Raw genomic sequence first — 57671 nt, 5'->3', positions numbered from 1 at the left:
GTTTACTCTTTTTGCTGGTTACATCAAGCTAAAATAACACTTTTAAGGTGCATTTAGCCCGATTTGACGACCTTTCGCTATAAAAAATCAAATGCCCCCCTGGCATGTAGCCAGGGGTGGCGTAAAGGTGGGCTGGGAGACGCGAGCTTTCGCACCGCCTGTAACACCACGAAATGGGTCTGGCAGTACTCAATTCGCTCCCTTCAACACGCTGTTGACGCGGTGTTGTTGGGTGTTTCAATCAAATGGGAATTTCTTCTTCTTTGCTTCTACGGGGTGCTACGACCCGCGCTCCTTAGCTACAAACACTATAGCTCTCGGCCGCCCGCAGATGTCAAATATTTAGCGTCCCTTAATCAAGTCGGGCGTCAAGTTAAACCCCTACCCTGCTTCAGGCACTGAACTTCTGGCGAGTCGGACAGACTTCCTGTAAAACTTCCTGGACAGTTGTCAGCAAGCTGCCCAGTCCCACTCGCTTAGTGGCTGAAACGATTACAGGGTTGGGCACCTGACCAATCAGGTACTTCAAATCTTCCTTGCGCACGATGTCAGCTTTGTTCAGCACAGTAATCAATGGTTTGTCGACTGCACCAAGTTCACTCAGAACATCGTAAACACTGGCTATATGCTCCGATACGTTGGGATGGCTGGCATCGACCACGTGCACCAGAACATCGGCCACTGCCACCTCCTCGAGTGTTGCCCGAAAAGCAGCAACCAGGGAAGTAGGCAGTTTTTTGATAAATCCTACGGTGTCGGTAAGCAAGACGGGGCTATGGTCAGGCAAGGTCGTGCGCCTTGTGGTCGGGTCCAAGGTGGCAAACAGTTTGTCTTCCACATTCACATTCGACTTCGTCATAGCATTGAGCAAAGTCGATTTGCCCGAGTTCGTATAGCCTGTAAGAGATACAACCGGCAGATTATCGTCGTTGCGGCGGCGCCTCTGGGTATCGCGATGAGAGCGAATGCGTTCGGTTTCTTTCTCTAATGAATTGATGCGTTCACGAATGCGGCGGCGATCGATTTCAAGTTTCGTTTCACCCGGACCTCTTGTGGCAATACCGCCTCCCAATCGGCTCAGAGTCAACCCCTTTCCGATCAGCCTGGGCAATAGATACTTGAGTTGCGCCAGTTCGACCTGCAATTTACCTTCTCTAGTCTGAGCGCGCTGCGCAAATATATCCAGGATAAGCTCGGTGCGGTCGATGACTTTCACACCTACAACTTCTTCCAGAGTGCGCTGTTGATTAGGCGTGAGCTCCTGATCGACGATGACGAGATTTGCTCCCATCTCCTGCACCATTAGAGCCAGTTCTTGAACCTTGCCCGAGCCAAGGAAATAACGAGGATCAGGTTGCGGACGAGTCTGAGTCAGACGCTCGCAAACGGTAGCACCGGCGGTGCGCGCCAGTTGTGCCAGCTCATCTAAGTCGTCTTCAACCTGCCACGAATTTTCTCCGTCGGTAACGAGCCCGACGAGAACTGCACGCTCTTCGCCCTCCGCCACAGGCAAGCCTGGAGCGACTTTACGGAACTCATCTTCAAGAGCACCGATCAGAGCTTCGAAACTTTCTTCCTGCGCTCTTCTTGCAGTTTCAGGTTCGAGAAGCTTCCAAATTTTTCCTTCACTGTCTCGTCCCGGCATCAGATGAGCAATATGAATGACATCAGCCATCTTGGCGTGTTCGCCACGAGAGCGGCTGAACGTGCCTTGCGGGTTGACCTCGATTTGAGCTAACAGATCGAGGCGATTTCTAGCCAGACATTGCAGACTTTCTTTGTTCGGACCGACGCCATTCTTCTCATCACCGGCACTGACTTTGGCAAGATGAGTGTGAATGATGCGATGCCCGCAGAGCCTTCCTGGTCCGACCCGCACCCCTCTCAGCTCAGGCATGTTCACATCTGACGGCTGACCGACAGTAACATTTACGACCTGCCCTCTGCGGTTGACCACTAGAGAAACAGGTTGTCCGATTGAATTTGAAAGTTCAGCGACCGAGTCGGCCAATTCGATAGTGAGAATCTTATCCGCAGGAATACGCTGCGTCAGCAGACGATTAAGTTGCCTAATTTCCGATTTTTTCAGTCCTTTAGATTTGGCGAGATCAACTTTGCCGTGCAATCAATATCCTCCAGAAGGGGCCAGACTGAGTTTTGAAGTAAAAACGGTACACACGCCTGCAATAAGTCTCACATTCGGGATCATACCCCTAAAGACCGATAATTTCACCGATAATTAATCTCGGAAACGTCGAAATAGACTCAATTTTCGCCGTTATCGCCGCGCCTGATTGCAATCCAGTCTGAGCGCCAAAGCACATCTCATCGATATCTACCAACAGGCAAATTAGCAGCCCGAAGTGAGCAGTTTGTGGCGAAGCAAAGGTCGACCGCCAGATTCTCCACAGCTCTTTGGCGTGGGAATAACTTTGCCCGGATTGCATATATTTTCAGGGTCAAATGACTGCTTCACCCAGCGCATCGATTCAAGACTCTCTTCGCTAAATACGGTGGGCATCTCTAGAATCTTTTCGATACCGATACCATGCTCACCGGAAAGCGTTCCGCCCAGCCTGACGCTCAGCTCGAGTATGTCACGCCCTGCCTGAACGACACGTTTGACTTCATCGGCGTTATCTTTGTGATAGAGAATGCACGGATGTAGATTACCGTCACCAGCATGATAAACATTAGCTATCGTCAAATTATACTGCGCGGCGATCTTGGCTATTTCACTGATGGTAAGCGCCAATTTAGAACGAGGTATAACCCCGTCGAGCACATATCCATGAGGAGCTATTCGTCCCAGTGCACCGAAGGCGCTTTTCCTTGCCTTCCATATTTTGGCTCGTTCATAGGCATCGTTAGCCCATTGAACAGATGTAGCATTGTTTGTGCCGATACACGACTCAACTTTCTTGCGCTGTATCGTAATGCCGGTGCGTGGACCGTCCAACTCGATAATCAGCAATGCACCGGCGCTTCGATCTAGCCCCATGTGCCACGAATCTTCTACCGCGTTAAGCGTCAACTGATCCACGAGTTCCATAGCCGCAGGCACCACACCTGATGCAATCACATCAGAAACAGCTTGTCCAGCCGCTTCCACAGTATTGAAATAAGCCAGCATCGTTTCAACTGCTTGCGCCCTGGGAATCAATTTCAAGATCGCTTCTGTGGCGATGCCGATTGTACCTTCCGATCCGATGAAGACTCCAAGCAAATCCAGTCCTTCCTTAGTTCGGCTTCTGCCGCCCAGTGTAATCACCTCTCCATTGGACAGAACTACTTTCAAACCCATGACGTGATTGGTCGTCATTCCATATTTCAGCGTATGAGGTCCGCCGGAATTTTCTGCTATGTTGCCACCAATAGTGGAGGCAGCTTGACTGGAGGGATCTGGTGCGAAGTAGAGAGAGTGTCTCTGAGCCGCTTCCGAAACAGAAACATTGGTGGCGCCCACTTGCACAACTGCGACTCGATCGACTGCATCGATGCTCAAAATTTTGTTCATGCGCGACAGCACCAGACTGATACCACCCATAACAGTGGTGGCACCACCTGATAAACCCGTTCCAGCACCACGTGCCGAGACTGGAATTCTGTGCTCGTAGGCCAGTGCCATGACAGCCGCCACCTCATCAGTGGATTTCGGCAACACAACAAGGTCAGGTGTGGCAATATCAAGGGTTTCAGCATCGCATTCGTAAACAGCCAGGTCTACAGCAGACGACAAGACATATTTGTCGCCGACAATCGACCGCAGCCGAGTTTCAATAGATGCATCAATTGGCATGCCAATGATTCTAGCAAGCCAAGCCGGATGATTGAGCGACCTGATGATTTAACAAGCCAATTTAGCCGATTCAGCAATCAAAGACGACTGCCGGCAAAGGTCTGGGCGAAACAAGCAACTCACTTGCGCCTGATCGTTTCCTGGTCACCCATCTGATATTTGAAACCTTGTTGAGGTCCATAGTTCTGGGCGAAAGTGGCTGACTTATCGACTGTCATTCGACGTGAGCCGGGAGGAAAGGCCAGAATAGCCATGTTGCCGTTCAACGAATTAATGGCTGTAAGAACGATAGCGTTAAAAATTGGATTACCGTTCTTCTGAGTCAGATGCGAGTTGACGATGTGTCCATCACGAGTGACCACATACGCCGCCGCTGCCACCATGGGCGGGCTGCGATAGAATGCAGCGTTAGCCATAGTCGAGTATCGCTCATAAACGGCTGCTGCGACGCGCCTGTGCCATTCATTCCAGGCAATTTGCAGCTCAGGTGAACTGTCCGGGTCGTTTGGGTTGAACTGCTGGGGCGGTGGCCCGCCAGATTGAGCGTTGAGGTTGTGCATCTGCTGGGGAGCTTGTTGCTGCGCCGGCATCGCCTGCCCATACTGCCCCTGGAAATCTTGTTGACCCTGTCCCTGCGCATTGCCCTGCAAGGCAGGAGGAGGCGCCTGGGGCGGTGCCATGGTCGAGACCTGGAAGTTGCCAGGGTCGAAAGCCTGGTCGGCTGGTCCTGGCTGAGAAGGTCCTCCGCCTCCGCCAAATGGGTCGCCCATCTTCTGTATGTCGTTGCGGTTGAGGGTTGTACCGCTGCCGCCGACACTGTCTTGCTTGTTGACAGTTCCCTTTAGAAGCTCGGCATTGGCGGGCAAGACAATAGTTGCGCTTAGAAGCGCCGCGAATGCAAAGCGGATTGTCTTGCGGCAGTTGAAATCGAACATCGGCGTTACACTAATTTGACTGTTAGTAATTGATGTCATGAGCCTACTTTATACTCTACTCCAAAAGGCTAAAAAGTAAATTCGAAATTACCGCAAATGCGGTCCGGCGGCGATTAACTCAGTAAAAAGAGCAGGTTACTGAAAGGGAAGACAATGGCTGAACCCACACTACCATCAAGTGGCTCAATTATAGATAGCCACGCGCACGTCGTAAAAGAATATTTTGAAAGCGATCAAGAGGAAGTAATTCAGAGAGCCTTCGCCTCAGGCATAGTGCAGATGGTAAACCCGGGTGTGGTGTTGCACTCGATACCGGAATTGCTCGATCTGGCAGATCGATACGATGAAATTTATACGGCTGTAGGACTGCACCCTCATGATGCTAAGGACTGGAATGATGATAGCTTCGATATCATCTACAAGGCCTGCCGTCATCCAAAAGTGGTGGCAATCGGTGAATGCGGGCTTGATTTCTACTACAACAACAGCGACCACGATTCACAGGTGCGAGCCCTGAAAGCGCAAATTCAAATCGCGCTGGAAACCGACAAACCAATCATCATTCATTGCAGAGATGCCTGGGACGAAACAATGACACTTCTGGAAGAAGAAGGTAAAGGAGAAATTCGCGGCGTCTTCCATTGCTTCACGGGCGGACCGGAGCTGCTTCCGCGCATCGAAAAGCTCGATTTCTATGTGTCCTTTTCCGGCATCGTCACGTTTCCCAAATCTAAACCAATTCAAGAAGCGGCCACGTTAGTGAAGGACGACCGCATTCTCGTAGAAACAGATTGTCCTTTTCTGGCACCACAGAAGGTGCGCGGAAAGAAGAACGAGCCTGCCTATGTCTGGTACACAGCAGAAAAGCTGGCAGAGCTCAGAAACACTACGCTGGCAGCGATTGCCGCCAAATGTCGCGACAACGCCCGCGCTTTATTTTCACTGCCGGTTGTTTGATCAGTGTCTCTTGAATTTCTTGAGCAGATCAGAGGCTTCCGAGCGATATTTCGATTGGGGCTGAACTTTCTGCAAAAGCTCGATTGCTTGCGAGTATTGGTGCTTGTTTCCAAATTTCATGGCGGCTTGGACATAAGCTGAATTGAGGGATTCTGAATTATCCGTGGCCAGATCACCTTGCTGCTTGAGACGCTCTAGAATGCGCACAGCATCTTCGGGTCGCCCCTGGTTGCTCAGGACCTGCGCAACAGCGACTGCGTCTTTGTAGCGACTCACCTTCATATAAACCAGACTGGCGACTAGAACAGCAGCCAGAGCCACAACTTTTATCCACAATTTGCCTTTGGAAAGATCGCGCAGCTTCTTTCGCCGCTGTGACTTGATTTCACGATCTCCCATTTCATTTTCAAATTCATGGCTGAAATCAACAGGTTCCGTGTCCTCAAGCCCCGGCAGCTTCAAGTAAGCAGGTTCATTCCAGGAAGAAAATGGAATCCAGTCAGCAGTCTGCTGGCGCTTCTGGGGTCGCTGTCCCTGACAGGCGGCATTGAATTCTTCCCACAACTCCTCTGCGCTCTGCTGGCGATCCTTAGGCTCCTTAGCGAGGGCCTTGCGGATCACCGCCTCAAGCTCGGGGGTGAACGCAGGGTCGACTCGAACCGATGAAAGTTTAGGAGCAGGCTCGTTGACGTGTAAAAACATGAGCGCCATCAAGTCATCTGCTACAAAGGGACGCTTGCCGGTCAGCATCTCGAAAATAACAATGCCCAGTGAGTATATATCGCAGCGATAGTCGATTTCCGCGCCCCGACAGCCTTCAGGGCTCATGTAAGCGGGGCTGCCGCAGACTTTACCTTCCAGAGTCAGGTCTGCTGAGGTGGCACCAGTATCGCCGAGCATTTTAGCGATACCGAAATCGACCACCTTAACAAAGCGTCCCCCCTGGTCTTTTCCCTGTAAAACAATATTTTCCGGTTTCAAGTCACGATGAACGATCTGGTGGCGATGAGCTTCTCCAACCGCATCGCAGACTTGTTTGATTACGGCTCTGGCTTTAAGAGGTGCCATGTGACCGTGCTCACGAAGAAACTGAGCAAGCGTGAGACCTTTCAAAAATTCGGTAATGATATATGGCTGACCATCTTCCATGAAGCCGAAGTCGAACAGGGTGACGATGTTTGGATGCTTGAGACTGCTTGCAGTTTTAGCTTCGCGGCGAAATCGCTTGACTGAATCCTCCGAGGTCTGATGAAGATTTCGCAACACCTTGAGGGCCATTTCACGACCGGAATTTTCCTGCACAGCCTTGTAGACGATACCCATCGAACCGCTGCCGACAGCACAAATGACTTTGTAGCGGCCACCAACTATCGTACCGATGAGCGGATCGTCTCCGGTCGGTATGAGTTTCGCACCATCTTCAGGACAGGCCATCAGCTTGTCGAGATAGTGGGAATTACATCGCAGGCAGACTTTCATTCAGACTCAGGTTAACCTTGCTAGTTCGTCATCGCAGTTGGCTTGCAAAAAAGAACGAAAGACGAAGTTTACACTCTCTTGTTGACCAGCTTACCACCACTGGGGCATAGGCTTAAGGGCCTAGGGCGTAGAAGGGCCAGGAATAGGCGTAAGCAGGAGTGTAGTGACAAGTATTATCAGCAGCACAAAAACAAGCAAGCCCAGGATGACCTTACGCCCGACGGGGCTCCACCACATCGACAGAACAAACGATGCAAGGCGCAGATGCACTGGTGCAGTTGTGAGATCAAAGCCGGGCTCATGTTCAGCCGGTACGCTGTTCAACCCGTTGACAGCCCTGTCAAGTCTGTTCTCAGCTCTGTTCTCAGCCTTGCCCTCAACTCTGTTCTCAGCCCTGTTCTTGTCCCTGTTGTCCATCTCATTAACGGCAGTGACTCGTTGCGACTCAAGCTCCGCAGTCGTCATGCGAATTGTTTCGGACTCACTCTCGTCGGCACGAATCTTTTCAGCGCGTAATTCAGTAAGCTTGCGAGCGCTTGACTCGTCAGCAAGAATCTTGTCAAGCTCTTTGCGGCGTTCATCAGCTTCTCGGAATGCCTCCAGGGGCGTGAGCTTGTCCAACGTTTTAACCCGAGGTCGTTCAGCATAACCAGAGCTAATCTCGAGTTCAGCAATCCTTTTTTGTGCTTCGCAGGCTTGTTCGAACTTCTGCCGGAACTCTTCTACTGACGCGGGTCGCCCTTCCGGTTTCTTAGAAAGACATTGCGCGATCAAAACTTCCAGCTCTTCACAAAATTGCAGGTCAGAACGAACTGCCATCAAAGTCGGTGGCATGTCGTTCATCTGCTGATGCATGGTGATAACGGAATTTTTATTGGAGAACGGACGCAGACCTGTCAAACTCTCAAACAAGACAACAGCAAGAGAGTAGATATCGCTGCGGTTATCAACCTCCATTGATTGGCACTGCTCGGGGCTCATGTAAGCAGGAGTGCCTCTCAACATACCGTCCTCGGTGACACGATCTTCCACCGCCAGCGGTGGCAGCTTAGCAAGACTGAAATCAAGAATTTTTACCAGTGGCTGATCTTGATTTTCAACAAGAATGATATTAGTCGGCTTAATATCACGATGAATGAAACCATGGCTGTGAGCCTCTGCCAGAGCGCTAAAAACCTGAGAAAAAATGGGATGAGCCTCAGACACAGTCAAGCATCTTCGCTCTGCGATTATAGTCGCTAACGTCTTTCCATCGAGATATTCAGCCGCAAAAAATGGCTCGCCGCCTGCTGTCTGTCCGAAATCATAGAGTTCGACGATGTTGGGGTGCTCAATAATGCTCAGCATCTGCGCTTCGCGCTTGAAACGAGCCAGCGCTTCTTTGTCATTACTCAGATTTTCACGCAAAACTTTTACAGCCACGAAGGAATTGTCTGCCACCCGGTGTGCTTTATAAACACGGCCAACAGAACCTTTGCCTATTAATTCGTCGATATGATACTTTTCGCCTACAACTGTACCGATCAAATTGTCACTGCCGGCGATTACGAGCTTGGCGCCATCTCGCTCACAGACAGAGACAGTATCATCATACTTACTGCTACAGAGCAAACACAGTTTCATTGAAAGCACTGCATCGCGAAACTATAGATCGCTCATTTTCTTTTTGAATTCACGAATTTTGGCGGCTGCTGAAGGATAAAGGTCAGATTTGCGAGAAACCATCTTCAGGTCTTTGACAGCATCTTGATAGTTCTCTTCCTTGCCTTCTTTCAAACCGAGCTGATAATAGACGGTATTCATCTTCTCTGTTTCGGCAGCTGAGAGATTACCGGCTTTCTTTTTAGCTTCCAAAAGCTCACGAGCCTTCTCATATTTACCTTGCTTGATATAAGCATCAAGACTGAGAGGCGCTGAAGACTTCGGTGGACCGAAGAAGGGCAGGAAGCCGCCATACCAGAGAGCGAATCCGCCCACCAGACAAGCCAGAATTAGTGCCACCCATAGTGGTGGCTTCGGCGGACCCTGAAAATTCCTTCTTACACGAGCGCGGCTCTTCTTCAGGGTCTCAGCACGTTCAGCCTGTATCTGCTTGGGATCATTCTTAAACCCGGAGTAATAGTCTTGAGCGACTTCAGGTGTTTTGCTTGATTTGATCGCGTTATTGATCAACTCGGCAGCTCTGGTCATGCGATCTGTCGGAGCGCTGACATAATTTTGGAAAGCACTGCCTTCGGGCGGTTTCTTGTTCGGATCGGGCGCGGCTGGTCCGGGGACATTGGCAGACGGCATGAAGCTGCCACTTGTTCTCGGGTCGGGTGATGCGACCTGAGCAAATGGATTGACCATCGAAGTGCTGGCAGCGGCGTCAAACGGATTGGAAGCAGGCACGTTCGTAAGTGAGCTGCTGCTGGCAGTGCTGGGGCTGGTGCCGCCGTACACGGCCGGTGCCGGTGGTGGCGTTGGTGGTGCGGGGCTGGAGTATGCATCAGCGAACGGGTTCACCATTTGCGGTGGCAAAGCCGGAGCATTAGTAGTTGTCTCCTGACGCTGAGCGGCTTCCAGCAGCCTGTTAACAGCATCTGAAAGTGAATTGGAATCGGTTGGTCCCGGAACGAAAGGCGCAGGCGTTGGTGTCGGCGCTGGCGCTGAGGGCACCGGTGCTGGTGGCACTGCTTCCGGTGGCAGCCCTGTTGAAATCGGCTTTGCTACATCTGCAGCTTTCAAAGCTTCGATCTTTTTCTTGACCGCCTCTATCTTTTTGTTCAGAACCTCGGGCTTCTGCGTCGGTTCAGGCGAGCGCTTGGCGGCTTCGATCAAACGGCTGACGGCATCATGTACCCGATCTTCCTCTGCCGTGCTATCAAGAGCTTCGATAGCCGCTGCATCGGGTGGCTTACCAACAGCAGCCGCTGTTTGACCGAGGTCAGAAGGCGTGGCTGTAACAGGTTTGGGCTCAGGCTTTATTCTTGCCGAATCAAGCAATCCATCGACTGCCTGCGCAAAAGGATTGAGCGACTCTTCCGCTCGGTTGATTGGATGCTCAAAACGATTAACGTCGAGAGAAGTGCTGGCGGCAGGCTCAATCGTCTTCTTCTCGGACTCACTTGCACCAAGCATTTTACTGCCGGCGGCACTACCCGATATAAAACCTTTATTGACGGGCTGGTCGAACCGCGAATTATCAGCAGCGGCGGCATCGGCCAGTGCTTCTCTATTGATCGGATTTTCGAACCGCGATGGATCAAATGATGCTCTACTGTTTATAGGCAACTCGAATCGACTCGGATCGAGTGGATCGGGAGCATTTCCGGGTGGTGCCTCCATCTGCTTTAGTTTGTTGGCAGACCGACGCACATCTTCCTGTGTCTTGGGCATGATGGCGGCATCAAGCAGTCCGTCGATTGCTTGTGCAAACGGATTGAGCGACTCTGCAGGCCTGTTGACGGGCTGCTCGAATCGGCTCGGGTCAAAAGCTGGTCGCTCGGAACTTACCGTTTCGCTGTTGCCTGCAGGCTGTACTGGTGTCGGCGCTATCGGCGTCGCAGCTGATGTTTGAGCGGGCAAATTGGGAAGTGACGTGCTCGGTCTCGATTGCGGTGCATTCGGCAAAGACGTGCTCGGCTTGGCTTGCGGTGCGTTCGGCAAAGATGTGCTCGGTTTCGCTTGCGGTACGTTCGGCAAAGATGTGCTCGGTTTCGCTTGCGGTGCGTTCGGCAAAGATGTGCTCGGTTTCGCTTGCGGTGCGTTGGGCAAAGACGTGTTCGGTTTCGCTTGCGGCGCGTTGGGCAAAGACGTGCTTGGTTTCGCTTGCGGCGCGTTGGGCAAAGACATGTTCGGTTTCGCTTGCGGTGCGTTCGGCAAGGACGCAGCCGGTTTTGCCTGCGCCGGTGCGCCTGGCTGACCAGGTAGTCTCTGAGCGCTTGCGGTAGGTGGCTGACCAGGTCTTGCCGTGTTCGCTCCCGGCACTCCAGGTCGAGCCGGTGACGTGGCCGCACCGCCTGGTTTCAGACCGGCAGCAGTAGGCGAAGCTGGTGCTGCGCCGGCAGGAGCACCTGGTCTCGCCTGCGCTCCAGCCGCTTGTGGAGGTGCGTTCGATTTTGGTGCAGCGCCGCTACCTGGTGTTACAGGCGGTGCAGGACGGCTGGCATCAGCCCTGGCACCCGGGGCAGATGAACTGGTTGAAACAGGTTTAGCAGCTCCCGGCTTAACTCCGTCAAGCCGGCTGTCGAGATCTGACTCAAGACTACCGGCTTGTTTTGCCAGCGGTCTCGCCACCGAATCTGATGGCATGCCGGAGCCGGCGGAATTGCTCTGAAATTGCTCTGCGGCTTTAAGTGACAGGGGAATAGCGGCACCGGACTCCTCGGCGACTTCTTTGGGAAGTTCACCGGATCCACGTCTTGCTGCTTCAGCAGCCGATTTTGCTTTCAGGAGTTCAATTGGCTTGGCGATTTTGTTGCCCTGCTTAGTCTGCATTGACTGCGCTTCCGCAGAGGTGGAGGAGCCCAGACCAGGACGAGGAGCAGCGGACCCCGGACCAGTCGGCACCCTGGCAGCAGGATTGTTGGGCTGACCTGGTTGCGGAGCTTTGGCCGCAGGTGGAGTAGAAGCAGCCGAGAGAGCAGGTTTTGAAGCCGCACCCGGTTGAGGCGAAGAATTCGCCGGCAATGCATTTGGTGAAGCCTGAGCAGGAGCTTTTGCAGCACCGCCTGCCTGATTGTTGCCCGGCACATTCATCTCACCGGTGTTTTGACGACTCAACACCTTATGGGCCCAGTTGGAGACTTCAGGACCACTGTTTTCAGGCGGGCTTTGACCACCTGAAGCTTTTAGAGGCTGAGGGGAATCTTTCTTTGCTCCACCTTGCTCTTCATGACGAGTGAGAACATCTCTTGCCCAGGTGCCTACATCTTCTTGCTTCACAGCTTCAGAAGCGCGCTTGGCGGACTTTAAGAGGCGATTTACTGCGGCCGAGACATCGGATGAATCCGATTTTGCTGCTGGTGCAGCGGCTGGAGTGGAAGGCATTACTGCCTCTTCGGATGGCTCTTCCCAATCTTCAGGTCCGGGCAAGAAATTATGAGAACCTGTGCTGGTCGAGCCACCGCCGCCATCCATCAAACGGTCTACGACGGGCACCGAGAACAAGTCGACTGTTACGCTTTCTCTCTTGCCTGACCCCATGTCAGAGCTGGCAAATGCGTCTTCCAACTCTTTCTGGAATTCTTTAATACTCTGCTGTCTGTTATCGGGATTTTTTGCCAGGGCTTTGGCGATAGCGAGTTCTACCTGCATGGGGAAGCGCAGGTCTGATCTCATGCTGCTGAGAGTCGGCGGCGGCTGGCTGACGTGCATGTAGAACAACTTCATGACGTCGTCGGCCGCAAATGGTCGCATGCCGGTCAACATTTCAAAGATAACGATAGCGAGCGAGTATATGTCGCTGCGCTGATCGAGTTCGAATCCCTGGCACTGTTCAGGGCTCATATAGGCTGGGCTGCCGGCGGCTGTCTTCTGCTTGGGCACTCCGGACGTGCCTGATGGTGCGTCGGCGATACCGAAGTCGAGCACTTTCACATAGTCATCAAAATTGTTATCGCCCTCGTTCGTCTCTAGCACGATGTTCTCGGGCTTGATGTCACGATGAATGATGTTCTGGCGATGCGCTTCGCTCAGGGCCTCGCAAATCTGGGTAATGATTGGCATGGCGCGTGCGGCATGCAGATAGCCTTTTTGCCTGACCAGGTCCGCAAGCGTCATGCCTTCCAGATAGTCCATAACGAAATACGGCTGGGCGTCATCGGTTACTCCAGACTCCCAGATATTGATGATATGCGGATGACGAAGCCGGCTGGCAGCTCTGGCTTCTCTTAAAAACCGGTCCAGAGCTCCTGCTTCGGCGCCCAGGTAACTGTGCAACACTTTTACAGCCACCTCGCGCCCCATCAGGAGCCGGGTGGCTTTATAGACGATTCCGCTCGAACCTTTTCCTATGACCGAATCAACCACGTATCGATCGTTGATCAGGGCCCCAATCAATGGATGTTCTCCTACCGCTTCCAAAGTAGAAGTGTCCATCGGACAAAGCTCGATGCCATCCTCAAAATATTGGTTGCATCGCAGACAGAGCTTCATATCAGTTGAATTCCGATAACCTCACTGAAAAATATTGACGCTCGCCCACGCTGCATCGACAAATGCGAAGAGCTCCCCAACAATTAAGATACCCTGGAATCACGCGCCTACACGTCGCCGTGCAAAATATGCACTTAAATTCGACAGGATTAAGTAGATGAAATAGCCAAGCCGCCAAGCTTTAAGCAATAAAACACCTGCAATTACAATACCTCTTTCTAAGCCTCTTGTGCCACTCTTAGGGCCGCTTGACTGACACAAATTGGCTCAAATTTTCCACATTGTCAAAAGACTCATCGACGAAACCGAGCCAACAGCATTATCCGACACTCGCGCAAGACGGTCGTCAGGTGCTCAAAACGGTCTGCAGTGTTTCACTTGCTCATAAAACTGGTGGTCTGACGAGAGTACCAATCACCAGGCAACCTCTCGACTACTCCGGCCAGCTCGAGCATCGTCAAGGTGGCCGAAAGCTCGCCTGAGTGCAGCCCCGATCGCTCGATTAAATGGTCAAAGTGAACCGGTTCGGCGCTAATCAGCTCGAAAACCTCTTTTTCTTTACCAAAAAGCTCAACCACAACCGGTATCGGCCCGTTCGATGGTGCACTGGTCCAACTCAACTCGTTCAAAATGTCTTCGTGGCTGGTCAGAACATGAGCCGTCTGCGCGCTAATCAACTTGTTTGTGCCTCTGGACATCGGGTTATCGACGCGCCCAGGCAGAGCAAAAACTTCACGATTTTGCTCAAAAGCAATTTTGGCGGTGATCAAAGAGCCGGAAGTCTCACCCGCCTCAATTACAGCCAGCCCCTTTGACAAGCCGCTGATAATGCGATTTCTAGCCGGAAATCGCCATGGTTCAGGTCTTGTACCGGGGAAGAACTCGGACACAACAGCCCCGTGTTCGCCGCTTACGAGCGACTTGAAGAGAGGACGGTTGCCCGAAGGATAGCAAACATCGGGTCCGCAGCCCAGAACAGCCACTGTTCTGCCACCACCTTCAATGGCACCCCAGTGCGCCAGAGAGTCGACGCCAACTGCCATGCCGCTTACAATCGTGGCACCAGCGCGAGCTAGATTTCGTGAAATTTCTTTGGCATACTTAGTGCCATAGCTGGTCGGTCGCCGCGTTCCGACGACTCCTACGGCATAAATCATGTCGTCAGGAGTGAGCCGCCCATTAACGTACAAAACTACGGGCGGATCGTGAATCTCTCGCAACCGCATCGGATAGACCGGGTGATAGAGAGGATATACCTGAATATTTTCCTTGCGCACTTTCTCTAGAAGTGCCGACGGATCTATGGATTTGCGCTTTTCTATAAAGGCATCGATGACATCCAACTTGAGTATATCCAGCGATCGCAACTGATCGCGGCTGGCAGTCCAGGCCTCGGCCAGCGAATGCAACTCCTGAAACAAACGCTTGATACGGGTAACGCCAAGACCCGGCCCAGAAAGCTGGTCAAACGCCAACCAGTGTGCTTGCTCATTGTCGGTCCACAAATCGTCATCCACGTTCATCGGGCCAGAACTCATTGGCAAACCTCGGGTAACCTACTTTCATTAAGACTGTAAATATGGAAAAAAAGTTCAGCCGTTTTGAAAGTATACGGTAGCAAGTTAATTAGAGCAGGCAGAGTCGGCTTCTACTTAGCGACCCGTAGCCAGAGAGAGGGTGAGACTGTTCTAAGCGCACTGGCTACGTAGTTTCACCAGTTACAGACCCGGCAGCGATTCATATAGTGATGCTATATGAGTCGGGGAATAGCCCGGACCAACTTCCACCGGGGTTTGTCATGAATTCAGGACGCCAATTTATTTACCTGTCACTTGCTTCCGGGTTCGCCTGTCTTTTAGCAACTGCAGGACAGGCTCAGGATTCAAATCAGCTTTACAAGCTCAAGGCAATGACAACAAGCCAGTCACGACTGAGCCGCAGTGAGGTGGACACGAGTAATCTGGGAGCACTGGCGCCCAAACAGGCACCACCGCAGATGGCCTTTGCCGGTTCGGCCGAAACATCTGTGCCGGCGATGGCAATTCAACCGGAAAAATCCGAACCTGATAAAAGTTATCTGCAGGAATATGCAGTCGACTGGTCAGGCTGGATCGCTAAGCTGGCGGACCGATGGTACTACGTCTTGCGAATGAACGAAGAAGTAGTCGGCAACGAATTCGTTACAGCCCGCCCGGCTTTGATCCAATTTACCTGTTACAACAACGGTCAAATCGGCAATATGTTTTTGAAGCAAAGTTCGGGCAATCCGGCATACGATCGGCTGCAGATGATAGCATTAATGCAGGCAGCCCCCCTTCATGCGTTCCCGCAGGGCACACAGCGAACTTCAATTACTCTCGTGCAAGGCTGGGAATCGCATATAAAGCAAGCCGGCGAGCAAGATTTCGTTCCTGGCAGCTTTGGTAAAGGCTTTCCGATGGAGAAAGTCAAACAATGGATCAAGGAAAAGTAAAAGCTCTCCTTCTCAGCGTCGCCATCATATGCAGTGCCCCCCTGGTCAGCCTGGCCAAGGGTGCTGAAACCGGCGATAAAGCCACGCTTGGGGCTATGGAGCAAAAGCTTTTTTTCAAGACATACAGTGACGACGACAACGAAGCACGGCTGGCAAGAATTGAGAAACGCATTTTCGGCGACGCCGTGCCTGGTGATTTTGCTCAGAGACTGGAACGAGTTAAGACTGCAGTAGGTCCACAAGTAAACCCTGATGGCACCGTTACTGGTGCACCGGCTGAGCCCGTGGCCGCCGCGCCGCCACCACAACCGGTGCAAAAGGCAGACCCGCAGGCGGAGATGGAAAGAGCCCGCATCGCTGTCATGGCTGCACGTGAAGAAGAAGTAGCCAAACTGCTTGCCGAGGGCGTAGAGCTGTGGCGTCAGAAAAGAGGACCGCAGGCCATTGAACGCTTTGAACAAGTGCTGCGACTCGATCAACACAACTCGGAAGCGCACTTCAACCTCGGTGTCGTTTACGAATCTGCCAACAATTTAGTGGAAGCTTCCGCCTGCTACCACAAAGCAGCAGAGGAAAATCCAAACAATCGCGACTATCAGGAAGCAATCACCGCCGTAGAAAAAAAATTGACGGCACGAAAAAAGAATGACGACAAAGCCGGTGAATTGCGCGTATTAGCAGAAGATGCGGCCGCCGCTTACAAACGTCAGGAATATTTTTCGGCACTCGATCTGTACAAACAATTAGATGCCAAAGCACCGAATAAGGCACTGGTAAAGTACAACATCGGCACCCTCTATTTCGTCACTAAAAACTACACTGACGCGCTTGTCTACTACAAACAAGCTCTCAAACTCGAACCCAAAGAGCCTCGCTACCAGCAGGCAGTACAACAGCTTTCAGCCAATCTAAAAGCAGGGGAAGAGGCGCAGAAGCAGAACGATCAACAGTGGCAGCAGTACCAGCAAGCGACCGGCGGAGTGGGCATGGATGGCAAACCGACCAAGCCTGCGAAGAAAGACAAAAAGGCGCTAGCGCAACAACAACCGCAGCAAATGCCGCCTCAACAAAACTATGTTGCTCCGGCTGTTCAACCTGCTCAAAATATAGACTTCATGGCCGGTATCGGTATCATTGCCAAGCCTGCACATGACGGTCTGCAGATAGTCCAGATCGGTATTGCCTCACGGGCTGCCCACGTGGGACTGCAACAGGGAGACCTGATCAAAGCCGTAGACGGTAATGTCGTGAAGAGTATGGCTGATGCCAATCAGATACTCTCAAGAAAACAGCAGGGCGCACCGGTGCAGCTCATGATCCAGAGAGCAAACCAGATGGGTCAGTTCAGTTTATAAAGCTTTGAATGAGAAAGTTTTTTGACGCTACTCGTCGGCTAGACTGCCGCCGAAAGAAAAGTTGTCGTTCAACCACATTGCTAATGCTGCAGACAAAACCACAATGGTCAGGCCGCTCACGATCGTCATAAAAACTCCTACGCCGGGGATGACATTGGATATCGTTTGATATCGGTCTCGATTGAGACATATATCAATTGTCGTGCTTTTTCGGTTAAGGTCAGGTTAAGAGACTAGATTTATTTAGAATGCGCTAATGCCGCAACACGCTCGGATATTGGGGTAACCGATTGAGGCTGCAAATCGGCAACCCGCCTGATGTTATAGATAGTGTCACGTTCAACAGGTATGTAACCGGCACCGGATATCAAGTGCTCCATTTTATCTTTCGCAAGTTGCAAAGGTGTTTTCGCACCAGCAGCATGAGTGATTTTCTCTTCCACAATCGTGCCGTCTAAATCATCTGCACCAAAAGAGAGAGCAAGCTGTGCAAGTTCAACGCCCAGCTGAATCCAGTACGCTTTAATGTGGTCGAAATTATCGAGAAGCAAACGAGAAATGGCGATGTCTCGCAATAATTCCTCATCACTCGGTTCAACAACCTCGTCTGCGATAGTAGTGCCGTCGTAATAACATTTGAGCGGAATGAAACACTGAAAGCCGCCGGTCAAATCTTGCTGGTTGCGCAACAAAAGAATATGGTCGATTTTGTTCTCACGACTCTCGCCGATACCAGTCAGCATGGTTGCGTTTGTCTTTAATCCCAACTGATGAGCAATGCCGTGAATCTCCAACCAGACGTCTGCTGGTGTTTTCTTGACGTGCATGGCCCGACGAACTTCTTCATCAAAAATCTCAGCGCCGCCGCCCGGCATGGAGCCGAGCCCAGCTGCGATTAACCGCTTGAGCGTGTCTTCATAAGAAATGTGTTCGAGGTTGGCCAGATACTCAATTTCGACAGCCGTCATGGCTTTCATATGGATGTGCGGGAACTCGGCCTTAATAGCCTTCAACACTTCCTCGTAATATTCGAGATCGCAGGCGGGGTTAAGCCCACCGACCATATGGATTTCATTAATTCCCAGGTCGGAACCCTTTTTCGCTTCTGCCAGTACCTGATCTACAGTCCAGGTGTAGGCTTTTCCCTTGCCTTCGGGATTGGCGTAAGAGCAAAAACGGCAAGTCTCGATGCAAAAATTGGTGGGATTGAGATGCATGTTGTGAATGTAATACACATACTTCTCACGACCTGGTCCGGCTTTGCGCCTGCGAGCAAACTCACCGAGCGCACCTACTGCCAACAAATCATCTGACTCGTAAAGACGGATCGCGTCTTCTCTGCTTAACCGCTGACCAGCCTGGACTTTCAGCCCGATGTCTGCCAGTGGATGGGATGACGGTAGAACTTGTTCGAGAACTGCTGACACGTTGGAACTCCTTTGCTGAGGTGGTCCTATCCTCAGGGCAGATCCTAACATGTCAAGACAGCTTGTTTTAAATCTGTGACTTTCATTTGCGCTGTTTTTCTCCACTTGTTACAGCTCGACAACTAAAATTGGCGATGCCGTATTACTTGCGATTGACACCGGATATAGTGTCGCAGCGCCATGGAACGAACATATGAAATTACAAACGCCCGATGACAGCAGTCCAAAATAAGCGTCAGAGCGGCCAATTCTGACGGAACGTGGGTGAAGCGATTATCAGACCTGTTAGGGCTACGGACAATACGGGCAGATAGCTGGGGACAGCTCAGTTACGATACACGGTGCAACCGGGGGCGCGGCGAACTAGCAGTCATGTAACAGGCCAGGATGTATGTCGAACGGACCATACGATTACGAAGACGAAGAGCACGAGATGACCGGCTCAGGTCAGCCTGGTCAATCGCCGCAGTTTGGAACCGGATCAAATCAGAAACTGTCGCCCAACAGCATGCCGATGCCGCGCAAGGCGATTCCCCGAAAACAACCCGCGCAGTCGTACCGGAATGAGCCAGAGCCTGACCTGAATTATGGAGTACATAACGAGCCTGAAGATGGCTCCGGCTATGCGTCTTACGCTGCTCCACCCTCAAAAACTGCCCTGCGCAAGAAAGCAGCAGCGAAAAAAGAAAAGCTCGATTCCGGCGGTTCGGCTGAAAATCCTTTGATGACGGCACTGTTTCAAATCGCCAGTATGATGCCCGGTCTGAGGTTGGAAGACCGCAATGTCAAACCACCGGGACGAGATCGCGACCAGGAAAGAGATAGTGGATTTCGAGCCCCACCTGACATCCGCACAGGCGGCGGGCCTCGCCCGACGCAATCTGGCGAAGGGGCTCGGTCAGGCGGCACAGTAAACCGCAAGAGTGCTCTCGACGAACTGGCACAAAAGCCTGAATACAGCGGAGGTGGAGGCGGCAGCCGACGCGAAATAGGCAGCCTCGAGCAATCTGCCTTCGAAAAATTTATCGAGAAAGTATTTGGGTCCACAAACGACATGGCACCGGTTCAGGAAGTAGAAGCTCCTGAAGTGAAGCAAAAAAAGATGTTCATACGCTTCGGAGTCATGGCCGTTATCGCCATTGTCGTTGCGGTCGGCTACAACATCGTGCCGCGACAAAATCAACTTTTCGATACATTTCCCCGCGACTTCTGGTCAGCAGAGCACGAGAAGGGTTTCAAGCTACTCGACGCATCTACGGCACAGTTTCAGATCGGCGGCGACAATGTCAAAACTCCGGTACGTTTCTTCTTCAGCGATCCACGTGACTTCGTCGACGTGATCGCACTCAGCCCATTTCAAAAACAGATATTCCTGGCAAAAACAGAGCACGGCGTTAAGGACGTCGAATCAAACATCGAACTGTTCGAGGCACGCGCACCAGAAAATGTACTGACCGGTGAAGCGCAGAAGATTTCGGAACGAGTTCAGGCATATTTCGACAAGAATCACAGTTATCCAACCACGGCTGAAGCGGTCGGGAAATACTTCAATCCATACGATGAAAAGGAACACCTGGTTGTCTTTAAACAAGTCACCGACGGTAATACCAAGTCGGGAGAGGACATTGAGCAAAAGAAACTTGACCTGTATAAAGAATTAGTGTTCTCAAAAGCGAAGATGGAGCCTGAGAAACCTGAGCCAGGCACTATAAGCTGCTTCAATGTAAAATTCGTTGCCGCACACCAAACGATCAACGTTTTCATCATCAAACCATTTGAGCAAGATGGAAAGCCGGTCATTGGGGCGCATACAGATGCTCAGTTTTTCATCTCACTCGAAGACGGCAGACCAAAGGAGTTGCTGGCAGTCAAACCTCTATTCGAATGGATCGGGAAAAGCGGTATCAGACCTTTGACCACTATCGTATTTGCGAACCAGCCTAATGCAATCTGGCTTATGGTATTGAGGCATAGCGCCAAACTGATCTTCACACTCATGGCGTTCGGTTCCTTGGGCTTTTTACTGAGCCTGAAAAAGGGAGATTCTCCGATTTTCTGGATTGTCATGCTCGTACTCACCTCTATACCGGCGCTCCTGGCTGACCTCGCCAATTTCATTCCATAAACTCACCTGGGCTCCCAAGACTCAGGGGTGTAGCCCAGTTCCAGGAACTTCTGTCGTTCGAGGTCGAATGACTGTCCAGCTCTCCTTTTCGCAATCATAAGATGATAGTAGAATGCGCCGTCGTTCTGTTTGAGCTTGATTGCTTGCGCGAGATCGACTTTAGCTCGCTCAAAATCGTTGAGCAAAATATGCGCCACGCCTCTAGTATCATAAGTGGTGGCACTATCACTCTTCAACCGGAGCGAGTTATCACAGTCGCGCACCGCTGCATCTAACTGTCCAAGCGCTTCCTCGCTCCAGGCACGGTTATTGTATGCCATCGAGTCTTTAGCATCCAGGTCGATCAGACTGGTGAGGTCTTTGACAGACGCAGCGTAATTTCCAATCTTTTGATATATCGCCGCACGAATCGCATATGCGCTGCTCTCAACATTTTTATCACGTAGGGCACTGGTGCAATCAGCAATAGCCCGGTCGAAGTGCTTCAGCTCGAGATTGGCTCTGGCTCGGTCGCAATATGCGTTGGCATTATCTGGAGCCTTTGCAATGGTCATATCAAGCAAAGGCAGAGCGGCTGCGTAATTCTTTTCTTTGAGCATCTGCACCGCCTTGCGATAGTAAGTTTCGGCAAGAACATCGGGACGATTGGAAAGTTGGCGATACGCAAAAAAAGTGACGGCAAACAGCGCCAAAATCAAAAGAGCCGCGCCTGTCTTTTTCAAACTCTCCGGCTGATTCCGCTGCACTGGCAGAAAGCACAGCCCGGCAAGGAATCCAACCAAACAGCCGCCGAAGTGCGCAGCGTTATCAGTGTTCTTATCGATAAAGCTGAAAACTATGCTGTACAAAATTAAGAAACCAACGATTTTTCCATGGAGGAGCAAATAACCTCTGGGAAAATTTTCAGGTCGACGCCAGACCACAGCTAGCATTGCACCAAAGCTTCCAAAAATAGCTCCGGATGCCCCGGCACTGATCAAGAGCGGGTTGACAAAGATACTGGTGAGCGCTCCACCGCACGCGGAAAGCAAGTAGATGAGAGAAAAGGAAAGATGTCCATATGCTTTTTCTACTTCCCGCCCGATATCTCGCAGCACGAACAAGTTGATGCCCAGGTGCAGAATACCTGCGTGAACAAACGAGCAAGTAAACAGTCGCCAGAACTGATGTGCAGCGATAGTTTCAGATGCTGAACTGGCCCCCCAGTTCAATAATGTCATTGAAGATGGAATTAAAAGCGATTGAACAGACGAGCTGCATACCATCGCGATAAAACAGGCGACGTTCAATGCAATGATTATTCTGACTGCTGACACCATCTTTACCGCAGAATCGGATATGACACGATTCTGCGACTAAAACATACTAGCCGCAATTGTGGAATTCCCCATGCAGTCGAGGTCCTGCAGGCAATTTGCAAGATTGCAGCCGCAGACTATTACTCTTTTGAAAAGAGTTCGACCGAGGGAAGTTGATCCAGCCCCCATAAGTCATCAATTGCGCCAATTATATCTTTGGCACTTATACACCGTTCAGGGTAAGCAGTGGCGCGAGCAATCGGTGGCGCAGATGCTACTTTTGCTTCCTGCACCGGCATTGGTGCCATCTGACTCTCCGGAGCCGTCTCCACAACAGGTGAATTCATGCCACTTGCCACAGCAGTTGTCGCAGTAGTTGTCGCAGTAGTTGCCGCAGCAGTTGCCGCAGCATTGGTCGCTAGATTGAATGCGCGTTCGCTGTGGTTGCGAAGCGGCCGGGTGTCCGTCTGACAGGATGGGGGCAAGAGGCTCTCACTTGGAGCCATAGCAATCAAAGAAGTATACGACCGCCTGACGCTTGCTCTTCTGTGCGAAAGCGGCGGCGGTGAAGCGAATGTCTGCACCATGGCTGGAGCATCGTGTTCGAGAGAATGAGGCGACTGAGCCCGCGCGGACTGAATAGCCTCGTGCGTTGTCGCAGGTGCAGCAGGATCTTTGCCTGCAGGCTTTTGACCTGAGGCAGGATGAACTTGCTGCAGGTTTAAACCTGTAGTGTTCATGTCGATAGGCCCACGAAGAGATGGGGTGAGTGGACGCCTTATTTAGTTCGGTAGTAAACCCAAGCGCCTTAAATCATCCTAATATTATCTGCTCTTGTCAAGTTAAAATAGTCAAGACGCTGACAGGCTCAGCGCCTGTAAGCAGGTATTGAAGCCATATACCGGATTAATTAGCACGGTCTCCATTATTAAGTCGATTGAACATTCAGTTGTTGAGAAGTTAGGATTGCTCTCATGATAGGCGCAAGCACCGGCATACTATTTCTCGACTATTTCGTCCGACCTTTCTTCAAGTTCGGCATGAAGTTTCCCATTGTCGGCATGTTGATTCTGCTCATTTGGTACGGAATCGTTGCTTACTTCGTTATTAAAAGCGGCTTCTTCAGCGACAGCGGCGACCAGAGAAGTTACTGAATCACTTCGGTAACATAATCACTTCCGCAGTTACCGGATTTACAGCAGTTACAGCTTCCGTTCGAAACTGAATAGACTGCCGAACATACATCGCTAAGTAGTCGGCGTTGTCTCGTTAGTACCACCAGGGAATGAATCTTCGACGACAACTGTCTGCTTGTTGGACATGACACCGAATATGGTGTAGCCAACGGCAGCAAGAAATCCCACAATGGGCCACAAGGGCATCTGCGGCAAAGGCAAAAGTTTCAGCACGGTGTCAAGCAATACAGCCGGAGTGAAAGCAACACAGGCGATGCGCAGACACTCCCCGTAGGTGAGTTTGACATTCATTCCGTTAGCCGATGCCATGCCGATAGCTGCAAGTATCAAGCTGAGAATGGCGCAGCAGATAAAACTAATCGGACCAGCCACGAGAAACACTACGATTGGAACCCACAGCTTGATGGTCTCAGCGAGCTCGATGTAGGACTCGCGAGTGTAGTTCACATCGCCGAAAGTCTTGAGCTCAAACTCCTGAGCCTTTGGATCCTTTCCATTTTGAATGTAGAGAAAGTGCTTTGTAACAACAAATGGAATGGTCTCATCGCCTTTAACATCATCTGTGGTGGCATCGAAAACCGCTATCGGCACCTCCCGATTTGTTTGCCGTACGGCAGGATCCATAGAATCGGTCGAATTCAAATTGAGCCGATAAGGTGATGGTTTGTCCATCTTGAATTCGCCGTCTTTAATCTCAACAACCGGCAGTCGTTCAATGAGCTTTTTCACAGGTCCATTCATGACTTCGCTCATTACGAAATAGACCTTGACTGATATCAGTAACCAGGACGTCATGATCAAAAGAAATAAATAGAGAAACGCGATGCCTTTCCAAGTTCGCACGACACTGCGGTACAGGTCCTTGGAGAAAAAACACATGTATAGAGCGTGCAAACCAGAATATGAATTCATAACATTGCCTGTTCTTTCGATGGAGAGACGATACGCACTTCCATCCTACCCGTTTTAACCATCATTTGGGCGATTGAACTTCGTATAAAGCATATTACGATGCACAAATTACCGGTTCACAAGGTATCGCGCCACTTGTCATTGGTCAAAGAGGTCAAGACATGATCCTCCCACCTGCCGTTGATGAACAAATAATCGCGTGCAAAACCCTCGGCGACAAAACCGAGTTTCTTGAGAACCCGTCCGCTTCTGACGTTGTGCGGCATGTAGTTAGCCATCACGCGATGCAAATTCAAGACTTCAAATGAATACTTTATGGAATGCCGCAGTGCCTCATCCATAAAGCCCTGTCCCTGCTTAGCTTGCGCCAGTCCATAGCCAAGATTGCAGTACTGAGCCACACGTCTGACGATGTTGTTGAAATTTACAAAGCCAATCACCGAGCCAGTCGCCTTCTCGAACATAAACAGCTTGAACGATTCGTCAGCAAAATATTCGTCTCTGTTGACTTTAAGCTGCAATCTCCAGCGATCCAGTTCAAAAAAGTCTGCGGTCCAGCGCGGCCCTGTCTTCACCAGATGCTCCTGGTTGTCTAAATAGAAGGAAAGAGCCAGTTCTGCTTCATACGGCTCGAGAAGGCGCAAAATGAGCCGCGGTGTCTCGATTACGGGAGGAACAGCATTTGAATCGATCAAGCGTTAAGACCTCTCAGCAGCTCAAATCAGAGTTCGCAATGATAACACCCGGTGCTGCCCGATACACGGGATTCAATGTTCTTGAACGCAGTCCGCGCTAGAATCAGCAGCGGCAATTTGAGGACAAATCATGAGTAAACGGGCAGTTATTTTCGTCGACATCCAGAACGACTATTTCCCAGGCGGCAAGTGGACATTGCACGGCATCGAAGCAGCGGCTGACAACGCAGCCAGGTTGCTCGAATCGGCACGCCAAAAGGGCGACCTGGTTGTTCATATCCGCCACGAATTTCCAACAGCCGAAGCTCCATTTTTCGCCCCCGGCAGTGAAGGAGCCAAAATCAATAACAGAGTGAGAAATCTGGAAAACGAAGCAGTTGTATTGAAACACCATATAAACTCATATCGAGAAACGGATTTGAAAGAAATTCTCGACAAGAACGGCATCGACGAAGTGGTTATTTGCGGTGCAATGAGTCATATGTGCATCGATGCTGTTACGCGTGCGTCAAATGACTTCGGCTACAAAGTCAATGTCGTTCACGATGCCTGTGCTTCAAAAGATCTGGAATTGAATGGACAGATAATTCCTGCCCAACAAGTACATGCGGCATTCATGTCGGCGCTTGGATTTGGCTATGCGAAGTTGCTCTCAACGGAAGACTACGTAAAAGAGCCAGTACAAGCCGGGTCTGCTAAGTAACGACGTTAAACAAAACCCCATCGCTTTTTCGATTGCTTTGGGCTGGTCTTGATTTGACTTACTCCCAGAGTAAGCAGATGCCTCGTGATCAGTTCAAAAAATTGATCGCGGTCCGTTCCCTTGATGACGGCCAGGTGATGCGACTCAGCCAGAGAAATTGGATACCCCATTCCTTTCTGGCACTGAGACAAAATCATGCTCATCGCCGCATGCATCTGCTCATCCTGACCGATGAGCCAGCGCGGAAACTCAAGACGCGCGATTTCCTCACCGACGTTCAAATAGCTGAAACAGATCCTGTGTTCGCGAGGCAGCAGTTTTGAAACGCTGGCGCCAGACAAGAAAACAGCGCTGCGCTCATTCAAATTCAAATGCGGTTTGAAAAGTACACGGTCAGATAGAGGCCAGACTTTCGAGCAGGGAAAATCTTCTTCGTTTAAGTCACCACAATGTTCTCGACATTGACTGGTCTCATAGGGACAGATCAAAACGCGTAAGCAGTTGACAATATCCGCACCACGGCTGTGGCTTAGATAACCAATTATTGGGATTCGATTGTGTTCGAGAGTGGAGAGAGCCTCCGACATTCTTCGAATATAAGTATGCTGATATCCATCCGGTAATTTCTCCACACTCCAGGGCAGCAACGAACCATCGTAGAGAGCCAGCACGGGCAATCCTCTTTCCTTTGCTTCCAGGCAAGCTGTGGTCAAAATCTCGAGTTCCATGATTGTGCGCTCGAGCGAAACGTACAACTCATCGATGTGCAAGCGCCGTCTATCGACAAGAGGATAGAGATCCTCCGGACGGGAGTAGAGCTTTGGCACAGTCTCCAGGCGTGGTGGCAGTTTGGCACCATAACTTATCAAAGCCATGCCAACATTTAGCAAATAGCAGGAATGAACTTCATGATGACTGGGCATTATCTGAGACCCATCCACAGCGACCACCGTATAGGCATCGTCTGCGACAGGGAGACTATGTTTGACTCCAATATCCTCAAGAGGGGTCGCAACAGGCCACAGCACCCAACCGGCGTTTTCATCAAGTCGAGTCGTGAATTCAGCAGGTGAACGAATCGCCCGATCGAGAGCGGCAAGAGCGTTATCGATCGTTTCTTGCACCGCATCAGTATCGATAAAACTATCACGGCTAATCGAGTCGATTTGCTGAACGACTTTTGTGAAATCGAGCATCAGGCTGTCGCACCAGCAGAAATCTTATCGATAGCCTTCTTCAATTCGGCACGAATTTTGAAGAGACTGTTCAATTTCTCACTCAGACGATCAGAATCTTTAACGTCGAATAAATCACTGAGATCACGGTGGTGCTCAGACTTGGCAATCATGTCATACAAAAACATGAGCAAATTCTCCAAGCCAAAACGATTGTAGGGAGCGCTCAGGGGAGAAGCATTTGTTTCAGAGCTGCTATCGTGTTGCACCATCAACGGGCTGAGTAGATAGGGCAATTCATAATCAAGCAAAACAATTTGATTCTCTGCGGAAACGACAAAATTCTCAATCTTAAGTGGCGGTGGAATCAAAGGCGGCATCAGACCTTGCAAATAAATCAAGGTGTTGCACAACTGCACGCCCCAGGCCAAAACAGTTTCCAGATTAGCGCGTATGCTACCGAGAGGTTTTCCGATAACTTGATTTTCAATCAAGTACAAACAACGATCTTCGTATGTATGGAAATCAACCAGACGGGAAACACCTGGGTGGTCAATCTGCTGCAACACTCTGGCACGCCGCGCCACCAGAGCCAGTGCATCAGGATCAAACTTAGCGGCTCGATCAGCCAGCTCGAACATCTTCAAATTGACGGTTCGATTGGCTTGCCACATATCTTCTGCTGTAGCACGTATGAAAATAACTCCTTGCGGCAATGGACTGTTATCAACGGACTTCTCTAATTTAGTGGTGATGATATTTACATACCGATCAGACCATACAGAAAAACTTCCAGAAAACGGCCGTTGCTTTTTGGTAAAAAGACGCATCGATGAAAGCTGCGTATTGTAGAGATGATCTTGCGCATCGAATTTGTAACCGATAGATTCCATCAAAGCTTCCGTATCTGGTGCCAAAATTTCGGCGCCATCCTCAGCGATATCACTGGCGGCAACCTGGAAGGCGCCGCTGGCACGCAGGGGTTTGTTCTTATGCTGCAGCTTCGCAGATGCGATTGATTGCGTAATGCGTTCCATGACAATATTGGCCGCTTCTTCCGTAGTATCAGGCAAAATTATCAAGATATGCCCCGGCTCAAAAAAACAAAGACGATCGCTGCCACGCAGTGAGTTCGTGCAGACAACCTTACCAAGCCTATCCAGCTGTTCGGCAGCAACGGCACCAAGAACATTACTGACCTGTTCATATTCGAGAATGTCGAGAGAAGCAATTGCAAATGGCCTGCCATCCTTGCAATAACGCTGCGAAAGCTTAGTGATCAAACTCTTTACACCATCGGGTGCAATCAGGCTCGGCTCATTGGTCGTATTTGAGCTTCTCCGCGTCCCGCTGCGACCGCCGGCGCGACGTTCAAGCGCTTGACTTTCCTGTGGGCGCTCCATCTGCTTTTCGGCGGTCTCGACTGGCTCTTCCATGTCATCCATTTTCGCACATTGCTACATCTTGATTGAATCTACCCTGGCCGGGTCAGAATTCAACTAAAATTGGTTAGTCGCAATCAATTCAAGTCACAAACAAAAAAAGAATGAAACAATTTAAGCCTCTGCCAACTAACCTGAAATTAGCCCCGACGCTGGCACGAAGACTCGTGCAAGTTCGCGAGATTCGCAACATGACTGTGTTGGATGTGGCCGAACTGGCGAATTTCCCCATCAAAAGAGTAGAGGATCTCGAAGCTGGTCTCGAAACATGGTTGAGTTCCACAGACAGACAGAGATTATCGAAAGCCCTGAGCATTGAACCGGCGTTACTTAAGGAAGTGGAGCAACGTCACAGTGCGGTCGCTCCACTGCCGGTGTCACATATGCTGGATGCCGAAACGGCAGAGAACTTAGCGCGCGATATTCTGGACGGCGTCGAGAATCTGAAATGCCCTGACTGTGGTTCGCCCCTGCGTACCAATGTCATCGATGGTTTCGACATGGACGGACATCCGACTCAATTCGCCAAAGCATTCTGTACGAAATGTCCGTACGTTCTGCGCATCTAGATTCAGGACAGGATTCGGCCGCGCTCTATGCAATGTGAATGCACATGACCACTCTCACGTGCGTTCAGCTTTGTTTTGTGTGCGTCAGCGCAATGCTGTCAAGCCGAGATTGGATGCTTCAAGAAGCATTGCTTGATGGTGTCATTCAATCGCGTTGTTAACTTGTTAAGACGCGAGGAAATTTCGATTCTGCGCTGCTGCAAATTGAGAAGATGCTTGCGACGATGATCGTCCAGAGCTTCTGCGAATGACTCATGTAAGGCGATTTCTTCGCTCTGAGCCCACCAGAGGTCTTCGATTACACTGCCGATCAGATCATGCTCCGCTTCATCAAGCATCGTGGAGAGAATGCGATATTCGTTGCACCACATATGCTCGATCGTGCTGCGCACTTCAGCGCGCAGATTCTGCGCAGCGCTCGTGACGATGGTGGCGGTTGTCTCCTGGTCAAGGCTGCCGACACGCTGTGACAAATTGCGAATGCTCTCTTCGAGCAAATATCGCTGGAAGCACACTTGCGTAGAGAGAAACTCGCTCAGATACGTTATTACCACCATGTGCACAATTTCACTGCGTGATGGCAAGTGCAGCCGTGTGTGCCCACTTCGCTGGGCTAAATTGTTCAAACTGTTGACTGAACGATAATGTCTTTCGACAAACTCGGCTAACCCTTGAATGAGCGAACTGCGCAGCCCGCCGATGTTGCCTCTGAGAAATGATTCTTCAGCGATCAGTTGAATGATCTGCTTTCTCAAGAATTCGAGATTAACGCTCAGCTCTTCAAAGACGGTGATGGCACCGGCTTCCTTGAGATCTAGAATTCCGAGAAGAAAATGTTCTGGTTCAATTTCCTCTGAGCCATAGAAGACCGAATATTCTTCAGCGCGCTTCATCGCCTCAACAATTGCTTGACTGAATGCAGGTTGCTCGAGTGCAGCGTGGCGGCCGGTCAATTTAGCCACTGCATCGACGCTCTGAGGTCTGTCATTGAAGACTGGCTCAGAATCGGGATTTAGCCGGAGATGATTCTCAATTTCTTGAAACGCATTTTTCGAGTCAACGCTCATCGAAGCAAGTGCACGCCCGGCCAAATTGTCGTCTTCGGTATTTTGCGAATTGATCAAACCGAGCAAAACGTGCTCCGATCCGACCCATTTATTGTTGAGCCTCAAACACTCATCCAGAGACAGATAGATGACTCCCAGGAGGGACTCGCTTGCACGCTCAAATACAAAGTCAAACATCAGGCACTCCAATTAAAAATTGCTCACCGTGAGGCATCACGCAGCAACGAGACAATATAAATCGAATACTACTTCTTTGCTTTTAGGATAGCAAGATAAAAGCCTATACAATGCTCGAAAGAAGCAAATCGGAGCGGCAACCTTGAAAATTCTGATATCAAATGACGACGGCATAAACGCGAAGGGCATTCAGGTATTGGCTCAACGCCTTGCCGAAGAACCGGAACATCAGGTCTATGTAGTCGCTCCAGATCGCGAAAGAAGCGCCACCGGTCACTCTTTGACTCTGCACAAACCACTGCGTACCGAGGAAGTGCAGTTGCCGGGCAAGGTCAAACATGCCTGGTCGACAAGTGGCACGCCAAGTGATTGTGTGAAGCTCGCCGTAACACAATTGGTTGGCAGCCCAATACCTGACATCGTCATTTCAGGCATAAACAGCGGTCCGAACCTTGGCAGCGAAGTCCTTTACTCAGGAACTGTTGCCGCCGCAATGGAAGGGGCGTTCATGGACATTCCAAGTATTGCTGTCAGCCTGATGTACGCTGAAACGAGGCACTACGAAACGGCCGCCGAATTCATCGCCAAGCTCGTGAAAGTCTTTCCCAAAGCGCATTTGGCGCAGCGCAGTCTGCTCAATGTGAACGTTCCCTGCGTACCGTTCGACCAGGTGAAAGGAGTTCGCATAACTGAGTTGGGCGTGCGACTGTACGACGATTACTTCGAAAAACGCTCAGACCCGCGCGGTCGCGTCTACTACTGGTTAGCAGGAGAAGCAATCGAAGTAGATGAGAAGGAAAACTCAGACGTGTGGGCTGTAGCAAACGGCTATGTCTCTATCACGCCCATCTCATTCAACATGACGGATCACACGGCGATGCGCAAACTAGAAGCAGTTGATGACTTGAAGAACTTCTTCCATCCAGCTGAAGGCAACGGCAGTAAACAAACCAGGAAATCAGAAAACGAAAAGGCCAGGGAGCACAAATAGTCTTGTCCACACAACAAACCGGTCTCGACCCAAACGCTGCTTTTCGTCAATTCTTCGCAGATCCTGACTGGAGAGCGAAAGCAGGCATCGGCGGCATTTTCAGCGGCGGCGTACTTTTGCTGTTTTTCCTCGGACCTTTGTTTTATCCTCTTGCACTCTGCCTCTGCGGCTTGCTGACAGGATATTACTTGCGTGTGGTGAGAGCGAAAATTGCCGACATGCAAGCGCCTCTTCCAAAGTGGAACGACTGGCTTGACCTGTTGATCTCAGGCATAGCCTGGATCGCTGTCACATTTGGTCAGAGCTTGATTCCAATATCAATTGCGACCATTTCGATGTTGTACGCCATCATAGGCGGTCAAAAATTCATCACTGGAAATATGTACACGTTCTGGGCTGCGACATCTATTGCTCTCGTTACGTTTTCAGCAATTACAATCTCTGTGGTCAACACAATCATCATGGCCAACTTCGCCAAACGAGAGCATATGGCAGCGGCTTTCGACGTGATCACAGTAGTAAAAAAGTTGGCATCATCAGCTCACATCTTCCTACAAGCGTGGCTTCTTATCGTGGGAATCCAATGGCTTGGAATCGTCGTGCCGGCCGTCAGTGTAATAGGAATCGCGCTTATACCTATCTGCGGCTTCATAGCAAGCTGCGTAGGCGCCATCTTGGTCGCTCAAGCGTGGCGATCTGCTGAACCATCGGGAGTAAGCAGCTAGTTGGTCAGCGCTTAACGACAGTCTTCAAACGCCCTTCACTGGTGTAGTAGAGCTTTGTTTCCGCGTATGTAGGGGTAGGGTACGGTCCCCCCAGCGGCGTCATGACAGGAGTTTGAGTCATTTGTTTGTGGAAGGCCAGCGCCCACTGGCAGAGCTCTTTAGCCTTCTGCTGCCCAACTGTACTGAAGCGCTTCAAACCAACCCGGCAGACATCGGCAGTCTCATCAACAGACGCCGGCACGGTAATTTTGAGCACCTGTCCTTTTTTTGGAGCAGGTTTAACGAGCCTACCAGCTGAACCCGGCACCTTGACATTCATTGACGGCGCGACCGGAATAGCCACAGCAAGCTGCCGTCCAGAATTATCAGAAACTGAATGATTAATAGTATCGCCTGACCAGGTCGAAGAAACGCCCAAAGGCACAGCGGTAGCACCATTGGGACCGGTCGCAACTGCTGGGAGTGCAGCCAACACCAGGAATACTGCCGAGATTGATGTCAGATTCAGCGAAAAAAGTCGCATACTCAAGAACCCAAGCGCGAGACGGGCAAATTATCGCATGCCACGCACCCAGCACTACTTGGCAATCTCATAATTTCTTGGTAAGCAAACCTAAAAGCCTCAGCTGGTGGCAGTTCCAGGCGCTGCGAGGCAGGTATTCGTAAACTTAAACTGATATCGCCTTAAAATCATTTTGGACCCCCTTCGTCTGCTCAAGAAGCGCACTACTACTACGTTGACGCCTCTCTGCTTGATTATGCGGGGCTAACGTTATGGTAGGATCAGTCTTAATCCGTGTTTCTGGCTGCCGTAGCCAGCGTTTTATTTGTATGGACGATCCTCAAAGTAGCAGCACCACCTCAAATCCCGAAGAACCTCCCCAGGGGCGTCTTTTGGTTTTGGAATCACGTCTTCATACGTCTGCAAGCAAACCGACCGGTAACACGCTGCGTCGGTTCTTTTGTTTCTACTGTGATTAGTGAAAGGAGCTAGCCATCGCAACAGTGCGATGCAGATTTTGCCATTTTAGAATTTAGCCTCATCGTCATACTTATAGCGATAAATGCATTTTTCGTAGCCGCGGAAATGGGATTGGCTCGTGTTCGCCGTACTCGCATCGACCAGCTTGTCGACGAAGGCAACAAAGCAGCAAAACTCGTCCAGGTCCACTTAGAAGACCCCGATCGCTTTATCTCGGCTTGCCAGCTCGGCATCACATTAGCGACTCTGGCTTTGGGTGCTGCGGGCGAAGCCAGTTTCGCCGACAAACTTGCGGATATGTTCGAGCACTGGGGCGCGCTTGCCGCCTGGTCGCCGGAAATTCTGCACTTTGCCAGACTGTTCTGCTTCGGCTTCTCGTTTGTAATCACAGCATTTTGCCAAACCGTTTTTGGTGAGTTGATACCGAAGACATGGACATTCCAGCGCGCTGAGTCTGTACTGTTCCTGATCATCTACCCGATGGAATGGTGGTGCTGGATAGCTTCTCCTTTCATTATCGTTTTGAACGGAACAACCGAATTCATATTGCGCCGCATGAACGTTGTCGAACCTCCTCGTCGTCACTTCGTTCACTCTGAAGAAGAGTTGAAGATGCTCGTTTCGGCAAGTCACGAAGAAGGCGTCCTCGAGCCGGAAGAAGAGGAAATGTTGCACAGTGTTTTTGATTTCTCCGACACGGTTGCAAGCGAAATCATGACACCCAGAACCGACATGACTTGTGTCTCTGCAAATGCAACGGTGCGTGAATTCGTCGATCTCGCACTAGAGAAAGGACACTCGAGAATTCCTGTCTACGAAACAGATCTGGACAGCATCTTTGGAGCCGTTCATATCCGCGACGGCTTGCGCGCCATGGTCGAGAAGAAAGATTCCGCTCAAGTAAGAGAGCTGGTGCGAAAGGTTTTGATTGTTCCAGAAAACAAAAATTTGGGTGACTTGCTGACTGAATTCAAGAAAACCAAAACACACATGGCCATCGTTATCGATGAATATGGTGGCACCCGCGGTATGGCCACGTTTGAAGACCTGCTGGAAGAGCTTGTAGGCGATATCGCCGACGAGCACGAAGTGGTAGAGGAATTCATCATAGAAGAACCAGACGGATCGGCCTTGTTGGATGCAAAACTGACACTATACGAAGCCAACGACAAGCTCGACCTCGGAATCGATGATGAGGTATTCAATACATTGGGAGGACACGTTTTTGGTGCTCTCGGTCATGAGCCATCGATTGGAGACGAAGTGAAAACGGAGAACTACACCCTGCGTGTAGAAGAGTCTGACCGCCACCGCATCATCAAGTTACGATTGATTCGTCACCCGGTCCAGGAAGATGGCGCTCCTGAAAATAACGGCAACAAGATAGACTTGCCTCCTTCAAAGCCGAACGCTGCGAAGTCGCTGGAGGCCAGCTAACTGAGTACGTCATCGGCAGCACTTCCTACTCGCATCGACCTGATGAGGTTGGCGTCGAAGTTCCACACGAAGAAACGTCTGGGACAGAATTTCCTCATCGACCCCGAGGCGCTGCAGAACATCACAGATGCTCTTGATATTGCATCTGGTGACAACGTCTTAGAAATTGGACCCGGCATTGGATTTTTAACTCGATTCCTATCGACTAAGGGCGCCAACTTACATGTAGTGGAACTGGACTGGGAGTGCTGTATCAATCTAAAAGATCTTGCGCTGCCGAATGTCACAGTGCATCAGCAAGACTTTCTGCAGTTTGATCTAGCCAGCCAACCAGCTCACTTGAAGATTGCAGGAAACGTCCCCTATCAAATAACAACGCCCATCCTCTGTTACATCTTCGGAGAAATAGGCGCACCATCGCCATGGTTTCATAACGTGGACAAGGTTGTTCTGACCGTCCAAAAGGAAGTGGCAGAGCGTTTTGTTGCAAAACCAGGCACGAGCGAATACAGCAAGATTACATTGCTGACCAAATACTTCTCAGATGCTGAGATCCTATATGTACTGCCGCCGGACAGCTTCTATCCTGCACCCAAAGTAACTTCTGCGGTTGTTGCCTTCACGCCGCTCAAGGAACCACCTATTGAATGCAACAACCATAAGTTGTTGCGTCAGGTGATCAAGGCCGGCTTCGGACAAAAACGGAAAATGCTGCGCAACAATCTATCTTTCTTGAAGCAACCGCTGGCTGAACTCGACAAAGTGTTCCAGGAGATGAATCTGGACCCACAAACACGTGCGGAACGGCTATCGCTGCAGCAGTTCGCCAGACTGACAGATTTGCTCGATGCTCTAGTCAAAGCAAACTAAAACTCACTGAAGCCAGAACGGAAAGAATCAGAGCGATGACGCAACCAGATGCACTGAGTATCAAGACGCTGAAAGTGCGTTCTCCGGGCAAATTGAATCTCACCTTCGATATCCTTGGAGATTTGCCGGGCGGATACCACGAGGTCGAAACGCTCATGCAAACAGTGAGCATCTATGACGAAATGACCTTTACTTTCAAGCCCGCAGAACACTTCTCACTAACTATTGACGCGATTGAATTCGCAGAGAATAAATCGGATGTTCCGGTAGACCAGAACAACTTGATCATCAAAGCAGCAAAACTTTTCTATGAGCGTGTTTCACAAAAGACTCCTGCTCTCGAAAAGAATTACCATGGTCAAGTAAAACTAATCAAATCGATTCCTGTAGCTGGTGGTATGGGCGGTGGCAGCGGTAATGCCGCAGCAACACTAGTCGTTCTAAACGAATGCTTCGGCAAGATTTTTTCAGCCTACGAGCTAGGGACTATGGCAGCAAAACTGGGCGCCGATGTCCCATTTTTCATCGATGGTGGAACTCAGATAGGAAGCCAGCGGGGAGACGTTTTAAGAAAAATCGATAGCGCCGCGCAGCTGTCATTTTTGATCGTAGGGCCGAAGCTTTTCGGCATGAGCACACCAGAAGTCTACCGCGCCTATGACGAAGACAAAGCCAGTAATCACACTCGAATATCCGCCCAGGACTGCGCAGCAGCCATGGCAACCGGCAATCAAAAATCAATCGCACAAACATTTGGAAATGCTTTTGAAACCAGCGTCTTTGCGCGGAAACCAGAGCTAAAATTCATAGCCTCCAGACTCAGCCAGCTGGGGGGCTATTGCACAAGACTGACAGGAAGCGGTCCGACGCTCTATGTTCTAACAGAGAATGATCAACAATCCAGGCTCATTCAAAGCAAACTAACGGAAGAACAAAGTAGCGGTATCAACGGTTGGAGTGACTGGCCGGAACTGAAGGTGAGCACCTGGTCAGCAGCCACGACCAACTCAGGCGTGGAGCTGCTTTCCATAAGCTAGGAGACTGCTAGTCTTCGCCTTCCTCGATACGATGCAGCGTTGAGTATTCTTCGTGTTTTCCAAACGAATTCGTTATTGTAATTGTGATCATGTCTTCGCCGACATAAGCTTCCAATTCATTGGTGCGATCGAGATTGGCGCCAATACCATCGACAAAATCTTCGTCAAAGCTGATGCACTTGATGTTCTGAATATGCTTGACCTTATCTTTTATCTGTTTATAGAACTCTTCCATTTCGCGCAAAGTTTTTCTGAACACATAGTAATCGATTCGGTCGCGCACCTTGGTGGCAATAGCATCAGCCTTTTTTGCTGATACAGTGCCGCAATCAACAACAACACAAATCTCTCCATCCCGATCTCTTGCCACCAGATCCGGAATGAAACTCCAACTTATATCTTCATCAAGCTGAGGACTTCTGTGAATAAACATGAGATACGCCAACAGCTTGAGAGCTATGGTGTCGCCGCTCTCATTGCTGAAAGCTCCAATCACAAGCTTGCCCGAGTAATCACGTTTGCCGTTGTTTGCTTGAATATTGAATGAATATTTCATGAGTTGAGGAGGTTCTCGTCGGGTATCTGGATAGTCTGATGCTCGGTAGCTCACTAATGTTCGGAACTTACTAATGCTCGGTAACTTACTAATGTTCGGAACTTACTAATGCTCGGTAACTTACTAATGCTCGGTAACTTACTAATGCTCGGTAACTTACTAGTGCTCGTAACTTACTAATGCGTAGCAACTAACTAACTAATGAACAAGAATAGCACCATAATGCCCGGGTACTGTTATCGATATGTTCCCAGAATGCACTTGGTATATAGTGCCATTCAGTACGTCCTTCACTACGGCACCATCAGGTATGTCGAGCCTGTTCAATGGCACTGCTACAGATTTATCACTGCTTGAATTGTTCAGTACGACCGCGATTCGATTCTGTTTATCAAACCGCCCGAACACGAAAACGCTTTTGTCATCATCAACTTTCAGAGTTATAAACGAACCTGTCCGCAAAGCCGGATATCTGTTTCGAATTGAAATCAATTTATGCGTCAACGCCACAGTGCTGTTGTCAGGCGCAACCTTAGACCAATCGAACGTGCGCCGACAATCGGGATCTCCACCGCCCATCATGCCGTACTCATCACCATAATAAATTGTCGGCGTGCCAACGTAAGTCATTTGGAATATTAATGCCAGAGACGTTTTTCCGATATCACCACCAGCCCGCTGAGCAAATCGACTGATGTCGTGGTTCGACAAATGGTTACTCAATACCTGCTGCACATTCGATGGATACTCAGCTCTGGTCAAACGCAGCATTTTTTCGAACTCAGACGTTGAAAGAGCCCCAGGACTGTCATCAATCTTCTTGCCAGTGATCCACTGGGAGACTGGAGCGGTAAACGCGTTGAAGTTCGTGACTGAATCCCACTGATCGCCACCAACAATCCACGACCTGGCATTTTCCCAATTCTCGCCCAGAATCGCAGCCTCCGGCTTAACAGATTTGACCGCAGCTCTAAACTGACGCCAGATCATATGATTGAATTTGTCACTTCCATCCTGTCCATTAGCATCGGCATATTTAGGAGCATCTAATCGCCAACCATCGATATTATATGGCGCCTTCAAGTACTTCAACGCCACCGAATTTGGTGACCGATAAATAGCATTGCGCAGTTGAGCAGAGCCGAAATTCAACTTCGGCAAGCTGTCATACACCATGAAGTGAGCATAATCAGTTGGCCATTGATTGAAATTGTAATAGGAAAAATATGGACTCTTCTGCGACTGGTAAGCGCCGACCACACCAGGCAGCGGGTCATACTTTCCAAACCACTTGTGCCCATCACCAGTGTGATTAAAAACCCCATCAAGAACAAGATAACCCCGTCTACCATTCAAGTTTTTATGCAAAGCTGTAGATAGACTAACTAAAGTAGAGTTTGACCCGAACGCAGGATCTACCACATCGTAATCAGCAGTATCGTATTTATGATTGCTCGGTGCTTTGAAAATAGGATTCAAATAAACTATGTCTGCGCCCAGTGTCGCGCGAATGTAGTCTAGTTTTTTGATAACACCGACCAAATCACCGCCATAGAAAGTAAAGGATCGCTCGTCACCGTCTGTAGTGAGTGGGCTTTCTCCCCACTGCCGCTGCAAAGTCGAAGCTGATCGATACTTGTATTGACCCGTGGCGACATCGTTGCCGGTGTCGCCATTACAAAAGCGATCAGGAAAAATCTGGTAAATCACACCATTTTTCAGCCAGTCCGGAGTTTTAAAACCCGGGATCACATAGAAATCGCCGTCAGATGATTCGGATCCATTCATGCCGTGTTGGCTCACGCCGTGCGCGTTATACCAAACCCGGATTTGACCATCTTGTGCGCAGAATCGATAATGTTTCCTGGCGGAACTGGCTGGAATCGTTCCACTCCAAAATTCGAATGTAGAATTCGACTGAGCAATCTCTTTCGTCATCGGAACCTTATGCAAGCTTCGATCCTTCGAATCAAAGTATTCGAGCGTAGCTGCAGTCAGGTCATTCTTAGCGGCCCGCAATCGAACTACAACAGGCGCGGTGATGCTCGGTTCATTAGTGCTGACAAAAACGGGTCCCTGATCGTGAAACAAAGCACCTGATTCCACTTTACTGTCATGACTGGCTGCATCAGCAGGGCTTCCGAAGGCAAACAGTAAGACAAGTAAAATAAGAAGAGTTGTTTTCACAAAATTTACCGTGTAAAAGACCCGCCCATGAACAAAATTCGGACCAGAAATCTTCAAAAATTGTTCAACGGGAAGTGTCACTCTCAATCACCCAGAAATCCACATTGATAAACAAACAAAACAGAAAACAGAACAGCGTAGAAAATCCACAACAGCGTACCCAAAATTCGCCAGGCGAAGTCAATGCGCCCATCGTTATGGATCTTCTCACGCAATGTGATCAACTGAAACACTAATCGGCTCAGCCAACAAAGAGCAAAGCATCCACTTAAAATCATGGCAGGCGCTGACCTGGTGATGAGCACCGAGGGCGCTACCACAAGGGCTATTCCGAAAGACATCAAAACAGCTACAACGAATGTCGCATGCGCATAGAAGACACCTTCGTTGACGTGTGAAAGCGTCTTTAATTCTTCCTTCCAATTCAGCAACTTAGCGATGTAAATGTGTCCGATACCGATACCAAGCATAGTCACACCAGCAATTGGCAATGCAATAGAAAACACCGACGCTAACGGACTGCTCATGCCAGGAACGACCACCAGATATCAATAACACCGCCAAAACGTAAGTGTATCAGTTCGAATCAAGTATAATAACTCGGTTAGATTGCGTGCCCGGTCAATTATCGATGCAAAAAATGCAGCTCCAAATCCACAGGCAAGGGCGAACAGTGGTTACAGTCATGCCCCGGAAGAAACGTCAAGACGATCGCCTTGCAGCGTTCCGTATTTTACCGACGAGTTTGCTACCCGCATCCCGCTTCTCCGGTCAAATTCTTAAAGCGGCGCTGCTTACATTTTCAGTAATTCTTGGCGCATTGACGACGCCTGCACCGTCACTTTCAGATGAGGTTCAAAATAGCGCACCGTCTGTAAGAGTATTCAATCGCATAGTTGCTAAATCAGAAAAGGAAGATTGGCAAAAGCTTCCGATTGGAGAGCTGATGGGCAAAATAGCGACCGAGTTGGAAGGAACTCCCTATGTGGGAGGAGTTCTTGACCGAAACACCAAAAAAGAAGTTTGCACAGTTGATTTGAGCGCACTGGATTGCGTCACATTTTTTGAATCGACGCTCGACCTCGCCAGAATAATCAAAAAGGGTAACCCGACGCCAGAGGCACTACTGAAAGAAGTGACCTATACCCGCTACCGGGGCGGCAAACCGACTGATTACACATGCAGACTGCACTACACGACAGACTGGTATCACGACAACCAGAAAAAGCATGTTGTTGAGTTATTGCAAAAACTACCCGGCGAGCAGACATTTCCATCCAAAGTAAGCTTTATGTCCTCCCATCCGCAAAGTTATCCCGTGCTGGTTGAGCATCCAGAATTTGTCGCCACAATCAAAAACCAGGAATCGCAAATCAATAAACGACATCTGAATTTTGTACCGATGGACAAGATAGCCTCGATTGAACCATTGTTGCAAACAGGAGATATCGTGGGAATCTGCACAGACCAGCCAGGGTTGGACATTGTTCATACGGGAATCATCTATCGAGACAAAGATGGCGTCCCACATTTCATGGATGCCTCCTCAAAAAAAATCAACATGAAAGTGACAATTGAACCTGGTCCAATCAGTGGGGCACTGAAATGGTCAAAAAACAACATAGGAATCATGGTGGCACGCCCACTAGAGCCTTGATCCGTTGCCAGTTGCTCTAAAATCTGTGATCAAACATTTGTGTTCGGACATTGGAAAGTCTAAGGGTGGCGAAAAGAGATGGCGTCTTCAAAAATGAACGAGAAAGCAGGTAAGAACAAAGCAGCAAGCGCTGTGACAAAAAACGCTGGAAAAGCTGTTATTGGAAAAGCTGTAACCGGCAAAGCCGTTACCGGAAAAGCCGTTACCGGAAAAGCCGTTACCGGAAAAGCCGTTACCGGAAAAGCCGTTGCGGGAAAAGCCGTTGCAACAAAAGCCGTTGCGGCAAAGGCCGTTGCCGAGCAGTCATCCAGTAAGTCCAAGAAGACTGCCGAAGGAAATGCCAGGGCCAAATCGTCCGACAAAGACAGCAAACGCGTAATCAAAAAGTCTTCGACCAAAGCGACAGCATCCTCGAAAAAGGCTGACAATATTGTCCGTACCCCAAAAGCTGCGAAAAAATCAGTCCAGCCTTCTTTCAACTTAGTCTCTCGCGAAATTGCTCAGCAAGAAATGAACTTGCTCTGTCAGGAATACCCCGAAGCTGATTGTGAGCTAGATTACAGCAGTGCATTTCAACTGCTAACAGCTGTAATCATGTCCGCGCAAACAACAGACGTCACGGTTAACAAAGTTACACCAGCTTTGTTTGAAAGGTTTCCAGATGCAAAAGCCTTAGCAGAAGCCGATCTGGATGAAATCAAAGAAATCATCAAACCGACCGGGTTTTTCAATGCCAAAGCCAACAACATACAAAAATGCGCTCAGGCTCTGGTAGCAAACTTCGGCGGGGTTGTTCCCCAGACTATTGAAGAATTGACGACATTACCCGGTGTAGGCCGAAAGACAGCCAATGTCGTTCTTGGTGTCATATTTGGTGTTCCAGGCTGGACCGTTGACACTCATGTGCAGCGACTGTCAGCCCGGCTTGGATTTACAAAAAATACTGAACCAGAAAAGATTGAAGTCGATTTGCAGAAACTATTTCCAGGTCAAGACTGGTCCAAGCTTTCCATCACCTTAATCTGGCATGGTCGCAGAATGTGCTTCGCAAGAAAACCAGACTGTCCACGCTGCCCCGTGAACAACATATGTCCAAGTTCAATGGTCTGAGATTCGATCTTCAGAGTTGATTAGCTGATTCGGTGCTCTTCAGCCAGCTAAGGACCTCGTGCCGCTTTACTTCGCCTGAGGTCGTGCGTGGCAAGCTAGTCGTTGAAAGTACAACTTTTGCAGGAATCATGAAAGCAGGCATGTTTGCCAACAACACGTTGATAGATTTCGTTATTGCGCTCTTGCTGACGCCATTCTTTTCTGGTACTACTACTGCCACCACTTTATTGTGGTAAAAGCTATTCGGATCACGCAAGCCCAGAAGACAAATTTCCTTTATTAGAGCTGACTGCAAAATGACCTGTTCCACCTCTTGAGGAAAAAATTTACTGCCATCTGCAAGGTGAATAAGATCTTTGATTCGTCCGCGGAAGAACAGGTAGCCGTCCTCGTCAAGAACACCTAGATCACCTGTATAAAGCCATCCCGACGAATCGATCGCTACACTAGTTTTGTCGCCCTGCTTATAGTAACCGCGCATTATATTTGGTCCGCGAACGACAATCTCTCCCGCATCTCCTACGCCTTTCGAGCCAAGCAATCGCAATTCAACGTCGGGTAATGGTTTCCCAACCGAATGCAGTCGAAAATTATCGGCACCATTTAAGGTTGTGACGGCGCCTGTCTCAGTCAATCCATAACCCCGATATATATCGATGCCCACCGTATCGAGAAAACTCTCCACATCTGCAGAAATCACAGAGCCGACACTGATGAAAGATCTAAATCGAGACCCTACCACTTCGCTCACAAGGGGAAAAAGCTTACGGCGGGACCGCCTGGGCAGCAATTTAGCCAATCCAAAACGCATTTTGAATTTCAGCCGCCTCTGCATTGACGCCCTGGCGAGACGACGGCGAATAACATCAACAACCAGAGACAAGTCAGGCTCATGAGCCACAACGTGTGTTACGTCGAGGGTCGGCAGAATACGCAACTTCTCCCTGAAACTAGCCTCTGGGATGTAGCACACCTGACCGCCGGCAAACAGAATGCCAAGATACCCAAACGTTAACTCGATCAAGCTGGCTGGCGGCAAAGCAGAAAGAAACAGATCTTTCTTTCCTACTTCAAACAAGCGCTGTAGACAGTCAGCTTGAAACAACAAATTACTGAAAGTCAACATCACACCCTTGGGTTCCGCGGTAGCGCCCCTGGTGTAAGCAATCAGAGCAGTCTCTTCCAGATTCCGCTCGCAGCCTTCGTGAAGTATATGGGTTGAGACGCTGCTAACGGTTCTATAAGGAAGATCTGGAGATTCCTGCGTACAGATTATGCCCGTTCCCATTTTTAACTCATTCACTATTTTTGCCGCAAGATCGACATAGCGCTTCGAAGCAAAAACCAACGCGGGGGCACTATCCAGCAGTTGAGCTCTCAAATCATCAACGGCACCATCAGCGTCAAGCGCCACCAGAATGGCTCCGGCACGAACGGCAGCAAAGAAAACAACACCGCAATTAGAATCCGACTCGGAAAGTAACGCAATGCGGTCACCAGATTTGATACCGCTATCAATCAAGTAATTAGATAGATGCTGCGCCTGTCGCTGAATAGCTTCGAACTCAAAGTCAGACCAACGCCCGTTTCGAAACTCCGAAACAGCAGGATTGGGCCGAACCATGCCGGCCCGCTGATAAATCAAATCTAAAACGCTTAAATGCACAACGAACTCCGATCCCACTAATCGGAATGTATCGCAATTCAGAAAAGTTCGCCAGTCAACGTATTCAAGTCAAATTCTTCAACTGCGCTTCCCTCTTGGTGACATCACCGGTATGGTGCAGAGCTCTGGCAATTTTCACGGCCAATTCTAGAGCCTCGAGCTTTACGGACTTAACCGATTTAGGATCTTTCTCAATCGTAGCAAGCGCCTCAGTGATAGCCTTATCGGCTTCATTTAATCTATGCATCTGCAGATAAATTTGTGCCATGCAGACCTGATCGTAGGCATACTCAAAATTGTCAGTTCCACTTCGCTGGTTATGAATTATCTCGGCCGATTTCAACTCCAACTCCGCCTCTTTCAAGCGACCCAATTTTGTTAATATGATGCCGTGCAGTCGAGCAACATTCGCCACAACCACGACACTGCCCGCGGCACCAGTTCGGGCTACGGTTTCGGAATCGGCGCAGTACTTTTCCGCCTCTTGCCAGCGACCAAGAGCTTTGTAAGTACTCGCAAGAGTCAAAGCAAGTTGCCCGGTGACGCCGCTTTTCGCCCCGGTTAATGAAACTGTTCGGGCGTAGCCCTGCTTCAGGTACTTCTCACCTTCAGCAACTTTCCCATTTTTCACCAATTCTGCACCGTACAACACTTCAATCGTGGGCAACAATTTATGCTTCGGTGAAATTGTCTGGCGCAGTGACAGACAATGTTGATAGCACCTCTCTGTCTCGCGCGTCGCACCAGCCAACTGATAAGCGTCGGACAAATCATCTAGAAGCACATAACACTCAGGATCACCATGTCCATCTCTCATCAGCTTTACTGCGAGATTTTTGGCCTTGACATAGTGAGGCTCCGCAAGATCCAGCTTGCCGTGAAGCACATACAGGGTGGCGAGATGCGCCTCGCATTCTTGAACTTCTGCTGATTCAGCACCAAATTTCGAAGCCTCGAGAAGTGCCTTCTGATATTCAGATTCAGCACGCCGAAAATCCCGGCTCAGTTGCTGCTGCTCGGCGACATTAAGTAGTCGCTGAAGCTCTTCCTTCGACGGCGTTGCCGCGAATGCGGGGACATTCACCGAAATAAGTGTCAGCAAGAACAAACTGCTTGATAGTTTCTTCACATTCATAGATACACTGTATCAGCTGACAGGTATCAGTCCAATCAGTTGTCAACCGTACAGATACCAGGACGCCTGAGAAAGGGCAATACTGTCTTCTGCGGCAACTTCCTGAGCAAAACGAACCGGCATCGCGATAAAATGAACTAAGACAGTCTGCGGAAAAGAAGAAGCCCTAATCCAAGAACACGGAGGCAAATGCACCTGAAGTTTTCGTCAGTTATTTTGACCAGTGTCCTAGCGTCATTGACTCTTTTTTCTACAGCAGAAAACTCCTACGCCAGTGAGCAAATCAATTCAGGAGACAGTCCCAAAAACACAGCAGAGAACACATCGCAGTCAACATCGCCATCTTCAGAGTCCGACAAAGATCTGGAGACACAACTCAAGGAGGATGCTGACGAGGCTGTAAAACGCTATGGGGCTAAATCACGAGAAGCAACTGATGCCCAGTTTGCTTATCTCAAACTTTTAAAAAATCGCGGTAAGAACAGAAAAGCCGAGGATTTATGCCGCAAAGTACTCAGTAACTATGAAAAGCTTTGTGGTAACGATTCCATGGAAGTCGCAGATGCGGAAGACGTTCTCGGCCGAATATTGCGCCACCAATACCGTTATGTCGAAGCTGAACTCCACCAGCGCAAAGCCCTAGACATCTGCAAGAAGCTACTACCTCCCACAGATCCGCAAATCGCCGCGAAGATGGAGAGTCTGGGCAAGATCATGGTGGCACAAGGGAATGTGAAAGAAGGCCGGGATACTTATCAGGAAGCCTTTGATATCGCTACCAAATCCGGTGACTCGAACACTGCAGATTACATTGCGGGGAACCTCGCCGCATGCCTGGTTGCCCTCGGTAATACAGATGAAGCGAGAAAATATATTACTCCACTTCTGAATAAAATTACTGAAACCCAAAAAAGCCGTCCTGACAGCCAGGCAGTTTTGCTGGCTCTTATGGGGCAAAGCTACGCAAAAGAGAAAAAATTCGACCTGGCGAAGAAGTATTACGAAGAGGCCATTGTTGTCTTCAAAAAGTTTGCTCCGCAACACCCTGCTCTAAACACTTGCTACAGCTTTATGGCAGATGACGAGATCGTGCAGGGCAATTATTCCGTGGCCTCCAAATATCTCGCGCAGTCAATCGAACTGGCTCCGAATCGGACCTTTGATGCGTTCAGCCGGCTTGCGCAACAGGAGCGGCTCAAATTCATCGACATATATCAGCCCTTGATTCGAAGCACAGATCCCAAAATCGCAAACGCCAAGGTCCTCAATGAATATTTGACTCTAAAAACGATTGAGAAGCATCCTCATCAAAACTCGGCACCGCTTCTCGAATCAATCTACAAAGCTCGACGCCAGACCTTCGGCGACAAGAGTGCTCTGACGAGTGAGGCAGCGTTGCAGCTAGCAGTGCAGCTCAAATATATGAGCGGTCACACTCAGCCCCTGATCGGATTGGCAGAGCCGGGTATTTTAGCTTTTGCACAATCGCTGGTCAATCCAAAAACAAAAGCAGATGCTGAGGCGCAAGTGACTATCGCCGTTCTAGGTGGCAGAGACCGGGCTTTAGACTACGTCATAGAAGCTCTTCTGGTCTTAGCCGAGATGAAAGGTGAGGAGGAAGAATTCGAATCAGCCCAGAAACGCCTCAATCTCGCTGAAGATTGTTTGAAGGCTCGCAACCTGACTCCTGAAACAAACTCACGAAACGCACACTCACCAGAAACGCTCGCGCGAAAGCTTTTGCAGTTAGCTACGGTTTGGCTAGCGTTGGGGAAATATCATCGTGCCACTGAACTAACCGAAAGTGCGATTGCAACGATCTCAGATGGCAAGACAGACAGCAAACTCAAGTACGATGCCTATTTGCAATTGAGTAATCTGAATCTGGCTGAATCCGACAGCGAAGCTGCACTCAAGAATGTAAGCATCGCCCAAGCAATGGCGTTGAAATTATTTGGCGAGAAATCAATAGAACTAATTCCTTGTTATCGAATACTCTCGCAAATCAAACTCTCCACAGGACAATACAAAGAAGCAAAAAACTATGCGCAGGAAGCTTTGCGGTGTACAGACCTGAGCACGTCTGACGCGATCTGGATGCGCAATACTACAGGATTCTGCGATCTCGCGGAGGGGCGCTATGATTCAGCAAAATTTGAGCTTAATCAAGCTCTGAATTTCTGCAACGATTCTGTGAACAACCAGGCGGAGGATCGCTCTCAATTTACGGCGTCTTCAACCGCCCTTGCAGAGGCACTCATCCATCTAGGTGACAAAGAGGAAGCGCTGCAGAATCTAGACTGGTCACTTTCCACCGACCATTCAAACAGCGATACATACTCACTACTATCATCAGCTAGAGATTGCGCAGGTATCGCCATGGTGCATAGTTTAAATTCCGAAAAAGAGCTGGCAGCAACCTACGCACTGAAAGCAGCGAGCTTTACCGATAAATTTCTGCAAAATGGATTCTCACAATTGTCTTTTGCGCAGCAATGTTCCTTTGTAAACGTCACCCGACAGGTTCGCAGCATTTTGCTCAACACTTGCACCGATCAGGAGCAATTGTCCAAAGCATACGGATACATAATAAAATGGAAGGGCTTGCTACTAGAAACATTGCGAAGCCAGTCTGCGATTGCATCGCTAGCTAATACTAGTTCTGGTGCTACCAAAAAGTCGGTTTCAGAGCTTGCTGACGTCCGGGTAAAGCTCGGACAAATGGCTAACACAGGTCAATCGCAAACTTCCGAATTTAACTTGCTAACAGAGACTAAAGAAAGACTTGAGCGCAATCTATCCCAGATAACTGGAGCGCAAACGATTGCAGACGTACTCACAAACCACGATGTGCAGTGGTTTCAAAGTCACCTGCAACCTGATCAAGCTTTCCTGGACATACTTACTTATACGTCAATAAAAGATAATACGGAACATTATGCATTGATTGCGCTGAGGGCACCGGCAAAGGATTCTGTACGCTCTCAGCAAAATGGAATTTACATGCTGGATCTGGGTCAGACACGTGAAATCAACGATGAAATTTCAAGTTGGCGAAACAACATCACTCAGCAAATTTCAACAAACAACAGAGACGCCAAACTTTCCGCTCGAGATATACACCCGGATCTGGAAAGCAACCAATCACTCTTGTCAGCGGAAGAATACCTTCAATTAACACAAAAATTGGCGCATCACTTTATTCTGAATCCTGAACTCGCCAAATTTCTGGGACCAGATGTCACAAAGCTCTGGCTTTGCCCAGAGGCAGCTATGGCAAGAACACCCTGGAATTCAATTGGCACTATATGCGGCGCCACCCAGTTCACCATTTGTGAGGTTGACAGCCCGCGCGAATTCATTCAAATTACGTCACAGCAAAGTGAACCGAACAAGACCAATCAGTTGTTGCTAGCAGGTGTTGGCACATTCCGAAGCAACGACCTCAATGATTTACCAGGCACAGCAAGGGAAATCAATGGCATTAAATCGGAAGCCAGCAAAGCCGGTATTGAATGCAAGGTCCTTCTCGATTCTCAGGCCAGTAAGAAGAATGTGGAGAAGAAGATTGACAGTTTCAGCGTTGTCCACTTTTCCACTCATGGTTTTGCCAGAAGCGATTCATCTGCTCAAAGCGAAAATCGCGCCTTGCCAGCTATTCACTTTGGATTGATGTCGATGATGCCGTCAATCGCTCGCAATCCCCTGACTGATTCGGGTCTCGTCCTCGCCCCAAGCGAAAAAACATCCGGCGCTGACGAGAAAACGGCAGAACTGATTGCAAGTGCTGAAACAAGGCCCAAGTGGCGGAGCATGCCTGATTCCATAAACGCGAGCAATAAGAAATTGCTGACGAACTTGTTAACGGCTGAAGAAATAGTCGGGCTAAATTTGAAGAATTGCAAGCTCGTCTCGCTTTCGGCATGCAAAACCGGATTAGGCACAGGGCTAGACGGACAGGGCGTGCTGGGACTTCGGTCGGCAATCCTGGCTGCCGGCGCACGTTCTATTCTTATGTCACTGTGGAGCGTCGATGATGAAGCGACCGAGCAATTAATGCAAAAATTCTATAGTTGCTTACTTGACCCGCAAAATCCGATGACGGAGGTTGAAGCGCTGCAGAAGGCGCAAGATTACATTCGTAGTCAACCTCAGTGGCAGGCACCGAGTTATTGGGCGGGTTGGGTGATTGCCGGTGATGGCTGGCAAAAAATACGAGAGAAAGTACCGACGGGGCGATGAAGAGTTAACCGCGACGTTTTTATGCATCCGAGACGGATGCACTCCATGAGACCCACTTGTTCCATGGCGTCGCCTAGATTTTTTTGTGGAATTTTTCGGCGTACCCGGTCATTTCGACATATGCCTGACCTTTGACGGATTTACCGTTTACCTGTCCATTGACTGTGGTGGCACCCTCCCAGTATGAGACGCCAGTTGACTTGGCAGTGCTCAGCTCCTGGTCGTCCAGAACAGGCACAAGATTCAGGCTGATCTTCTGGCTCGGCACGTTGATAGTCCAGTCCATCGGATACATGCCACCAGTGTGCGGACTCTTCCACTGACGTTTTGTTGTGATAGAGAATTCTGACTGCGTAATGTGCTTAGATGAACCGTCCGCATACACAATGGTTCCGCTAGAGTTAGAGTCTATTGACCCATCGGTCTTCTTTATCACGTAGAGCATCAGCTCTGTATTGTCATTTAGTTGAACACTGTACCAGTCCCAGCCAACTTGCTCCGAAGTAAGCTGATTACTACCGAACTCGTGATCCATCCAGGAAGTTCCGCTTACTGGAACAGATTGCCCTTTCAGATAGACGTAACCATCACTCTTGAGCCTGGTCATTGAATAATAGTGAGACGCACAACCTTTGCAAGAAGCTTTCTGGCTCACCCCGTCTTTGCCATGCACTACAGGTGGTTTCCCTGAAGTGAGCAGCAAGTGCAAGCCGAAATCAGACGTATCTGCCTTCAGGACAAACTGATTTCCTAACTGTTCGATCGACCAGTTCTCATTGAACACATAATAGTGATCCAACCTAGCACCAGCTGAGCTCAATCCACTGCGATTCAGTTTTTCAAAATAATGAAAGGTTTTGTTATTCTCGTCGGTTATTGCAAAATGAGCGAGAAAAATATCCTTCACATCCCAGGGTGAACGCTGTTTGACTGGCAGTTCATCGACACCAGTACGAAAGAATGTCAACTCATAACCGTAATGCTTCTGGTCCTTACTCTCTAGATGTCCTGTGTAATACCACCACTCGGTTTTGAATTCGTCGTGAGAAACATGATCGCGAGGAAATGAAAAAACATATCCCGGCAATGCCTGCTTGAAGGTTCGAGCCCACGCCACAGAGGGTGTCAATACACCCGAAATCAGCAGAGTCAAAAGAACTAATACTCGGAAAAACAAGATTTTCTACTCCTCTCGAACCACTTGCGGAGCCACAGTCTTCGCCGCAAAGCGGGCAGGAACAATACCCGACAGAACCGACGTCAACAACACTAATATCGAGGACTCGATCAAGAAATCGTACGGCACTGCGAATTGCACAGTCCAGCCAAACGATTGCTTATTAATTACAAAAATCAGCAGCAGCGATAGTACAAATCCCAGAGCCAATCCGGAAAGATTGCCCAATACACCTAGAATTCCCGCTTCCGTTAAAACGACAGATTGAATCTGTTTCTTGGAAGCACCCATGTAGCGCAGAATACCGAATTCACGCCGTGATTCCAGAGCAAGCGCAAACAGAGCATTCATCACCGCCAACATTGATACTGCAATTGCAATCGTATGCAGCGCATAAGTAATTGCAAAAGTGCGGTCAAATATTTTTATTGCCTCTTTACGCAACTCACTGGTCGTGCGAATCGAGAAAAGTCCAACTTTGGCCAGACGTTTTTGAATTTCTGCACGCACTGCATACGGGTCAGCACCAGGTGCGAGGTAAATCGCACAATTAGAGACACGATCTTCATGATATAGCTCCTTGAAGACAGCCCGCGGTATCACTATGTAGCCGAGGTCGCTTGCATAGTTGTAATACACGCCTTCTACCTTCACCGTATGATCGCCCGAAGGAGTCTGAAGAGTCAGCGAGTCACCCTGTGCAACGCCCTTCCTGATGGCAAAACTCTCCGAGACTATTGCACTGTCATGCCCCATGCGAGCTAACACCGTTTTCGTCGGCTCACCGGAGGTGAACTTGAGATGCCCATACTTCTCGGTTACATCGAGATCCCCCGCGCCCAAATTTGTCTGTTCGCCTTTGTATTCAATAGGAGTATCGACGAAAGCATCTACTGCAACCACAGAAGGAACACTTTTGATCACGGGCATCAGAGACTGATCGAATTTGCCGAAACGGCTTCCTGCAGCTCTAGCCGATGACTCCAGCCAGAGATCAGCTTGAAGCGTCTGATCGATCCAGACCATAACAGTCTCTCTAAAGCTGCCAATCATGATGCCAAGGCTGACCATCATAGCGATGCCAATCATCAAGCTCGCAACCGCAACAGACGTCCGCCCGAGAGTACCATGCAGAGACCGTGCGGCAAACAACCCTTCAAATCCAAAAATCTTTCGACATAACGACCCCAATAAGGGAAGCAAGAATCGGAGCGCAAGCGGCATGACTAGAGCAGCTCCGATGATCGCAGAAAGAGCCGAGACATATCCAAAGACGGGGAAATTGTAGACCGGCTGTTGACCGCTTGCGACCACCGCCCCACCAAAGCAAATCACGCCAAGTAGACTCAACCAGGGCGACAGCCTATCTATCTTGGATTCGTACGAGGCTCTGCGCGTAGCTTCAGCGGGTGCAACTCCGGTCGCCTCTATGACTGGAGGAATCGATGCCACCAGAGTCAACACTACACCGAGGCAAAATGCCAACGCCAGCGTCATAGGAGCCATGGCGACCGACTCCATGGGTGTCTGGAAGTAGAAGTGCTGAAACGTTCCTGCAATCGCCTTGAGCGCGCCCTGCGACATAGCGACACCCATGAGCAACCCTATGGAGGTGCCGACTACACCAAACCAGAGAGACTCGATACAAAACAGCATCATTATCTGAAGGCGTGTGACGCCCAGTGCGCGCATTGTACCGATTTCAGGACGCCTGCGGATAATCGAAATCGTCATTGTGTTGTAAATCAGAAACATGCCTACCATCAAAGCAATGAAGGTAAGCGCGATCAGATTATATTTGAACGAACGCGTCATCTTCTCAACCTGCTCACCACGCTGAGACGGTCTGTCTATGACGATATTCGGAGCCAATTCCTGTCGCAACTGGAATTGCGTTTGCTCCAGAAGATTCTCAGGCACTATCACTTCAATCTGACTTATTTTTCCTTCTGCACGTAAGGCCCGCTGGACGACATTCAAATCGCCCACAACAAGATTGCCGCTATACACACCGCCCAATCCTTCCCCAGACATGATGTCTGAAACAACGAAAGTTTCGGTCTGATCGTTTATAAGAAGTTTGACTGGACTGCCTTTTGAAAGATGCAATGTGTTGGCCAAGCGCTCTCCAACCAACACCGACTTACTGGAAAAAAGATCCAGAAAGTTGTTCGAGCCTGAACTCTCTTCGCTGTAGGATTTGAAGTCGGGATCACCCAACATATCAATTCCGATAATTTGCACAAGCTCTTCGTTCTTATCAGCGACTGCGACCGTCTGCTGTATCATCGGCATGTACTTGCCGCCGACACTCCCAAGCCAGCTCAAATCGGACAGCGTATTCTCATCCATGAAAGGACCAGCGGTACTGCGGATCTCGAGATTCGCCTTGCCGGAGACAAGATCAACTGTCTCCTTAAACTTGAGCAAAGCAGTATGATTGGCCAGACTGATTGCAATTAGAACGCTGACACCAAGAGCGATACCAACCAGAGTCAAGCAGGTACGAGTTTTGTTCTTTGCAAGATCCCGAAGTATAAAGCGACGAAATAAATTCAATTCGAAGAACATTTTTGTTTGTCACCATATACGACGCCGTCACGAACTTCGATAATTCTGTCTGCGTAGTTGGCTGCTTCCTGGCTGTGTGTAGCCATGATGATAGTCGGCTTGAGCTCGCGGTTGACTGACTGCAACAGTTCAAGCACTGCTGTGCCGTTTTCGCTATCAAGGTTGCCCGTCGGCTCATCGGCCAGTATCAGAGAAGGTCTATGAACAAGGGCGCGAGCGATTGCGGTTCTCTGCATTTCGCCGCCCGAGAGCTGCGAAGGATAAAAATTCAAACGTTTTTCAAGACCAACGCGCGCTAGCATCTCTGTCGCGGCTCGCCTGCATTCGCGTTCATCTTTGCCGGACAGTTCGAGTGGCAGGGAAACGTTCTCAACGACAGTAAGTGTCGACAGGAGATTGAAAAACTGGAAAATGAAGCCGATTTTTGCGCCTCTGATTTTGGTTGTTTGCTCATCAGTCATGGTTGTTAGATCTTGCTCTTCGAACCAGACTTTCCCCGCACTTGGTTTGTCGATACCGCCCATCAAGTTGAGCAAAGTCGACTTGCCGCAGCCACTTGGTCCCATCAGCGCTACAAATTCACCAGCACTGAAGCTCAAAGAGACATCTTTGACAGCATTGACCTGATGGTCTCCATAAGTTTTGGAGACACCAACGACCCGGAGTTGAAAAGTTGAACTATCGGACACGTAATCCTCGACAAAGACAAGTTTCACTTGGGTTCAGCAGCCAGAAACCAGGTAATAGCTGGCAGGGCGACTTCTCAGGCATAATTGTATCCAATCGTTCGTGAACATTAAGGAAATACTGTATCTTTTAGCTGAAACAGGCAAACTCCGGGTCCGTCAGTGACTGGTCAATTACCAGGTAACGCAAATTTTGCCATGAGCCAAGATTCGAGAAATAACACAACCGAATTGAGTTTGCTGGACGACTTGAACTTTCGTTTTCCTCTTCGTAAGTACCAGAAAGAGATCCTCGACCTGGTACATTCGAAGATCGAGGACGGCGAAAAGCAAATTCACATCGTGGCGCCACCTGGATCTGGCAAAACAATCATTGGACTCCAGCTTATTAGCGCAATTAAGTGTCCGAGCTTGATTATTTCTCCTAATACAACGATTCAGTCCCAATGGCGTCAAAAACTCGATCTGTTTCTGCCACCAGATGCAGAGGCCTTTGGAAGTGCGGATTTGATTGGTACTCATGAAGACAAGCCACTCAAACCAATTACTTTACTCACCTATCAGGTGCTATCTACGCCTGGGCGCGAACAAGAATATTTAGAGAAACTGGCTCGCAATGCCTGGATAGAAGAATTAAGAAAAAGTCGCAGCATGAGCAGAGCCGATGCCGAACTGCGACTTATAGAACTTTTGCAACACAATCCTAAGGAACATCAAAAAGAGCTATCCAGGCATCTAACACGAATAAGACGAAAACTCACCGATGTTCTAGAGCTGAAAGAAATTCTGCACGAAAACGCGCTCAATCTGGTACAGGCACTTCGTCGACAAAACATCAGACTTGTCATTTTTGATGAATGCCATCACCTGACAGACTACTGGGCCGCGGTAATGACCCAGCTGGTTAAGCAACTCGACGACCCTTTGATTGTAGGTCTTACAGGTACACCGCCCGAAGGCAAGTCATCAACGCAAGAGACAAGATACATGTCGCTTGTCGGCGAAATCGACTATCAAGTGCCAACTCCTGCGCTCGTCAAGGAAGGAGGTCTGGCACCATTTCAGGACCTGGTGTACTTCACTCAGCCAACAGAAAGAGAATTTGCATTTTTGAAGGAACAGCATGAAGACTTCCACCAGCTCATTGATGAACTAGTAAAGCCGACCAAAGTCAGCGACGAGAGATGTGATGCAAGCGGGCTAACAAACTGGATTAGCGAAAAAGTATCACAGGCTTGCGACGAAGAGCAAACGATCGATAGACCCAATTGGGCAGTCGCAGAAACGCCCCTGAGTTATCTTCCAGCCGTGCAAAAAGTCGATGAAACGACTCATAGAATTCGTTTTCCCAAAAACAAATCAAGAACCAAATCAAGAACCAACCGAATCAATACAAACAATTCGAACACATCAAACGAATCGAACATTTCAAACGATTGGATAGGGAAGTTAGCAACTCCGATTACACCTATTGCCGGATGGAAAGGCTTACAAGAACACAAACCGCAATTGGCAATTGCATACTGCCGGTACATGTTCAAAATGCAAATGCAGTTCCCCTCGAAAATCGAAGTCAGTGAAGCCATGACACAGGCGCCGCTGTTGGAAGATTGGATGATTTTACTGGAAGAGTATGCTTCTCATAAGCTGAAAGTAAGCTCCGACCAGTCCGATCACAAACTCTATGCACGCATAAAATCAGCAGCTCAGAAGCTCGGTTACGGTTTTACTGAACAGGGATTACGCAAACAAGCATCGCCCGTAGATAGAGTTTTAGCCTTTAGCAACAGCAAAGCTCAGGCTGTCGCAAAAATCTTGCAGATTGAACATCGAAATCTGGGTGACAAATTGAGAGCAGTCGTAATTACTGACTTCGAGCGCATGTCGGCTACTGTATTCAAACCACTTGATGGTGTTTTATCCAAGGAATCTGGTGGCGCCATAGATGCACTCAGAACTCTACTCGCAACCAAAAGTGGCACAGAACTTAATCCCTGCCTGGTCACAGGCTCACTACTGCTAACGGACAAGCGTATCACCGAGCAATTCGTCAGGGCAGCAGATCAGTATATTGCCAGCTCCGGCTTGCAGATGGATTTGATAGTAAAAAATGACAACACTGAAGGTTTCAGCGAAATCACCGCCAGCAGTGCAAAATGGGAACCACGTTTTTACGTCGCCATGATCACCGAATTTTTTGAACGGGGAATAACCAAATGTCTAATCGGAACGAGGGGCTTATTCGGCGAAGGATGGGATAGTCAGGCACTTAACACTCTCATAGATTTGACGACAACAACATCACCAGTTTCAGTCAAGCAACTGAGGGGTCGTTCTATCCGCCTCAATGCCAACGATCCCACGGCGGTGCGTAAGTGTGCCAACAATTGGGACGTTGTCTGTATCGCCCCTCAACTCGAAAAGGGGCTCAACGACTACAACCGTTTTGTACGCAAACACGAAGGTTACTTCGGTATCACAGATGATGGTCAGATTGAATGTGGAGTCGGTCATGTGCACGCGTCACTTTCAGAGCTGACACCAGCCGAAGTCTTTGCATCCATAGACGAATTCAATCAGGAAATGACCGATCGGGCTTTAGCGCGTGAGCAAATTTACGACCTCTGGAAAGTCGGTCAACCATACAAGAACCATGCCCTTGGCTGTATCGAGATCAGTAAGATGAGAGAAATCGCTCTTGCTCCTCCGTTCGTGCGCCGAAACTTAAACTACAAACAGCATGTCAGCGAGCTACGTAGCGACCTGGTCGGAGTTGTTAGCAAATATTCGTTCCTCGGAGCGAGCACTTCCTTGATTGCGCTAGTCGCTCTTCACCTGCCGATGTTGGTGGCGACAATTCCATTCATTATCGGACTAATTTTCGCCGCAAAAGAATATCGGTCACTTTTCGCATCCTTGCAAAAAGAGACATGCATGCAACGCACTCAGGAGTCTGCTCTCAAAGACATTGCTCAGGCGGTCCTTTCAGCGCTGCAGAGGAGACACTTTATTCCGGAGGATATCAGCGCCGACAGCATTCGCATCTCAATGCGAACAGACGGCACGTTTCGCGTTTTGCTCGATGACGTGGAACCTCAACAATCTGCTCACTTTATCAGCTGCATGAAAGAAGCATTGATGCCGGTTACTAATCAGCCCTACGTAATTCCGAAGTTCGAATACTTCGTAGGCGACAATAAAAGTCCTGAAAGCATCATCAGTACAACAAACACCGGCAACAATCAGAAGTCCAATCAATTCTTCCTCGACTACTTAGCGGGCAAGGCTGAGCCACGAATAGCTGCTTACTATCCAGTCCCGGGATTGTTGGCCCGGTCGGAGAAGGGGCGAGAAGCATTCGAAGAAGCGTGGAATAAACATGTAAGTCCAGGTTACATCGTGGCTACGGAAACCAATCCTGAACTGTTGAACCGGTATTTCAAAATGGGTCCTAGCCTGGCTCAAAGGCTTTTATGGGAATGACTCCTGACCATGCGCTTTCAGGAACCACCCTTATCCAAAAAGACTTTTACGCTTGTCGCGTTACCGCTGGCATTCGAACTGACCTTTGCTCTAGTCCTGATCTTCCTCTCGCAGCAGTATGAAGCTCAACTTGAAAGCGAACGACACGCCCGCGATGTCACCAGCCATCTCAACCAAATTTTGCGGCTGCTCATGGCAGAAGGTACGCTCGCCGTTTCGACACGAATTTCTAGCAATCCACTGGAGCAGTCAGGTAAAAGACGCGTTCTCGATGATCGAATCAAAGTTGAAACATCCGCAGTTAAGGACTTAGTCGCAGGGCACCCGGCTGAAGAAGAAGCATTCAACGAAATTCACGGTCTTCTGACTGACTGCCTGAAGATTCTCGCTCAAAATAAGCAGGCAACGCTTGAAGGTGACCGTTTCGGCATGATTAAAGCCTGGGGCAGTCTGAATAAGCTGACGCTCAAATTGCAACAGCGTATGGATGAACTGATCATCCAAATGAACAATTTGCAGGAAGAAACACAGACACAGCAAACGATGACCCGCCATGCTTTTGCCGCTGCTCTGTTTCTGGGACTGTTAGTCAACGTTCTGATAGCGGTTGCTCTGGGAATCCTCTTTCACAGAGGCACCATCAGGCGTCTCAACACCTTGATGGACAATACTCAACGGCTTGCGGCAGGCAAGGAGCTGAGCCCGGCGATTGAGGGCATCGACGAAATCGCCAGACTCGATCACACTTTCAGGCAAATGGCTGCCCTCCTCGAAGAAGCAAACCGCAAACAAAGAGCGACATTTGAGAATGCTGTGGATGTGATTTGCTCGATTGATAAAGATGGTCGATTCGCATCAGTGAACCCCGCGTCGGTGACAGTTTGGGGACTTTCCCCAGAAGACCTGCAAGGCACGCGCATCAGTCAAATAATCTTCAAAGACGATGTAAACGACACGCTCGAAAAAATCAAACAGATAATTGCGGATCAATCGTTCGGCTCCTTCGAAAATAGAGTAATCAAAAGTGACAGATCTCTGGTTGATATGAACTGGACTGCGCAATGGTCCAGTGAGGAAAAGACGCTTTTCTGCGTTGCGCATGACATCACGGAACGAAAACAAATCGACAGATTGAAAGCAGACTTCGTCGCCATGGTCAGCCATGACTTGCGGACGCCACTAAATTCAGTGCAAGGATTTCTGGAATTACTGGGTGCTGAAGCATACGGCAACCTTA

Annotated in this window: 41 protein-coding genes (1 of these 41 cut by a window edge); 17 read left to right on the top strand and 24 right to left on the bottom strand. The window is 49.5% G+C overall.

Annotated elements, in window-relative coordinates; all coding sequences use genetic code 11:
- Window positions 1-391: 391 nt before the first annotated feature.
- From hflX to EKK48_03855, 3 genes are all read right to left on the bottom strand, one after another.
- A complete protein-coding gene (hflX, locus tag EKK48_03865) occupies window positions 392-2125 on the bottom strand; it encodes a GTPase HflX (GenBank protein RTL45202.1) in 1734 nt (577 codons plus the stop codon).
- A gap of 225 nt (window positions 2126-2350) precedes the next feature.
- The gene (locus EKK48_03860) at window positions 2351-3799 is read right to left on the bottom strand and encodes an FAD-binding protein (GenBank protein ID RTL45201.1); all 1449 of its coding nucleotides are present in this window, start codon (window positions 3797-3799) and stop codon (window positions 2351-2353) included.
- Window positions 3800-3918: 119 nt separating this feature from the next.
- Window positions 3919-4773 carry a hypothetical protein gene (locus EKK48_03855; protein ID RTL45200.1) on the bottom strand — a complete coding sequence of 285 codons (855 nt, stop codon included), beginning with the start codon at window positions 4771-4773 and terminating at the stop codon, window positions 3919-3921.
- Window positions 4774-4887: 114 nt separating this feature from the next.
- On the opposite strand from EKK48_03855, the gene EKK48_03850 reads away from it, so the two are divergent.
- Window positions 4888-5691 (top strand): TatD family deoxyribonuclease, encoded by an 804-nt coding sequence (locus EKK48_03850; protein RTL45199.1) that lies wholly within the window; start codon window positions 4888-4890, stop codon window positions 5689-5691.
- On the opposite strand, the gene EKK48_03845 is transcribed toward EKK48_03850, so the two are convergent.
- The 4 genes from EKK48_03845 to dprA form a co-directional block, all read right to left on the bottom strand.
- Window positions 5692-7170 (bottom strand): serine/threonine protein kinase, encoded by a 1479-nt coding sequence (locus EKK48_03845; protein RTL45198.1) that lies wholly within the window; start codon window positions 7168-7170, stop codon window positions 5692-5694.
- A gap of 120 nt (window positions 7171-7290) precedes the next feature.
- The gene (locus EKK48_03840; GenBank protein ID RTL45197.1) at window positions 7291-8793 is read right to left on the bottom strand and encodes a serine/threonine protein kinase; all 1503 of its coding nucleotides are present in this window, start codon (window positions 8791-8793) and stop codon (window positions 7291-7293) included.
- A 21-nt stretch (window positions 8794-8814) separates the two neighbouring features.
- Window positions 8815-13308 (bottom strand): serine/threonine protein kinase, encoded by a 4494-nt coding sequence (locus EKK48_03835; GenBank protein ID RTL45196.1) that lies wholly within the window; start codon window positions 13306-13308, stop codon window positions 8815-8817.
- Between the two features lie 374 nt (window positions 13309-13682).
- On the bottom strand, window positions 13683-14846 hold the full coding sequence (dprA, locus tag EKK48_03830; GenBank protein ID RTL45195.1) for a DNA-protecting protein DprA: 1164 nt from the start codon (window positions 14844-14846) through the stop codon (window positions 13683-13685).
- A 260-nt stretch (window positions 14847-15106) separates the two neighbouring features.
- On the opposite strand from dprA, the gene EKK48_03825 reads away from it, so the two are divergent.
- Both EKK48_03825 and EKK48_03820 read left to right on the top strand, forming a co-directional pair.
- Window positions 15107-15781 carry a hypothetical protein gene (locus tag EKK48_03825; protein RTL45194.1) on the top strand — a complete coding sequence of 225 codons (675 nt, stop codon included), beginning with the start codon at window positions 15107-15109 and terminating at the stop codon, window positions 15779-15781.
- Window positions 15763-17136, top strand: a complete 1374-nt coding sequence (locus EKK48_03820; GenBank protein RTL45193.1) for a tetratricopeptide repeat protein — start codon at window positions 15763-15765, stop codon at window positions 17134-17136. Before EKK48_03825 ends, EKK48_03820 begins: the two co-directional genes overlap by 19 nt.
- Before the next feature lie 239 nt (window positions 17137-17375).
- Here the strand turns inward: EKK48_03820 and mqnE are convergent, their stop codons facing one another.
- Complete coding sequence (gene mqnE / locus EKK48_03815; GenBank protein RTL45192.1) at window positions 17376-18614, bottom strand: aminofutalosine synthase MqnE; 1239 nt, start codon at window positions 18612-18614, stop codon at window positions 17376-17378.
- A 340-nt stretch (window positions 18615-18954) separates the two neighbouring features.
- Between mqnE and EKK48_03810 the strand changes: the two genes are divergently transcribed.
- Window positions 18955-20688, top strand: coding sequence for a hypothetical protein (locus EKK48_03810; protein ID RTL45191.1), 1734 nt, complete (start codon window positions 18955-18957; stop codon window positions 20686-20688).
- 2 nt (window positions 20689-20690) lie between these two features.
- Here EKK48_03810 and EKK48_03805 read toward each other — a convergent pair whose 3' ends face one another.
- Window positions 20691-22007 (bottom strand): rhomboid family intramembrane serine protease, encoded by a 1317-nt coding sequence (locus EKK48_03805; GenBank protein ID RTL45190.1) that lies wholly within the window; start codon window positions 22005-22007, stop codon window positions 20691-20693.
- A 119-nt stretch (window positions 22008-22126) separates the two neighbouring features.
- Complete coding sequence (locus tag EKK48_03800; GenBank protein RTL45189.1) at window positions 22127-22726, bottom strand: hypothetical protein; 600 nt, start codon at window positions 22724-22726, stop codon at window positions 22127-22129.
- A 234-nt stretch (window positions 22727-22960) separates the two neighbouring features.
- Here EKK48_03800 and EKK48_03795 point away from each other — a divergent pair, with 234 nt between their 5' ends.
- Window positions 22961-23140 carry a hypothetical protein gene (locus EKK48_03795; GenBank protein RTL45188.1) on the top strand — a complete coding sequence of 60 codons (180 nt, stop codon included), beginning with the start codon at window positions 22961-22963 and terminating at the stop codon, window positions 23138-23140.
- Window positions 23141-23233: 93 nt separating this feature from the next.
- Here EKK48_03795 and EKK48_03790 read toward each other — a convergent pair whose 3' ends face one another.
- Both EKK48_03790 and EKK48_03785 read right to left on the bottom strand, forming a co-directional pair.
- Window positions 23234-24094: a DUF1189 domain-containing protein gene (locus tag EKK48_03790; protein ID RTL45187.1), complete on the bottom strand. Its 861-nt coding sequence runs from the start codon at window positions 24092-24094 to the stop codon at window positions 23234-23236.
- Between the two features lie 116 nt (window positions 24095-24210).
- On the bottom strand, window positions 24211-24759 hold the full coding sequence (locus EKK48_03785; protein ID RTL45283.1) for a GNAT family N-acetyltransferase: 549 nt from the start codon (window positions 24757-24759) through the stop codon (window positions 24211-24213).
- 160 nt (window positions 24760-24919) lie between these two features.
- On the opposite strand from EKK48_03785, the gene EKK48_03780 reads away from it, so the two are divergent.
- Window positions 24920-25492, top strand: a complete 573-nt coding sequence (locus EKK48_03780) for a cysteine hydrolase (protein ID RTL45186.1) — start codon at window positions 24920-24922, stop codon at window positions 25490-25492.
- 5 nt (window positions 25493-25497) lie between these two features.
- Here EKK48_03780 and EKK48_03775 read toward each other — a convergent pair whose 3' ends face one another.
- Together EKK48_03775 and EKK48_03770 are read right to left on the bottom strand one after the other, a co-directional pair.
- The gene (locus EKK48_03775) at window positions 25498-26688 is read right to left on the bottom strand and encodes a DNA double-strand break repair nuclease NurA (GenBank protein RTL45185.1); all 1191 of its coding nucleotides are present in this window, start codon (window positions 26686-26688) and stop codon (window positions 25498-25500) included.
- Complete coding sequence (locus EKK48_03770; GenBank protein ID RTL45184.1) at window positions 26688-28112, bottom strand: diguanylate cyclase; 1425 nt, start codon at window positions 28110-28112, stop codon at window positions 26688-26690. Before EKK48_03770 ends, EKK48_03775 begins: the two co-directional genes overlap by 1 nt.
- Before the next feature lie 101 nt (window positions 28113-28213).
- Here EKK48_03770 and EKK48_03765 point away from each other — a divergent pair, with 101 nt between their 5' ends.
- Window positions 28214-28678 carry an XRE family transcriptional regulator gene (locus tag EKK48_03765; GenBank protein ID RTL45183.1) on the top strand — a complete coding sequence of 155 codons (465 nt, stop codon included), beginning with the start codon at window positions 28214-28216 and terminating at the stop codon, window positions 28676-28678.
- Between the two features lie 98 nt (window positions 28679-28776).
- Here the strand turns inward: EKK48_03765 and EKK48_03760 are convergent, their stop codons facing one another.
- The gene (locus EKK48_03760) at window positions 28777-29922 is read right to left on the bottom strand and encodes a hypothetical protein (GenBank protein ID RTL45182.1); all 1146 of its coding nucleotides are present in this window, start codon (window positions 29920-29922) and stop codon (window positions 28777-28779) included.
- A 142-nt stretch (window positions 29923-30064) separates the two neighbouring features.
- Here EKK48_03760 and surE point away from each other — a divergent pair, with 142 nt between their 5' ends.
- Window positions 30065-30913: a 5'/3'-nucleotidase SurE gene (surE, locus tag EKK48_03755; protein ID RTL45181.1), complete on the top strand. Its 849-nt coding sequence runs from the start codon at window positions 30065-30067 to the stop codon at window positions 30911-30913.
- Complete coding sequence (locus tag EKK48_03750) at window positions 30880-31638, top strand: DUF4013 domain-containing protein (GenBank protein RTL45180.1); 759 nt, start codon at window positions 30880-30882, stop codon at window positions 31636-31638. Before surE ends, EKK48_03750 begins: the two co-directional genes overlap by 34 nt.
- A gap of 4 nt (window positions 31639-31642) precedes the next feature.
- Here EKK48_03750 and EKK48_03745 read toward each other — a convergent pair whose 3' ends face one another.
- The gene (locus tag EKK48_03745; GenBank protein RTL45179.1) at window positions 31643-32161 is read right to left on the bottom strand and encodes a hypothetical protein; all 519 of its coding nucleotides are present in this window, start codon (window positions 32159-32161) and stop codon (window positions 31643-31645) included.
- A gap of 570 nt (window positions 32162-32731) precedes the next feature.
- Here EKK48_03745 and EKK48_03740 point away from each other — a divergent pair.
- From EKK48_03740 to ispE, 3 genes are read left to right on the top strand one after another with little or no spacing between them, the layout of a single operon-like run.
- Window positions 32732-34057, top strand: a complete 1326-nt coding sequence (locus tag EKK48_03740) for an HlyC/CorC family transporter (GenBank protein RTL45178.1) — start codon at window positions 32732-32734, stop codon at window positions 34055-34057.
- Between the two features lie 42 nt (window positions 34058-34099).
- Window positions 34100-34927 (top strand): ribosomal RNA small subunit methyltransferase A, encoded by an 828-nt coding sequence (rsmA, locus tag EKK48_03735; protein RTL45177.1) that lies wholly within the window; start codon window positions 34100-34102, stop codon window positions 34925-34927.
- Window positions 34928-34962: 35 nt separating this feature from the next.
- Window positions 34963-35964: a 4-(cytidine 5'-diphospho)-2-C-methyl-D-erythritol kinase gene (gene ispE / locus EKK48_03730; GenBank protein RTL45176.1), complete on the top strand. Its 1002-nt coding sequence runs from the start codon at window positions 34963-34965 to the stop codon at window positions 35962-35964.
- A gap of 7 nt (window positions 35965-35971) precedes the next feature.
- On the opposite strand, the gene EKK48_03725 is transcribed toward ispE, so the two are convergent.
- The 3 genes from EKK48_03725 to EKK48_03715 all read right to left on the bottom strand — a co-directional run bounded on the left by EKK48_03725 (window position 35972) and on the right by EKK48_03715 (window position 39234).
- Window positions 35972-36520, bottom strand: coding sequence for a hypothetical protein (locus EKK48_03725; GenBank protein ID RTL45175.1), 549 nt, complete (start codon window positions 36518-36520; stop codon window positions 35972-35974).
- A 198-nt stretch (window positions 36521-36718) separates the two neighbouring features.
- Window positions 36719-38758 (bottom strand): glycoside hydrolase family 13 protein, encoded by a 2040-nt coding sequence (locus tag EKK48_03720; protein RTL45282.1) that lies wholly within the window; start codon window positions 38756-38758, stop codon window positions 36719-36721.
- Between the two features lie 32 nt (window positions 38759-38790).
- Window positions 38791-39234: a hypothetical protein gene (locus EKK48_03715; GenBank protein ID RTL45174.1), complete on the bottom strand. Its 444-nt coding sequence runs from the start codon at window positions 39232-39234 to the stop codon at window positions 38791-38793.
- A 104-nt stretch (window positions 39235-39338) separates the two neighbouring features.
- Here EKK48_03715 and EKK48_03710 point away from each other — a divergent pair, with 104 nt between their 5' ends.
- Both EKK48_03710 and nth read left to right on the top strand, forming a co-directional pair.
- Window positions 39339-40364 (top strand): DUF1460 domain-containing protein, encoded by a 1026-nt coding sequence (locus EKK48_03710; protein RTL45173.1) that lies wholly within the window; start codon window positions 39339-39341, stop codon window positions 40362-40364.
- A 378-nt stretch (window positions 40365-40742) separates the two neighbouring features.
- The gene (nth, locus tag EKK48_03705) at window positions 40743-41474 is read left to right on the top strand and encodes an endonuclease III (GenBank protein ID RTL45281.1); all 732 of its coding nucleotides are present in this window, start codon (window positions 40743-40745) and stop codon (window positions 41472-41474) included.
- A gap of 10 nt (window positions 41475-41484) precedes the next feature.
- Here the strand turns inward: nth and EKK48_03700 are convergent, their stop codons facing one another.
- Both EKK48_03700 and EKK48_03695 read right to left on the bottom strand, forming a co-directional pair.
- On the bottom strand, window positions 41485-43140 hold the full coding sequence (locus EKK48_03700; protein RTL45172.1) for a hypothetical protein: 1656 nt from the start codon (window positions 43138-43140) through the stop codon (window positions 41485-41487).
- Between the two features lie 64 nt (window positions 43141-43204).
- Window positions 43205-44275, bottom strand: coding sequence for a tetratricopeptide repeat protein (locus tag EKK48_03695; GenBank protein RTL45171.1), 1071 nt, complete (start codon window positions 44273-44275; stop codon window positions 43205-43207).
- Between the two features lie 189 nt (window positions 44276-44464).
- Here EKK48_03695 and EKK48_03690 point away from each other — a divergent pair, with 189 nt between their 5' ends.
- Window positions 44465-48517: a CHAT domain-containing protein gene (locus tag EKK48_03690; GenBank protein RTL45170.1), complete on the top strand. Its 4053-nt coding sequence runs from the start codon at window positions 44465-44467 to the stop codon at window positions 48515-48517.
- Window positions 48518-48590: 73 nt separating this feature from the next.
- On the opposite strand, the gene EKK48_03685 is transcribed toward EKK48_03690, so the two are convergent.
- Genes EKK48_03685 through EKK48_03675 form a run of 3 tightly spaced genes read right to left on the bottom strand, consistent with a single transcriptional unit; the run spans window position 48591 to window position 52954 of the window.
- Complete coding sequence (locus EKK48_03685; protein RTL45169.1) at window positions 48591-49694, bottom strand: carotenoid 1,2-hydratase; 1104 nt, start codon at window positions 49692-49694, stop codon at window positions 48591-48593.
- A 6-nt stretch (window positions 49695-49700) separates the two neighbouring features.
- A complete protein-coding gene (locus tag EKK48_03680) occupies window positions 49701-52265 on the bottom strand; it encodes an ABC transporter permease (protein RTL45168.1) in 2565 nt (854 codons plus the stop codon).
- Entirely contained in the window at window positions 52250-52954 is a 705-nt protein-coding gene (locus tag EKK48_03675) for an ABC transporter ATP-binding protein (GenBank protein ID RTL45167.1), read from the bottom strand. The genes EKK48_03680 and EKK48_03675 overlap by 16 nt, the downstream gene beginning before the upstream one ends.
- Window positions 52955-53149: 195 nt before the next feature.
- Here EKK48_03675 and EKK48_03670 point away from each other — a divergent pair, with 195 nt between their 5' ends.
- Window positions 53150-56434, top strand: a complete 3285-nt coding sequence (locus EKK48_03670; GenBank protein RTL45166.1) for a hypothetical protein — start codon at window positions 53150-53152, stop codon at window positions 56432-56434.
- A gap of 9 nt (window positions 56435-56443) precedes the next feature.
- Window positions 56444-57671, top strand: the 5' portion of a protein-coding gene (locus EKK48_03665) for a PAS domain S-box protein (GenBank protein ID RTL45165.1). 608 nt of this gene lie beyond the right edge of the window; the window shows 1228 of its 1836 coding nt (coding positions 1-1228); the start codon lies at window positions 56444-56446; its stop codon lies off the right edge, out of view.

The organism is Candidatus Melainabacteria bacterium (assembly GCA_003963305.1).
Taxonomy (GTDB): domain Bacteria; phylum Cyanobacteriota; class Vampirovibrionia; order Obscuribacterales; family Obscuribacteraceae; genus PALSA-1081.
Note: the sequence above shows the minus strand (reverse complement) of the source record. Positions and strands in the feature narration are given on the sequence as shown.

Coding starts and splice junctions, on each gene's coding strand:
- EKK48_03860 (RTL45201.1), bottom strand. CDS start 3,799: ATGCCAATTGATGCATCTATTGAAACTCGGCTGCGGTCGATTGTCGGC.
- EKK48_03855 (RTL45200.1), bottom strand. CDS start 4,773: ATGACATCAATTACTAACAGTCAAATTAGTGTAACGCCGATGTTCGAT.
- EKK48_03850 (RTL45199.1), top strand. CDS start 4,888: ATGGCTGAACCCACACTACCATCAAGTGGCTCAATTATAGATAGCCAC.
- EKK48_03845 (RTL45198.1), bottom strand. CDS start 7,170: ATGAAAGTCTGCCTGCGATGTAATTCCCACTATCTCGACAAGCTGATG.
- EKK48_03840 (RTL45197.1), bottom strand. CDS start 8,793: ATGAAACTGTGTTTGCTCTGTAGCAGTAAGTATGATGATACTGTCTCT.
- EKK48_03835 (RTL45196.1), bottom strand. CDS start 13,308: ATGAAGCTCTGTCTGCGATGCAACCAATATTTTGAGGATGGCATCGAG.
- dprA (RTL45195.1), bottom strand. CDS start 14,846: ATGAGTTCTGGCCCGATGAACGTGGATGACGATTTGTGGACCGACAAT.
- EKK48_03825 (RTL45194.1), top strand. CDS start 15,107: ATGAATTCAGGACGCCAATTTATTTACCTGTCACTTGCTTCCGGGTTC.
- EKK48_03820 (RTL45193.1), top strand. CDS start 15,763: ATGGATCAAGGAAAAGTAAAAGCTCTCCTTCTCAGCGTCGCCATCATA.
- mqnE (RTL45192.1), bottom strand. CDS start 18,614: ATGTTAGGATCTGCCCTGAGGATAGGACCACCTCAGCAAAGGAGTTCC.
- EKK48_03810 (RTL45191.1), top strand. CDS start 18,955: ATGTCGAACGGACCATACGATTACGAAGACGAAGAGCACGAGATGACC.
- EKK48_03805 (RTL45190.1), bottom strand. CDS start 22,007: ATGGTGTCAGCAGTCAGAATAATCATTGCATTGAACGTCGCCTGTTTT.
- EKK48_03800 (RTL45189.1), bottom strand. CDS start 22,726: ATGAACACTACAGGTTTAAACCTGCAGCAAGTTCATCCTGCCTCAGGT.
- EKK48_03795 (RTL45188.1), top strand. CDS start 22,961: ATGATAGGCGCAAGCACCGGCATACTATTTCTCGACTATTTCGTCCGA.
- EKK48_03790 (RTL45187.1), bottom strand. CDS start 24,094: ATGAATTCATATTCTGGTTTGCACGCTCTATACATGTGTTTTTTCTCC.
- EKK48_03780 (RTL45186.1), top strand. CDS start 24,920: ATGAGTAAACGGGCAGTTATTTTCGTCGACATCCAGAACGACTATTTC.
- EKK48_03775 (RTL45185.1), bottom strand. CDS start 26,688: ATGCTCGATTTCACAAAAGTCGTTCAGCAAATCGACTCGATTAGCCGT.
- EKK48_03770 (RTL45184.1), bottom strand. CDS start 28,112: ATGGATGACATGGAAGAGCCAGTCGAGACCGCCGAAAAGCAGATGGAG.
- EKK48_03765 (RTL45183.1), top strand. CDS start 28,214: ATGAAACAATTTAAGCCTCTGCCAACTAACCTGAAATTAGCCCCGACG.
- EKK48_03760 (RTL45182.1), bottom strand. CDS start 29,922: ATGTTTGACTTTGTATTTGAGCGTGCAAGCGAGTCCCTCCTGGGAGTC.
- EKK48_03745 (RTL45179.1), bottom strand. CDS start 32,161: ATGCGACTTTTTTCGCTGAATCTGACATCAATCTCGGCAGTATTCCTG.
- rsmA (RTL45177.1), top strand. CDS start 34,100: ATGAGGTTGGCGTCGAAGTTCCACACGAAGAAACGTCTGGGACAGAAT.
- ispE (RTL45176.1), top strand. CDS start 34,963: ATGACGCAACCAGATGCACTGAGTATCAAGACGCTGAAAGTGCGTTCT.
- EKK48_03725 (RTL45175.1), bottom strand. CDS start 36,520: ATGAAATATTCATTCAATATTCAAGCAAACAACGGCAAACGTGATTAC.
- EKK48_03715 (RTL45174.1), bottom strand. CDS start 39,234: ATGAGCAGTCCGTTAGCGTCGGTGTTTTCTATTGCATTGCCAATTGCT.
- EKK48_03710 (RTL45173.1), top strand. CDS start 39,339: ATGCAAAAAATGCAGCTCCAAATCCACAGGCAAGGGCGAACAGTGGTT.
- EKK48_03695 (RTL45171.1), bottom strand. CDS start 44,275: ATGAATGTGAAGAAACTATCAAGCAGTTTGTTCTTGCTGACACTTATT.
- EKK48_03690 (RTL45170.1), top strand. CDS start 44,465: ATGCACCTGAAGTTTTCGTCAGTTATTTTGACCAGTGTCCTAGCGTCA.
- EKK48_03680 (RTL45168.1), bottom strand. CDS start 52,265: ATGTTCTTCGAATTGAATTTATTTCGTCGCTTTATACTTCGGGATCTT.
- EKK48_03670 (RTL45166.1), top strand. CDS start 53,150: ATGAGCCAAGATTCGAGAAATAACACAACCGAATTGAGTTTGCTGGAC.